This is a genomic window from Marinobacter sp. X15-166B (genome assembly GCF_001752365.1).
Lineage (GTDB): Bacteria > Pseudomonadota > Gammaproteobacteria > Pseudomonadales > Oleiphilaceae > Marinobacter.
Genome location: NZ_MEIY01000001.1, coordinates 3,406,589 through 3,464,113, shown reverse-complemented (window position 1 = coordinate 3,464,113; position 57,525 = coordinate 3,406,589). Strand labels below are relative to the sequence as shown.

Genomic DNA, 57,525 nt, shown 5'->3' with positions numbered 1-57,525 from the left:
CGACCTGCTGTTCGAACGCTTTCTTAACCCGGAACGGGTGTCCATGCCCGACTTTGACGTCGACTTCTGCATGGAAGGCCGCGACCGAGTGATCGCGTATGTAGCGGACAAATACGGCCGTGAAGCGGTATCCCAGATCATCACCTTCGGTACCATGGCGGCCAAGGCGGTGGTGCGGGATGTGGCCCGGGTGCAGGGTAAGTCCTACGGACTGGCCGATAAGCTGTCGAAAATGATCCCCTTCGAAGTGGGCATGACGCTGGAAAAAGCCCTTGCGCAGGAAGAACCCCTGCGGGAGTTTCTGGATCAGGACGAAGAAGCCCAGGAAATCTGGGAAATGGCGCTGAAGCTGGAAGGGGTTTGCCGGAACGCCGGCCGGCACGCCGGGGGCGTGGTGATTGCGCCCACCAAGATTACCGACTTTTCGCCGTTGTATTGTGACGATGACGGCAGCAGTCTGGTCACCCAGTTTGACAAGGACGATGTGGAAGACGCCGGACTGGTCAAGTTTGACTTTCTGGGTCTGCGCACCCTGACCATCATCGACTGGGCGTTGAAAATGATCAATCCGCGCCGGGAACAGCGCGGCGAGCCGCCACTGGACATCAGCGAGATTCCGCTGGCGGACAAGAAATCCTTCGAGATGCTGAAAAGAGCCGACACCACCGCGGTGTTCCAGCTCGAATCCCGCGGCATGAAGGACCTGATCCGGCGCCTGCAACCGGACTGTCTGGAAGACATGATCGCCCTGGTGGCGCTGTTCCGTCCGGGGCCGTTGCAATCCGGGATGGTGGATGACTTTATCGACCGGAAACACGGCAAGCAGCCGGTCTCCTATCCGCACATTGATTATCAGTACGAAGGCCTGAAGCCGGTGCTTGAGCCCACTTACGGCATCATCCTGTATCAGGAGCAGGTGATGCAGATTGCCCAGGTGATGGCCGGCTACACCCTCGGTGGTGCGGACATGTTGCGGCGTGCCATGGGTAAGAAAAAGCCCGAAGAAATGGCCAAGCAGAAACTGAGCTTCATGGAAGGCTGCAAGAACAACGGCATCAGTGAAGAGCTGGCCGCGAACATATTCGATCTAGTGGAAAAGTTCGCCGGCTACGGATTCAACAAATCTCACTCCGCCGCCTACGCCCTGGTGTCCTATCAGACCCTGTGGCTCAAGGCCCATTATACCGCTGAATTCATGGCCGCGGTTCTCACGGCGGATATGCAGAACACCGACAAGATTGTCACTCTGGTGGAAGAGTGTCGTCACCTCAAGCTCGAGCTGTTGCCCCCCGACGTGAGCCGGTCGGAATACACCTTTACCGTGGATGACGACGGCAACGTGGTGTATGGCCTTGGGGCGATCAAGGGTCTGGGCGAGGGACCCATTCACAGCATTGTGGAAGCGCGGGCCGAGGGCGGGCCGTTCAAGGATCTGTTTGATTTCTGCCATCGGGTTGATCTCAAGCGCGTGAACAAGCGTGCCCTGGAAGCACTGATCCGCTCCGGGGCCATGGACAATCTTGGCCCGGGTCGCGCCCAGTTGATGGCCAGTATTGAAAAGGCCGTGCAGCAAGCCGGACAGCAGTCGCGCAACGAAAGCGTGGGCATGATGGACATGTTTGGCGATGCGTTGACCGGCGGTGATGGCGAAGACGTCTACGCCGATGTTGCCGGGGTGCGTGAGTGGACGGAAAAGGTGCGCCTCAAGGGGGAGAAAGACACCCTGGGCATTTACCTGACCGGGCATCCCTTTGACGAGTACGAGCGTGAAGTGCGCCGCTTTGTGCGCTCCTCCATACAGGAGTTGAAACCCTCGCGCACCCCCCAGCGGGTGGCCGGACTGGTGGTCGCCCAGCGCTCCATGAAAACCCGCACGGGGAACACCATGAGTTTTATCACCCTGGACGATCGCAGTGCGCGGATTGAAGCGACGCTGTTTTCGGAAGTGTTTTTTGAAAGCCGGGAGCTGCTGCAGTCTGATCAGGTAATTATCGTTGAAGGCCAGGTCAGCCATGACGACTATTCCGGGCAGATGAAGATGCGGGTCAGCTCGGTTATGGATGTGGCCACCGCGCGGCAACGCTTCAGTCGGGGACTCAAGTTGGCGTTAGATGCCGCACAGCTGCAAAATGGGTTGCTTGAGCAACTGGAAACAACGCTGCGCCCGTTTCGATGTGAAGGTAGCCCGGTGTGGATCGACTACCAGAGCCCGGCGGCGCAAACCCGCATTGAGCTGGGGCAGGACTGGCGGGTCAATCTCAATGACGATCTGCTGCTGGAATTGAAATACCTGGTAGGCGACCGCGCGGTGGAACTGGTCTATGATTGACGAATCGACCGATTACCAAAATGTGCAGTTGGATGTAACCACGCTGACTTATACCAATGTCCGCTTTAGCGGAATTGCCAGCCCTGCTATTGTTGGCTGAAATCTTATTTGGTGGGGCAGGGCTCCTCGCTCAGCGACAAATGACGGAAAATCATGAACCCTAATTATTTGGACTTTGAACAGCCGATTGCAGACCTGGAAGCGAAAATTGAAGAGCTTCGCATGGTGGGCAATGATACTGACATCAACATCACCGATGAGATCACGCGCCTTAAGAGCAAGAGCGTCAGTCTCACCGAAAACATCTTTTCAGACCTGAAACCCTGGGATGTTGCCCGGTTGGCGAGGCATCCGCGACGGCCGTACACCCTCGATTACATCAAACTGATGTTCGAGGACTTCGACGAGTTGCACGGCGATCGCCGCTACGCCGACGATCCGGCCATTGTCGGTGGCACCGCCCGGCTCAACGAACAGCCGGTGATGGTGATTGGGCATCAGAAGGGGCGGGAGGTGCGCGAGAAGGTGCTGCGCAACTTCGGCATGCCGCGTCCGGAAGGCTACCGCAAGGCATTGCGGCTGATGGAAATGGCCGAGCGGTTCAAGATGCCGATCCTGACGTTTATCGATACGCCGGGTGCGTATCCGGGTATTGGTGCGGAGGAGCGTGGTCAGAGTGAGGCCATCGCGTTCAACCTGGCGGTGATGTCACGACTGAAAACACCGGTTATTTCCACGGTGATCGGTGAGGGCGGCTCCGGTGGCGCGCTGGCGATTGGCGTGTGCGATCGCCTGTACATGTTGCAATACTCAACCTACTCGGTTATCTCCCCTGAAGGTTGCGCATCCATTTTGTGGAAGAGTTCGGATTATGCGGCCCAGGCTGCCGAAGCTATGGGGGTGACGGCCAGCCGTCTGAAAAGTCTGGGTTTGGCGGACAATGTGATTGATGAGCCCCTGGGCGGCGCACACCGCAATCCGGAAAAAATGGCCGGGGCCTTGAAAGAAGTCCTCGGTGAGGGGTTGGCGGAACTGGGCCGGTTGCCCCTCGATGAGCTGGTTGCCCGTCGTTACGAGCGCCTGACCCGCTATGACACCGGGCGGTAACCACCGCCCGCCCCCTGCTGTTCTGCCCGAACCCCTGACTGCGGCCCTGCGGTCGGTTCGGGCCGATTCTGACCTGGTTGTTGCCCTGAGCGGCGGTCTTGACTCTGTACTGCTGCTGCATGCGGCCGCCGCTATCCACCAGCACTCTGGCCGCAACCTTTCTGCCATTCATATTAATCACCAGCTGCAGTCGAATGCCGCAGAGATGGAACAGTTCTGCCGGGCGTTGTGTGCTGACCTGCAGGTGCCACTGACCGTTGAGCGGGTGGAAGTGCCGCTGTCAGCCAATGAGCTCGCCCGGGCTGGCGGGCTTGAGGAGAATGCTCGCGATGCCCGTTACCGCGCCTTTGATCAGCATCTGAACGATGGCGAGATTCTGCTGCTGGCCCACCATGGCGATGACCAGCTCGAAACCGTGCTGTTCCGCTTGCTGAGGGGCACCGGCGTGGCGGGGCTGGGTGGCATGCCCCGGGAGCGCGCGCTGGGGCGGGGACGCCTGTATCGTCCCTTGCTGGCATTCAGTCGCCATCAGCTCGAGCAGTGGGCCTGTGACCTGCAGATAAATTGGGTGGATGATCCCAGCAATGTCGATCACATCTACGACCGCAATTTTCTGCGTGGGGTGGTTATCCCCCCGCTGAAAGCCCGATGGCCCAACCTGCTCAGGCGGGTGCAAGGCACCAGCGATGCGTGTCGGGAAAGTGAGGAGCTGGCCGCGTCGTTGGCGCGCATTCATTACCAAAAAAGCGGCGGGTGCGGGGGGCAGGTTGCGTGTGGACGCCCTCCTCAGCTTGACCGTGGCGGAGCAGAAAAATCTGCTACGCTGGTGGGTAGAGCAGTGCGGCGGTTACCCCGCCCCCACACCGACAAACTGGCCCGCGATGCTGCGGGATTTGTTGTTGGCGGGCCCTGACCGGGCGCCGGTGTTCAGCGCCGAAGGGTTTGACATCCGCCGCTACCGGGGCGAGTTGTATCTGGTCCCGCACGCTGAAAGGTTGCCCGGGGGCCCCTTATGGTTGGAGCCTGGCAAGCCAGTGGACTGGCTGGGGCAGCGGGTGCAACTCGAACCGGCAGCAACGGCGCATACGCACATGCCGAAGATCCGGGTGGTGGCCCGGCAGGGAGGCGAGCGTATCAGGGAGTGGCCGCAAGGCCACTCCCGGCCCCTGAAAAAGTGGCTGCAGGACAAGGCCGTTCCCCCTTGGGAGCGGGCGCGGATACCGCTTTTGTACGAAGCTGACGAGTTGGTGGGGGTCGGCCAGTTTTGGCTGTCTCCCAAGTACAGCGGTCCGGCCCCGGAGAGCGGCTGGCGAATTATTTGGGGTGGGATTTAGATTGAGATGGTGGGGCCCTTCTGGTAATCTGGCGTCCCATCTTGAGATGATAATCTCCCTCCTTCACCGAACCAGATAAATCACACGGAATCTGCATGACGCGTTATATTTTCGTCACCGGCGGAGTAGTGTCTTCCTTGGGGAAAGGCATCGCTTCAGCCTCTTTGGCTGCAATCCTCGAAGCACGGGGCCTGAAGGTCACGATCCTCAAGCTGGACCCTTACATCAACGTGGACCCAGGCACCATGAGTCCGTTTCAGCACGGTGAGGTCTTCGTCACTGAAGACGGCGCGGAAACCGATCTGGACCTGGGCCATTACGAGCGATTCATCCGCAGCCGGATGACCCGCCGCAACAACTTCACCAGTGGCCGGGTGTACGAAGAGGTGATCCGCAAAGAGCGTCGGGGCGACTATCTGGGGGGCACCGTCCAGGTGATTCCCCATATTACCGATGAAATCAAGCGCCGCGTCGTGGAGGGAGCCGCCGGTGCCGATGTGGCCCTGGTGGAGATCGGTGGCACCGTGGGTGACATCGAGTCCCTCCCTTTTCTGGAAGCCATTCGACAGTTGAAGGTGGAAGTGGGCGCGCAACGGGCACTGTTCATGCACCTGACGCTGGTGCCCTTTATTGCCACCGCCGGTGAGGTGAAAACCAAACCGACGCAGCACTCCGTGAAAGAAATGCGTTCCATCGGCCTGCAGCCTGATATTCTGTTGTGCCGTTCCGAGCACGAGGTGGACGTCAGTTCCCGCCGCAAGATTGCCCTGTTTACCAACGTGGAAGAGCGGGCGGTAATCCCCCTGCGAGACGCCAAGACCATTTACGCCATTCCCCGCATGTTGCATGAATTCGGTCTGGATCAGCTGGTGATTGAGCGTTTCAATCTGGACGTGGGCGCGGCGGATCTCAGCGAGTGGGATGCGGTGGTCGAGTCCCAGCTGAACCCCGAGCATGAAATCACCATCGCCATGGTGGGCAAGTACATGGAGTTGCTGGACGCCTACAAATCACTGATTGAGTCCTTGCTGCACGCGGGCATCAAGACCCGTACCAAGGTCAAGATCAACTACATCGACTCGGAAGACATCGAGCGTGAGGGCACCGGTGTTCTGGACAGCGCAGACGCCATTCTGGTACCCGGCGGGTTTGGTGAGCGGGGAGTCGAAGGCAAGATCCGCACCGTCCAGTACGCCCGGGAAAATAAAGTACCCTATCTGGGCATATGTCTGGGCATGCAGGTGGCGGTGATTGAATACGCCCGCAATGTGGCCGGGCTCACCGCAGCCCACAGCACCGAGTTCCGGGAGCATACCCCGGAGCCGGTCATCGGCCTGATCACCGAATGGCTGGATGCCAGTGGAGAACGGGAAGCCCGCAGCAGTGACTCCGATCTGGGCGGAACCATGCGCCTGGGCGCCCAGGACTGCGTGCTGACCAGTGATTCCACCATTGCCCGCTGCTACGGCCGGAAAACCATCCGTGAGCGTCACCGTCACCGCTATGAAGTGAACAACCATTTCTTGCCGCAACTGGAAGCCGCCGGGCTGAAGATTGCCGGCCGTTCGACCGATCAGGCGCTGGTTGAAGTGGTTGAAGTCGAGGACCATCCCTGGTTCGTCGCTTGCCAGTTTCACCCTGAATTTACCTCCACCCCCCGTGACGGCCACCCGTTGTTCAAAGGGTTTGTGGAGGCCGCTTTGGCGACCAACGCCGGCCGGAAAACCGATTAGGTCAGTAGCAATGACGCCGGTGAAGTGCTTGCTTTACCGGCGTTTTGGTTAGACGACAGGACGTCCGTATCACACAGGAACCTTTAGGCATGGCACAGAAACAAGTCACCGTTGCCGATATCCGGATCGCAAACGACCAGCCATTTGTACTGTTTGGCGGCATGAACGTGCTGGAATCCCGGGAGCTTGCCTTTGAAGTGGCAGAAGCTTACCAGCAGGTGACCCAAAAACTGGGTATCCCCTACGTATTCAAGGCGTCTTTTGACAAGGCCAACCGTTCGTCGGTGAGTTCATTCCGCGGCCCCGGTCTGGAAAAAGGCCTGCAACTGCTGGCCGATATCAAGAGCAAGTTCGGCGTGCCGATCATTTCGGATGTGCACGAACCCGAGCAAGCCCAACCCGCCGCCGAAGTCTGCGACATCATCCAACTACCGGCATTTCTCAGCCGGCAGACCGACCTGGTGGTGGCCATGGCCAAAACCGGCGCGGCCATCAATATCAAAAAAGCCCAGTTCCTGGCGCCCCAGGAAATGTCCCATATCATCCGCAAGTGCGAAGAGGCCGGCAATGACCGGGTCATTCTGTGCGAGCGGGGTACCAGTTTTGGCTATAACAATCTGGTGGTCGACATGCTGGGCTTCGGCATCATGAAAGCCATGAATGTGCCAGTGTTTTTTGACGTCACCCACTCATTGCAAATGCCGGGTGGACGTGCCTCATCGGCGGGCGGTCGCCGGGCGCAGGTCACCGAATTGGCACTGGCCGGTATGTCGCAGGGTCTGGCGGGCCTGTTCCTGGAGGCCCATCCGGACCCCGATCAGGCGCTGTGTGACGGCCCCTGTGCGTTGCGACTCAGCCAGTTGGAGCCATTCCTGACTCAGGTCAAGGCGCTGGATACGCTGGTAAAAAGCTTTCCGGCTCTGGATACCGCGTAACACCGCACCGGCCGCAGAGTTGCTGACAAGTCTTTTAAACCAAACACTTGATTAAAATTGAACGCGTTGGAGTGTATGTAGCATGACAAAAATTGCCGACATCAAGGCCCGTGAAGTAATGGATTCCCGTGGAAACCCTACGGTTGAGGCCGATGTGATTCTGGAAGACGGTACCCTGGGGCGGGCCTGCGCCCCATCCGGTGCCTCCACCGGCTCCCGCGAAGCACTGGAACTGCGTGATCAGGATGCCGGCCGTTATCTGGGCAAAGGCGTGCTCAAGGCGGTAGCGGCGGTTAACGGGGATATTCGCACCGCTTTGCTGGGCAAGGACGCCGCCGATCAGCGTGACCTTGACCGCATCATGCTCGAACTGGACGGCACCGAGAACAAGGCCAATCTGGGCGCCAACGCCATCCTGGCGGTGTCACTGGCCGCAGCGAAAGCGGCGGCCGCTTCGTTGGGCAAGCCCCTGTACGCGCACATCGCGGACCTTAACGCTACTGCGGCCCAGTACAGCATGCCGGTGCCGATGATGAACATCATCAACGGCGGCGAACACGCGGATAACAACGTCGATATTCAGGAGTTCATGATTCAGCCGGTGGCGGCAGGCTCGTTTGCAGAAGCGCTGCGCATTGGTGCCGAGGTTTTTCACAGTCTGCGTAAAGTGTTACAGGCCCAGGGTTTGAATACCGCCGTGGGCGATGAAGGCGGTTTTGCGCCGAATTTACCCTCCAACGAAGCGGCACTGGCGGTTATTCAGCAGGCGGTCGAGCAGGCCGGTTACGAGCTGGGTAAAGATATCACCCTGGCGCTGGACTGCGCCGCTACAGAATTCTACAAAGACGGCAAGTACGTGTTGGCGGGTGAGAGCAAATCGTTCGACTCGGAAGGATTTGCGGATTACCTGGCCGGTCTGTGCGAGCGGTATCCGATCGTGTCCATTGAAGACGGCATGGACGAAAGTGACTGGACCGGTTGGAAAATCCTCACGGACAAACTGGGCAGCAAGGTTCAGCTGGTGGGCGATGATCTGTTTGTCACCAACACCAAAATTCTCAAGGAAGGCATCGCGAAAGGGGTGGGCAACTCAATTCTGATCAAGTTCAACCAGATCGGCAGTCTGAGTGAAACCCTGGATGCCATCAAAATGGCGCAGGATGCGGGCTTTACCGCGGTGATTTCTCACCGTTCCGGAGAAACCGAAGACACCACCATCGCCGACCTGGCAGTCGCTACCCGCGCCGGCCAGATCAAAACCGGATCCCTGTGTCGTTCCGACCGGGTGGCCAAGTACAACCAGCTGCTGCGCATCGAAGGGGAGCTGGGTGTCGAAGCAGCCCCTTACCGGGGTCTGAAAGAGATCAAGGGCCAGGGCTGATCGCCAATTTCCGAGGCATGGGCTACACTCCAGAAGCCGTTGTCCGCAACGGTTTCTGGGGAAGCGGATGAAGAAGGCGAGCGGAACGGGTCCGGTCATGAAAATACTCTGGGCAATCATGGTGGTGCTCATACTCCTCTTGCAGGTGCGCCTGTGGGTGGGGGAGGGCAGTTTTGCGCAAGTCTGGAGTCTGCAGGAAGCGATTGACGAACAACGGGCGGAGAATCAGAAGCTCGCGCTCCGCAATGAGCGTCTGTATGCCGAAGTGCGCAACCTGCGCAGTGAACAGGGTGCGGTCGAAGAACGTGCCCGCATGAATCTTGGCCTGATTCGTCAGGACGAAACCTTCTTTCTGGTCGTAGACCCATAACGCCCGGCCGGTGGGTTTTTCAGAAACCGTCCAGGCGTCCATTGAATTGCTGTTGAGCTCAACCCATGAGTGATCCCCGCATCTGGCTGGTCGTTCCTGCGGCTGGCGTCGGTCAGCGTATGCAGGCCGACTGTCCCAAACAGTACCTTTCCCTGCACGGTCGTTTTGTTCTCGATATTACCCTTGCGCGCATGCTGAGCGCGCTGGAATTCGCCGGTTGCATGGTGGCGCTGAATGCCAATGACCCATGGTGGCCCGCCTCCGAGGCCAGCAAAAGCCCGGAAATCCGGCATTGCGTAGGCGGCGCAGAGCGCGTCGATTCCGTACTCGCAGCCTTGCGTGCTTTGTCAGGCACTGCGCAACCGGACGACTGGGTGCTGGTGCACGACGTCGCCCGGCCCTGTGTGGCGCCGGAGGATGTCCAGCGGCTGGTGAGGACTCTGTGGGAGCATCCGACCGGCGGCTTGTTGGCCGCACCGGTGAGCGATACCCTGAAGCGGGTGGCCGGCAACAGGGTGGTCGACACTGTGGACCGGCAACAACTCTGGCGGGCCCTAACCCCGCAAATGTTCCGGTTTGGTGCGCTGCAACGGGCGCTTGAACAGGCGCTGACGGAGGCGGTTGCGGTGACCGACGAAGCCTCGGCGATGGAACACCTTGGCCGGCAACCGGTGGTGATTGCAGGGCGGCCGGACAACATCAAAATTACCCTCCCGGAAGACCTGCTGCTGGCGGAGTTCATTCTCGGCCAGCTGGAGCGGGGCGTGGACCGGGGGCAGACAGGAAAATAGTAGATGAGAATTGGTCAGGGTTTTGATGTGCACGCCTTCGGAGAGGGCGATCAGGTTATCCTCGGTGGCGTAGCCATCCCCCATTCACGCGGATTAAAAGCGCATTCCGATGGCGACGTGTTACTGCACGCGCTGGCGGACGCGCTACTGGGCGCGGTGGCGCTGGGTGATATCGGCCATTTGTTTCCCGATACCAGTGACGAATGGGCCGGCGCGGACAGTCGTGTGCTGTTGCGGGAAGTGGTCGCGCGGGTCAACGGCGCAGGCTATGACGTGGTGAATGTGGATGCCGTGATCATGGCGCAATCACCCAAGATGGCCCCCCACGTCGCGGCGATGCGGACCAACATTGCCGCCGATCTGGCGATTCCGGTCACCAGTGTCAGCGTGAAGGCCACGACCACCGAAAAGCTCGGGTTTACCGGCCGGAACGAAGGCATTGCCTGTCAGGCCGTCTGTCTGCTGAAACCGGTGGGCGTGTGACCGGGACTACGGCGGCCGGGCAGCCCCGGGAATGGTGCCTGAACTGGCCCTCTTCGCAGGGCAGCCGTCTAGGCCGTGCTTTGCTCAAAGCCACGCCGGATACCTTTTTCGTCGATGAGGATTTGGGCTTACCAGGGTTTCCCGCCCTGGGGAGCGCATCGGCTGGCGGAGTGACCGGGCAGGGAGAGCATCTTTGTCTGCGCCTGCAAAAACAAGGCGACAATACCGATTATGTGGCCCGTGAGCTTGCCGGCCTCGCCGGCTGCCAACACCAGGACGTTGGTTACTGCGGTATGAAAGACCGTCATGCGGTTACCCGGCAATGGTTCAGCCTTTATCTGCCCGGCAACGAAGCAAATGATGCCCGGCTGCTGGCAAGCATTGCCAACAACTGGCCGGTGCTGGCGGCGCACCGGCACCCCAGGAAACTGCGGCGTGGCGATCACCGCGGCAACTTTTTCAGAATCGCCCTGCAACAGGTCAGCGGCGATGTCGAGGCCATTGATGCAGCGTTGCGGCGTATCGCCATCACCGGATGCCCCAATTATTACGGCCATCAGCGATTCGGGCGGGCGGGGTATAATCTTGATCGGGCGATCCACATGAACCCGAACCGCGGCAAGGGCCGCAACCGCCGGCAGTCCGGGCGCAATCAACAGGGCTTGTATTTTTCGGCGGCGCGTTCGTGGCTGTTCAATCAGGTGCTGGCGGCGCGGGTCGCGGCAGGCACCTGGCAGCAACCGCTGCCGGGCGAGGGCGAGGCGGGGTATCCCACCGGGCCGCTCTGGGGTGACGGGGGCACCCTCGCCACCGGTACCGCAGAACAGTTTGAGCGTGACGTTGCCGGCGCATGGCCGGAGGTTTTGAGGGTGTTTTCGGCCACCCGGATGAAGCCCGAGAGGCGCGCTCTGGTGTTGCACCCGGTGGATCTGAGCTGGCGCTGGGAGGGTGACGACCTGCTGGAGCTGCAGTTTGGATTGGCGCCCGGCCAATATGCGACTGCTCTGATTGAAGATGTCTTTGAGTTGATATAACGCCTATTATATAACTGAAACTGATCGACAAACCCGCTACTGCAATGCCGGCGGATCAGGCAAACGGAGAAGCACGTGCGTATTCTGTTATCTAATGATGATGGTGTTCACTCACCGGGGCTCATGGCCCTGTACCAGGGCCTCGAAGGAATGGGTGACATGGAAGTGGTCGCCCCGGACCGGGATCACAGCGGCGCGAGTAACGCCTTGACGTTAAGTCGGCCGTTGCTTGTCGAACAGCACCCCAACGGTTTTCATTCCGTTGATGGCACCCCTACCGATTGCGTTCATCTGGCGGTCAGTGGGCTGTTCGACAAACCGTTCGACCGGGTGATTTCCGGCATCAATACCCACGCCAACCTGGGCGATGACGTCATCTATTCCGGGACCGTTGCGGCGGCGACCGAAGGCCGTCACCTGGGGCTACCGGCGATTGCGGTATCCTTGGTGAACAACGGTCACTACCATTACGAGACGGCCGCCCGCGTGGTAAGAATGCTGCTGGAAAAAAAGGAGCCTCTGGCGATGGGGCCCCGGTGCATTCTGAACGTCAATGTGCCTGACCTTCCCTGGGATCAGCTGGCCGGCTTTCGCGTGACCCGGCTTGGCTACCGGGAGCGCGCCCAGGGGGCCGTGCCGGTGGTGTGTCCGCGGGGCAAATCGCGGTTCTGGATCGGTGCTGCCGGGTCCGGGCAACACTCCGGGCTGGGCACGGACTTTGAAGCGATCAGTCAGAATTATGTGTCAATCACGCCGGTGCAGACCGACATGACCCGTCACGAAGCACTGAACTCCCTGCACCACTGGCTGGGGGAACTGGCCTGATGCTTATGGAGCCAGAAGGTATCGGCATGACATCACGACGCACGCGCATGCGCTTGATTCAGCGCTTGCGCGATGAAGGAATCACCAGCGAGGCCGTACTCGAGACCCTGCTGAGTAGCCCGCGGCATATCTTTCTGGATGAAGCCCTGGCCCATCGTGCCTATGAAGATACCGCCTTGCCGATCGGCCACGGGCAAACCCTGTCCCAGCCCTACATAGTCGCGAGAATGACCGAAGCGCTGCTCGATCACCAGCCCCGGCGTGTTCTGGAGGTGGGCACCGGATCCGGTTACCAGACCGCGATTCTGGCCCGCTTGGTGGATGAGGTCTACAGCGTAGAGCGCATCAAACCATTGCAGGATCGCGCCCGTGAGCGGCTGCGCAGACTGGACCTGCGCAACGTTATGCTGCGGCATGCGGACGGTGGCATTGGCTGGCCGGAAAAAGGACCCTTTGACGGCATCATGCTGACCGCCGCCCCGAAAGAAATTGCCCCGGAATTGCTGGCTCAGTTGGAGGACGGTGGGGTGTTGATCGGCCCGGTCGGCGAGGAGCGCCAGATGCTGGTTGAAATCGTTCGTCAGGGCGACTCCTTTGTAAGCCGCGATCTCGAGCCGGTGCGGTTTGTGCCCCTGCTGGGCGGGGTGGTGCGGTGAACAAGCCGGTGGAGAACGACCGTAATCAGAGTGCAGCGGGGGTGTTCCTGCGCGGGCTGGCGATGGGTGCCGCCGACATAGTTCCCGGCGTTTCCGGGGGGACGATTGCCTTTATAACCGGTATTTATTTCCGCCTGCTGGCCGCCATTAATGCGGTGCCAGCGGCGGTGGCTGCCCACCTTGTACGGGGGCAGCTGCGTCGGTTTTGGGATCGCTGCGATGGCGGATTTCTGCTCTGCCTGTTAGCAGGGGTGGTCACCAGTATTGTTACCCTGGCCTCGGCCATCAGTTTTGCTCTGACCAGCTGGCCAATATACATATGGAGTTTCTTTTTTGGCCTGATTCTGGCGTCCGTCTGGCATCTGGCCCGGCAGTTGCCGGCACTCAGCTGGGCCTTGCTGGCCCCTTTGGTCTGCGGCACACTGTTTTCCTGGTGGGTCTCCACCCTGCCGGTGGGCGCCGCAAACCCCACCGATTGGGTGTTTTTCGGCGCGGGGGCGCTCGCCATTTGCGCAATGATTTTGCCGGGCATTTCCGGCAGCTTTATTTTGCTGACCCTGGGGATGTATGCGCCGGTGCTGGCTGCGGTGAAAGAACTGCAGTTGGGCTCGCTGGCCTTGTTTGTTGCCGGCTGCGTCACCGGACTGCTGTCCTTTGCCAAACTGCTGACCTGGGCGATCCAGCGACATCACGATGCAATTCTGGCATTGTTAACGGGGTTCATGATCGGAGCGCTGAACAAGGTCTGGCCCTGGAAACAGGTGTTGAGCTGGCGGACGAACAGTTCCGGTGCCCAGGTGCCCCTGCAGGAAGTCAGCATTACCCCGATGCACTACGCCGAGCTGACCGGGTTGTCCTCGCACTGGCTGCTTGCGCTCTTGTTTGTGATGAGTGGCTTTTTGGTGGTGCTGTTGGTCGAATGGCTGGGCAAAGGTCAGGTCGCCACAGCGGATCCGCACAATGTGTAAGGGCGCTGGCAGTGTTACTTTCCACTTGCAAAATGTTTCTGAATGTAACGTTTGTTGTGGGGTATTCTACTGATCCGGTTACAAATAACACCATACATGATCGGATTTGTGATGCGCCTTGAACGCAGGACGGGTTTTTTCCATTACCTGAACACCCCCTTGTCTGCGCCCGGGAAAAGGGGGAGACCGGTCCGTTTCAGAGTAGGTGATATGCGCCGGTTGCCTTGGTTGATTGTACTGGCCGCAATGCTGTCTGGTTGTAATACACCATCGATCTACCGGGACGATGCCTACAATCCGCCGGTGTATTGGGGGCGGCATGTGGTCCAGTCCGGTGACACCTTGTACAGCATAGCCTGGCGTTACGGCCGGGATTATCGCGAACTGGGCAGTGCCAATGGTCTGTCCCCTCCCTACCACATCAAGGCCGGCACCGTCCTGCGTCTGGATTTGCGGGGCAGTGCACCCACCCGAGCGCAAACCGCCCCCCGAACGACGCCGGTGCGACAAACCACTGCCGCCCGCCCGGTTTCAGCACCGGCCCAATCTGCCCCGGCGAGCCGCCCCGCGGCATCGCGCAGGCCCGCGAAGGCGGTGCCGTCCACCCCCCGTCCACAAGTCGTGTCCCGTATTGAATGGCAGTGGCCCCATGTTGGCACCGTACTTGCTGGGTTTTCTACAGCCGGGAAAGTCAACAAAGGCATTGATATTGCAGGCAAACCAGGGGATGCGATAAAGGCTGCAGCGTCCGGTAACGTGGTGTATGCCGGCAACGGCTTGCTCGGTTACGGAAACCTTGTCATTGTTAACCATAACGAGCATTATTTAAGCGCGTATGCACACAATCGTAAAATTCTGGTACAAGAAGGAGACAACGTTAAAGCCGGACAGGTGATTGCCGAGTTGGGAAGCAGCGGTGCCGACAAACCAAAACTGCATTTTGAGATCCGTAAAAATGGCAACCCGGTGAACCCCGCGCATTATTTGCCCGCAAGGTAAAAGGCAGCAACTGTCCGCAACACATCGCAAGACAAGAATAACAAGCGCCTGGTTGCCACAGGCACCGGACGCCGTATCAGCAGGCACTCACAACAACAAATAACGAGTGAGTGGCAAATGCAGATAATCGATAGGCGGGGCAAGAACTATGTCAGCAGAACATGAAGAACTCATTGTTGATCGTGTTTCCGAAGAAGTGGAAACAGAACAGGAATTGGAGTTTGAGAGTGTTGAAAAGGTTGGGAAGACCACGCTGCGCCCGGATGGCCGCATAGATGAAGACAGCCTTCCAGCCAGAAGTCGTTTCCATGCCAGTTCCAAGCAATTGGATGCCACCCAGATCTACCTCAACGAAATTGGTATTTCTCCTCTCCTGACAGCGGAGGAGGAAGTGTATTTCTCGCGCTTGGCCCTCAAGGGCGACGAGGCCGGCCGCAAGCGAATGATTGAAAGCAATCTGCGGCTGGTGGTAAAAATTGCACGGCGTTACGTCAATCGTGGTCTGACCCTGCTTGACCTCATAGAAGAGGGCAATCTGGGGTTGATCCGAGCCGTCGAAAAATTTGACCCGGAGCGAGGTTTCCGGTTTTCCACGTACGCCACCTGGTGGATTCGCCAAACCATAGAGCGGGCAATCATGAACCAGACCCGCACCATCCGCTTGCCCATCCATGTGGTCAAAGAGCTGAACCTGTATCTGCGCGCTGCGCGGCGGCTGAGCCAGGAGCTGGATCATGAACCCACCGCGGAAGACATTGCCCGAGAGGTCGACAAGCCGGTCGCGGACGTCGAGCGCATGCTCGGCCTGAACGAGCGGATCGCCTCCGTTGATACCCCCATTGGCCACAACGGGGAAAAATCCCTGCTCGATACAGTCGCGGATGAGGGCGCGAGCGATCCGGCGGACCTGCTTCAGGACACCGATATGCGCGCGTGCATCGGCAAGTGGATCGATCAACTCAGTGACAAACAGCAGGAAGTCCTGTCCCGTCGATTTGGCCTGCGTGGCTACCCCACCAGTACGCTGGAAGAAGTCGGCCAGGAGATCGGTCTGACCCGTGAGCGGGTGCGTCAGATTCAGGTTGAGGCGCTACGCCGGTTGCGGGAGATTCTGGAGAAGGAAGGCCTATCCAGCGCGTTGCTGTTTAAGTAACGCCCCCTGACTCACACCAGCGGCCTCCTTCGGGAGGCCGTTTTTTCAGGTGGCCCGAGGCTTAGTCCAGGTACTCGGTTTTCTGTTTGAATTCGCACAGATCTTCGATGATGCAGGCACCGCAGCGGGGTTTGCGCGCGGTGCAGGTGTAACGCCCGTGCAGTATCAGCCAGTGATGGGCGTCCATCAGGAACTCTTTGGGCACCAGGCGCATCAACCGTTTCTCCACTTCCAGGACGGTCTTTCCCGGGGCAATGCCGGTACGATTCGATACCCGGAAAATATGGGTGTCGACCGCCATGGCGGGTTGTCCGAACGCGGTGTTCAGCACCACGTTGGCGGTTTTCCGGCCGACGCCGGGCAAGGCCTCCAGTGCTTCGCGGGTGTCTGGCACCTCGCTGTTGTGGCGCTCAACAAGCAGCCGACAGGTTTTGATGACATTTTCGGCCTTACTGTTGAACAAACCGATGGTTTTGATGTACTCCTTGAGGCCGTCTACCCCCAGCGCCAGAATGGCCTCCGGCGTGTTGGCCACCGGGAATAGCCGGGCGGTGGCCTTGTTGACACCCACATCAGTGGCCTGCGCCGACAGAATCACCGCGATGAGCAGTTCAAAGGTTGAGCTGTATTCGAGTTCGGTGGTGGGGTTCGGGTTGTCGTTGCGAAAGCGCGTAAATATTTGCGTGCGCTTGTCTTTATTCACGTTTGTATACCTGCCTTATCATGAGACTTGTCCGGTGACCCGTACGCGTTTGCTGCCGGCGGATGCCGATTGGGGAGCCTGACTGCGCCGCCGGGATTGCATGCGGTTGTCAATGCCATTTTTCAGGGCAATCAGCAGCCCCAGGCCCACAAAGGCGCCGGGGGGTAATACCATAAAAAGAACGCCGGGGTAGTTGGCCAGGGGTTCCAGCGTCCAGTCGGCGGCGCGCGGGCCCAGCAACAGGTGCATGTCGGCAAACAGCGTGCCCTGGCCGGTCAGTTCCCGGAGAGCGCCGAGCAGGATGAGCACCACAAAAAAGCCCAGCCCCATCATCAGCCCGTCCAGCAGGGCGGGCAGGGGCGGGTTTTTGCTGGCGAAAGCATCGGCCCGACCGAGGATGGCGCAGTTGGTCACAATCAGCGGAATAAAAATACCGAGAATCTGATACAGCTCGTAGGTGAAAGCCTGCATCAGCAGTTCGGCGCAGGTGACGAATGAGGCAATGATCATCACGAACGCGGGTAGTCGGACGGAGTCGCTGACAAAATTGCGTATCAGGGACACGGCAAGGTTGGAGCCCATCAGCACCAGCAGGGTGGCCAGTCCCAGACCCAGTGCGTTGACCACGGTGCTGGTAACGGCCAGCAGCGGGCACAGCCCCAGCACCTGCACAAGCGCCGGGTTATTGGTCCACAACCCGTCGCGAATGATGTCGGTATTGCTTTTGGTTGCCATGGTCATACCTGTTCCCCGGCGGGTGTTTGCTGCCAAGTGCGTTGAATCAGACCCTGATTGCGTCGGGTGTACTCCAGGGCGCGTTTGACGGTATGGGTGACGGCCCGTGGGGTGATGGTGGCGCCGGTAAACTGATCAAATTCTCCGCCATCTTTGGTCACCGTCCACTGTTCTGCCGGCAGACTTCTGAGCGAGTGGCCGTTAAAATCCAGCACCCAGTCGGACTTCTTCAGTTCCACTTTGTCGCCCAGCCCGGGGGTTTCTTTATGGGTCGTGATGCGTACGCCCAGAATGTCGCCGTTCGGAGCAATGCCCACCAGCAAATGGATGTCACCGGAATACCCGTCCGGGGCCACCATGGGGACAATCAGACCGGCCGGGGCGCCATTCTGACGGGCGACCCACACGGTAGTCGGGTTCTGTACGCCCAGCGCTGGCTCGGCCGGGAGGGTCAGGGTATCGGCCAAAAGGTCGTTGCTGTGGGCTGACTGTGGAATTATTTCAAACAGGGCGCGCGCCTCCGCCAGCTCAACCTGTTGCTGAATGCGGTGGGCGGTCAACGCCTGGGTGACGGCAATGGTGCCGCCGGTAATCATGGCGAACAAACCCAGACCGATGGCGCTGTTGCGGATGGAATGACCTAAGGCTGCCATAGTTATCCCGTTGTTTTGCCCGGTAAGCCGCGCCTGGCTTTGTGGTGGCCGTAGGTTCGCGGCGGGGTGTAATGATCGATAAATGGCACGGCAAAGTTCATCAGGAGTACCCCGAACGCAACCGCGTCGGGGTAGTTGCCCCAGGTGCGGATGATATAAACCAATATACCCACCCCCGCGCCGTAGATAAGCTTGCCCTGATGGCTGGTGGCGGCGGTGACCGGGTCGGTGGCGATGAAAAACGCCCCCAGCATGGTACCACCGGCCAGCAGATGCAGGGTCAGCGGGGTATACAGATCGGAGTCGGCGCCAAATGCCAGGCTCATAACGATGAGTCCGGCCAGCAGGCTGACCGGTATGTGCCAGGTAATAATCCGCAGACCCAGCAACAGCGCACCGCCGGCCAGGAAACCGGCGTTCACCCATTCCCAGCCTTTGGCAAACCCGCTGCCAAAAGTGGGGTGCGCCAGAACCTCGGCGGCAGTCAACCGGCTGATCTGGTGTTTGTATTCGTCCAGCGGGGTGGCCATGGTAAAACCGTCGACCGCGGTCTGTCGACCGGAGAAAATGCTGTGCAGGGTGTCGCCCAGCCCGGGTGCCGAGTCCCACAAGAGTCCCGGCTGGGCCCAGTTGGTGGTCATGGCAACCGGAAACGACACCAGCACCAGGGCATACCCGACCATGGCCGGGTTAAACGGGTTGGCTCCAAGCCCGCCGTACAATTGTTTGGCGATAACAATGGCGGCGATGACGGCGGTCGCCGATACCCACCAGGGCGTCAGTTGCGGCAGGGACAAACCCAGCAGCAGGCCAGTCACCGCTGCGGTGTTGTCTTTCAGGAAAAACCCCAGCGGCTTTCTGCGCAGACCCAAAATGGCGGCCTCGGCGGCGACGGCAATGGCCATGCACCAGAGCACATTCACCAGGTTGCCCCACCCAAAGAACAGGGTCTGCGCCACCAGCCCCGGCAGGGTGGCCAGCATCACCCACAGCATAACGCGGGAGGTGGACCTGGCCCCACGGGTATGGGGGGAAGAGTGTTGTCGTAACGTCATTGCGTGAAAACCTGATAATGGGAGCCGCTACTGCAGCGATTCCGGTCCCGGGAGCGGGGTTTGTCGGGCTTGTGTCAACGCCGCTTGCGCACGGGCGACCCGGTCTGAATTTTTGGCTACCGCCCGTTCCAGTTTGGCGACGTTGTCGGCCCCCGCGGCTTGCGCTTCGGCCAGTAGGCCCTGCATGGTAAGCAGTTTGTGTTCCGCCTGCGCCAGTTGTTTCTCCAGCGTGGCGATATTCTCTGTCGCCTCGCTGCCCGCCGGTTCGGCGGCTGCGGTTGGCGCCGGGGCAGGCGCTGCGGGTGCAGGGGCAGCAGCCTGCGCGGATTTTTTCCGCGCCAGCGCCGCTTTAACCAGTGCTGCTTTGGCCGCGCGATCGTCGCTGGCCGGTGCATCGCCGCTGGTGTCGGCGGTAGCCCGTTTTTTTAGTCTGGGCCTCCGCGGCCGCGCGGGCTCGTTGCCGGCGTCTTTCTTCCCGCTCTGCCTGTTCCCGCTCGAGGCGTGCCTGACGTGCCTCGAAGCGCGCCCGGGCCTGGTCGGATTTGCTTTGCTCGGCCTGCTGGGTACGAATCTCCCCCTTGGCAAACCGGTAGTATTGCACCAGCGGTATGGAACTGGGACACACGTAGGCGCAGGCGCCGCACTCGATGCAGTCGAACAGATTCTGATGTTCCGCTTTCTCAAATTCGGCCGCTTTGGCGTACCAGAACAGTTGCTGGGGCAGCAACTTTACCGGGCACACTTCAGCGCAATGACCGCAGCGGATACAGGGTTGCTCGGGCGCAGGGTCGGGCAGCTCTGCGGCGGTCGCGGCGATAATGCAGTTGGTGGTCTTAATGACCGGCGCGGCCGGCTGGTTGAGGGTGTAACCCATCATGGGTCCACCCAGTACCAGCCGGTTGAGACGGTCCGGGGCCAGCTGTGCCCGGGACAGCAGATGCTCAATCGGTGTGCCCAGCAGCACCTCGAAGTTGCCCGCTGCCTTGACTGCGTCACCGGTCACTGTGGTGATGCGGGAAATAAAGGGCTCGCCCTGGAGCACGGCCCGGGATACGGCGTACGCAGTGCCGACATTCTGGCACATGACCCCGATGTCGGCGGGGATCCCGCCGTGGGGCACTTCCATACCGGTCACTATCTGGATCAATTGTTTCTCACCACCCGAGGGGTACTTGGTGGGAATCACCAGAGTTTCGGTCTGGGTACCTGCGGTGGCGGCCCGGATGGCCTGAATCGCCTCCGGTTTATTATCTTCGATGGCGATGACGCATCGTTCCGGTCGCAGGATCCAGGCCATGATCTGCAAGCCGCTGATGATCTGCCCGGCTCGCTCCCGCATGAGCATGTCGTCGGCAGTAATGTAGGGCTCACACTCGGCGCCGTTGAGGATCAGGGTGTCTACCTTGCGTTCGCGGAGCGGGTGCAGCTTGACGTGGGTGGGAAACCCGGCCCCGCCCATGCCGGCAATGCCCGCGTGGCGGATGAGTTCGAGCAGCTGGCCCCGATCCAGACTCTTGTAGTCGGCGGTCGGAGTGCGTTCCCCCCAGGTATCCAGACCATCGGGCCGCAAGGTGATGCACCAGTCAGTCATGCCGGAAGGATGGGGGACCGGCTGCAGGGAAATGGCCTCTACGGTGCCCGATGTCGGGGCGTGCACCGGCACGGCCAGGTGATCGGCCGCCTCGGCCAGGCAGCTGCCTTTGAGCACCCGGTCACCCACTGCCACCAGGGCTTTCGCGGGCTGCCCGATATGCTGATGCAACGGCAGCGTCAGCGTATCGGGGATGCCGCCGTCCTGAATGGCCCGGGCGGTGGACTGGTGTTTGTTTTCGGGGGGGTGTATGCCCCCCCGGAAAATTCCACAGAGTTGTCATGAGTGGGCGGCTTCCTGGCGGTCGGTGACGATGATGTGGCTGCCGGGTGCGCTCCAGGTCCAGGCGCGAATGTCCGGTTCAAGGGGGATCATGTCAATGCAGTCAACGGGACAGGGGTCCACACATAAGTCACAACCGGTGCACTCGCTTTCAATCACCGTATGCATGTGCTTGGCGGCACCGAGAATGGCGTCTACCGGACAGGCCTGAATGCATTTGGTGCAGCCGATGCATTCGTCTTCGCGGATCACCGCCACACGCTTGGCCTGTTCGACCCCGTGTTCGGCATCCAGAGGTTCCGGTTCCACATCGAGCAGGTCGGCCAGCGCGTTGATGGTGGGCTCGCCCCCCGGTGGGCACTTGTTGATGGCGCCTCCTTCGGCAATATACTCCGCGTAGGGGCGACAGCCCGGAAACCCGCATTGGCCACACTGGGTCTGCGGTAGCAGGGAATCGATGGTGTCTACAAGCGGGTTGCCTTCCACCCGGAAGCGGACCGCTGCAAAACCGAGAATTGCGCCGAACACCAGCGCAAGCCCCAGCAGCACGGTGATTGCAATGAGAATGCTGGTCCACATAAGCACAACTGCTCCGTTACACGCTGACCAGGCCGGTAAAGCCGAGGAACGCCAGGGCCATCAGGCCCGCGGTGATCATGCCGATGGAGGCACCCCGGAAGGCCGGCGGTACGTCCGCCACCGCGATGCGCTCACGCATGGCCGCAAACAGGATCAATGCCAGGGAAAACCCGAGCGCGGCCCCCACCCCGTAGAGCACCGATTGCACAAAGTTGTTGTGCTTGTTCAGGTTGAGCAGGGCAACCCCCAGCACGGCGCAATTGGTGGTGATCAGGGGCAAAAAGATCCCCAGCACACGGTACAGCAGCGGGCTGGTCTTGCGCACCACCATCTCGGTAAACTGCACCACCACCGCGATTACCAGGATAAAGGTGATGGTCTTCAGAAACGCCAGCCCCAAGGGTTCCAGCAGATAAGTGTAGGCCAGATAGCTGCAGACCGAAGCCAGGGTCAGCACAAAGGTGGTCGCCAGTGACATGCCCATGGCGGTTTCCAGCTTCCCGGAAACACCCATAAAAGGGCACAGTCCGAGAAACTGGACCAGCACGAAGTTGTTCACCAGTATGGTGCTGACCAGAATCAGCAAATACTCAGTCATTCACCGGTGCTCCAGCGGACATTACATGATCCGCATGCCGGGAGTTGCGCCCGCGTCCGGCGACAGCAGGAATATGTCCTTGTCGCCGGGGCCCGCGGCCAGCACCATGCCTTCCGACACCCCGAATTTCATCTTGCGCGGCTTCAGGTTCGCCACCATCACGGTCAGACGCCCCTGCAGATCTTCCGGAGCGTAGGCGGACTTGATGCCGGCGAACACATTGCGTTCACCGTGACCGATGTCCAGAGTCAGACGCAGCAGCTTGTCGGCACCTTCCACGTGTTCGGCGTTGATGATCTTGGCGACCCGCAGGTCCACCCGGGCAAAGGCGTCAAACTCGATTTCTGCCGCCACCGGCTCGAGATTGGTCTGTGCCTCGGAGGTTTGGGCGGCTGCGGCGGACTGGTCTTCCCGGGACGCGTCGAGCATTTTGTCGATGCTGGCCATGTCCACCCGGCTCATCAGCGGCTTGAACTTGTTGATGGCGTGGTTTTCCAGCCGCTGGCTGCGGCTGTTCCAGTCAAATTCGGCATTGAGAAACTCCGCCGCCCGTGCCGCAGTATTGGGCAGGACCGGCGCCAGATAGGTCATCAACAGGTGGAACATGTTGAGGGCATTGGTGCAAATAGCCTGTAATTGGGCCTCTTGTCCGTCCTGTTTGGCAACCACCCAGGGCTGCTGATCATTGACGTACTGGTTGGCTATGTCGGCCAGCTCCATGATGCGGCGCATGGCCCGTCCGAATTCGCGGTTTTCGTAATAGCTGGCGATGTCCTCACCCGCCGCAATGAAGGTGCTCAGCTTGTCGGTTTCGGTAATGGTACCCAGCTGGCCATCAAAACGTTTGGTGATAAAACCCGCACTGCGGCTGGCAATGTTGACCACCTTGCCGACCAGATCCGAGTTGACCCGCGACGCAAAGTCCTCGAGGTTCAGGTCCATGTCGTCGACGCCGCTGGTCAGCTTGGCGGCGAAGTAATAGCGCAGGTACTCCGGATTGAGGTGCTCCAGATAGGTGCGGGCCATGATAAAGGTGCCCCGGGATTTGGACATCTTCTTGCCATTGACGGTCACAAAACCGTGGGCCCAGACCGCACTGGGCGTACGGTATCCGGCGCTGTGCAACATGGCGGGCCAGAACAGGGCATGGAAATTGATGATGTCCTTGCCAATGAAATGGTACACCTCGGCCTCGGAATCGGGCTTCCAGTAATGGTCGAAATCAATGCCTGCGCGCTCGCACAGGTGTTTGAAACTGGCAAGGTAGCCGATGGGCGCGTCCAGCCAGACATAAAAATACTTGCCGGGTGCGTCCGGGATTTCAAAACCGAAATAGGGCGCGTCGCGAGTGATGTCCCATTCTTGCAGGCCGTCGTCCAGCCACTCCGCCAGTTTGTTGGCCACCTGGGGCTGCAAGGTGCCGCTGCGGGTCCAGGTTTGCAAAAACTCGGTGAACTCGGGGAGCCGGAAGAAGTAGTGTTCGGATTCTTTGGCGACCGGGGTGGCACCGGACACCGCTGAGCGCGGATTGAGCAGCTCGGCGGGGGTGTAGGTGGCGCCACAGGCTTCACAGTTATCACCGTACTGGTCATCGGTTTTGCAGTTGGGGCAGGTGCCCTTGATGAACCGGTCGGCCAGGAACATGTTTTTTTCCGGGTCGTACGCCTGGGTAATCTGGCGGGTCGCAATATGGCCGTTTTTTTGCAGCTGACGGTAGATATACTCGGAGAATTGTTTGTTTTCTTCCGAGTGGGTTGAATAATAATTGTCGAACGCAATGTGGAAGTCGGCAAAATCCGCCTGATGTTCCTTGTTGATGCGCTCAATCAGTGCTTCCGGCGTGATGCCTTCCTGCTCGGCCCGGAGCATAATGGCGGTGCCGTGGGCGTCGTCTGCACAAACGTAGTAGCAGTTATGGCCGCGCATTTTCTGATAGCGCACCCAGATGTCCGTCTGAATGTATTCCAGCAGATGCCCCAGGTGAATTGGGCCATTGGCATAGGGCAGGGCGCTGGTAACCAGAATGTCGCGCTGTTTCTGTGTACTCGTTTGCGTCATGTTAAGTGTCCGAACCTTGAGCTTGGATGGTTGTGGTCAGAAGCGGGCACAGATGATACCTTCCATGCGTTAATTTTTCATCTGGAAGGCCTGATTTTATTACCCACGGCCGTTAACGCCGACACCGGAGACTGAAATGACCCAGATATCGCAACACGCGCTGGAAGCGGCGGTTCGAGAGTATAAAGACCCGTATCTCGGGCAGGATCTGTTCGAGCTCGGCTTCGTCAAGTCATTGGGCGCGGATGAAGCAGGGCAGGTTACCCTGAGTGTAGAACTGGCGTACGCCGGTGCCGGTATTGCCGGTGCCATCCGGCAGCTGACCAGCACTGCGCTGGAAGCCGTGGCCGGCGTAACGGGGGTGACGGTCCACGTGAGCCAGAACATACGCGCCCATAAAGCCCAGAAAGATCTGCAGTCGATCGCCGGTGTCAAGAATATCATCGCCGTGGCGTCCGGCAAAGGCGGCGTTGGTAAATCCACCACTGCGGTGAATCTGGCACTGGCGCTTCGCGAAGAAGGTGCGCGGGTCGGTGTGCTCGACGCCGATATTTATGGCCCGAGTGTAGGTATGATGCTGGGTATCGCCGAGGGCACCAAGCCGGCAACCAAAGACGACAAGTTTTTTATCCCGGTGGACGCGCGCGGTGTGCAGGCCATGTCGATGGCGTTTCTGGTGACCGATAAAACGCCGATGGTGTGGCGGGGGCCTATGGTCAGCGGCGCGGTGCAGCAGCTGCTGACACAGACTCTGTGGAATGAGCTGGACTACCTGATCGTGGATATGCCGCCGGGGACCGGCGACATCCAGCTGACTCTGGCGCAGCGGGTACCGGTAACCGGGGCGGTGATTGTGACCACCCCCCAGGACATTGCCCTGCTGGATTGCAAAAAAGGCATCGAAATGTTCCGCAAGGTCGACATACCGGTGCTGGGGGTGGTCGAAAACATGAGTGTGCATATTTGCAGCCATTGCGGCCATGAAGAGGCCCTGTTCGGCCACGGCGGCGGCGAGCAGGTGGTGGCGGACTACGACACTGTTTTGCTGGGGCAGCTGCCGCTGCACATCACCATTCGCGAGCAGATGGATCAGGGCAATCCTGCCGTTGCCGTTGAGCCCGACTCGGAAGTGTCCCGCCGCTACCGGGATATCGCCCGCAAAATGACGGCGCTGCTATCGAACCGGGCGCGTAACCTGAGCTCCCCCATTCCGAGCATCTCCATCAGCGACGACTAGCCGTTGGTCGGGCTTCCCCCGGTTGGACAGGAGGAAGTCCGACCGGCTGCAAGCAGCTTGCTTTGGCGTTGGAGCGTGAGGACAGGTAAACTAGCACGCCCCGGAATTACGAACCTTCAGTATTCACCATGAGATTGTACCGATGAGCATAAAACCCGATAAGTGGATTCGCCGTATGGCCGAGCAGCACCGCATGATAGAGCCCTACGAGCCCGGGCAGGTGCGCGAATCTGCAAAAGGCCGCGTGATATCATACGGAACATCCAGTTACGGCTACGATGTGCGCTGCAGCAACGAATTCAAGATCTTCACCAATGTGCACTCCGCCACGGTCGATCCCAAGAATTTTGATGAAAGCAGCCTGGTGGATGTCAACAGTGACGTCTGTATCATTCCCCCCAACTCGTTTGCGCTGGCACGCACCGTGGAATATTTCCGCATCCCCCGTAACGTGCTGACCATCTGTCTGGGCAAGTCCACCTACGCCCGGTGCGGCATCATCGTCAACGTCACCCCGCTGGAGCCGGAGTGGGAAGGGCATGTAACCCTGGAGTTCTCCAACACCACCAACCTGCCGGCAAAAATATACGCCAATGAGGGCGTCGCACAGATGTTGTTCTTCGAATCCGATGAAGCGTGCGAAGTAAGTTACAAAGACCGCGGTGGCAAGTATCTGGGCCAGACCGGCGTCACCTTGCCCAAAGCATGATGACAGCATCCCGGGTGATTATCAGGGCAGGAGAATCCCGTGAACGCTAATCAGTTTCTCAAAGCGGTCGAGCAGCTTCAGGGCTGGCGCGAGTATGTGTTTTTGCTCGCCCTTGCCGAACGCGGGTTTCCGAACTATGCCCTGTTTGCCACGGCCATGGGGCTGAAAACCGGCGCCAAGATGCGGCGTTTGCTGGACGCGGCCTGGGAGCTGGTCCAGCACGAAACCCCCGAGGCGCAGGCGCCACAGCTGCTGGCCCGCCTGGAAGGCATGGCGCCGGATGTGGATGCCTACGAAGCCTACGGGGTCTACCCGGCCTTTGCCTTCTGCCAGCTGTTCGAGCAGGCGCTGCTGAACCGGGTGAACCCGGTCAAGCACCGGGCAACGGACGCGTCCCAGCTGGCCAGAGAAACGGTGATGGGGTTTGTGGAGTTTTCCGAAGGCGAAGGGCTGGGCGAGAGCGAGTTTGTGCGTCTGCTGGATCAACACCCCCTCATGAAAGATGAAAAGGTTTTTCAGCGCGAACTGGTGCTGGCACTGAAACGCCAGCGCACCCCCCTGGAAGTGTTTGTCACCGAGGTGCGCGAAGGCGCGGCCAACAAGGGGGTCAGCAATCTGGGTATTTCGCTGCAGGAGTGAGGCCCGGCGCGTACCGGCCAACTGATATTCAGGTCTTACATACTCAATTTTTCGGTAGGAAACGATGAAGCTGTCTGCATTTGGTAACAAACTCACGTCGGGAGCGGGCATTACGTCGCTGATGGAAGATCTCGGCAATGCGCTGGCCTCCGGTGACGAGATGATCATGATGGGCGGGGGCAATCCCGGACACATCCCTGAAGTGCAGGACAGAATCACCGAAATCCTGGAAGGCATCAGTCGGGATCCGGCAGCGATCCGCCGTCTGGTAGGGATCTACGATCCTCCCCAAGGCGAAAAGCAGTTCATAGCGGCCCTGGCGGACCTGCTGAACCGGGAGTATGGCTGGGGGCTGAAACCGGAGAACATTGCGCTGACCAATGGCAGTCAGGCTGCGTTTTTCATGTTGTTCAACATGTTCGGCGGTGACTACGGCGACGGCATCCACAAGCATATACTGCTGCCGTTGGCGCCTGAGTATATTGGTTACGCCGATGCCGGGATCGCTCCGGAGTTGTTCAAGGCGGTGCGCCCGGAGATCACCTTCACCGATGCCCACGAATTCAAATACCGGGTCGATTTTGATGCGGTTGAAGTGACTGCGGAAACCGGGGCCATATGCGTTTCCCGGCCCACCAACCCCACCGGTAACGTGATTACTGATGACGAACTCGCCCAGCTGGAAGAGATGGCGCGGGCGTACGATGTCCCTCTGATTGTCGACGGGGCTTACGGGACACCCTTTCCGAGCCTGTTGTTTACCGACGCAGAACCCCACTGGAACGAGCAGATCATTTTGTGTCTGAGTCTGTCCAAACTGGGTCTGCCAGCGGTCAGGACCGGTATTGTGATTGCCGCGGAGCCAGTCATTGCGGCCTTGTCCGGGGTCAATGCCATCATGAATCTGGCCACCGGTAGTTTCGGAGCCATGCTGGCGGAACCTCTGGTGCGCAGTGGCGAGATTCTGTCCATCAGCCGCGAAATTGTGTGTCCGTTTTACCAGCGAAAAATGCAGCGCGCGGTGGCCGCTTTTACCGAGGCGATGGGTGACGGGTGTCGCTGGTACATTCACAAGCCCGAGGGTGCCATGTTCCTGTGGCTGTGGTTTCCGGATCTGCCGATCTCCAGTTTTGAGCTGTATCAGCGGCTCAAGGCGAGGGGCGTGCTGGTGGTGTCCGGACACTACTTCTTCCCCGGCCTGCCCGACGACGACTGGCGCCACCGTCACGAATGCCTGCGTGTCACTTACTCCCAGGACGACGCTCAGGTGGCCAAAGGGTTGGCGATTATTGCCGAGGAAGTCAAGGCGGTGTGGGCCGCAGCCGCCGCTACCGGTTGATATCGGCGGTGTCGATATGAATGGCGTAGCGGGTGCCGTCCGGCTCCTGCTGATTCAGACGCACGAGCAAGTAGTTTAAATCCGGCGCGAACCACATCAGGGTCTCGCGCTTACTGCCTTCCCCGCGTACTTTCTCAACTTTGATGGTATGCAAGTCCCCCAAACTGGTACTGATGGTTTCTTCCCCGAGCACCATAAACCGGTCAGTATCGTAGCCTTTGTGGTTTGCCACCTTGTAACTGACATCGGTTTTACCGGCGCGGATATCCTGACTCATCTGCACCTGGTAGCCCAATGGGTCAAGCAGGCCGGATTCCAGTGGCAGGGAGACCTTCCGACCTTTGATGCTGCCGGTGGCCTGATGGTTGCGCCAGTCAAAATCCAGCGCGTTTTGGCGGTTGCGGATCAGCATGCCCGACAGTTTGTAACGGTAGCGGAGAGGAATCACCTGATTGTCCCGCCAGTTGAACAGCAGAGATTCGTTCAGGTCGGCAATAAACGAGTTGACCTTGAACTGGTATTGCCAGACGCCGTTTTCCTGAGGGGACAGGCGTATGGTCGCGCTGCCGTCGAGGGAGACGCCCTTGTCGATGGTGGCGCGATAGGTGGCGGAAAATGGCTCGAGCGGCAATTCTTCAGCCGGCGGAGCGGCCGTCTCGGGAACTGCAGCCGCGTGCGCGCCGCTGCAGGCCGCTGCGAGCAACAGCATTAATAGGAGACGGAATACCCGGTACACAGCCATGACACACGCTCTCGATCCGATTCGAAAAGATACAGTGAGCGCCAGTTTAGCCTGCGGGTGGCGGAGTATACAGCGCGGAGGATGACAAAACCGTCAGGTCGTCCGTAAATCCTTAGTCGCCGGACCGGCCGGATTGCGGCCGGTCCGGAACTTCAGTCGCCAGCGCTCAGGCGCATTGGGTCAGCGAGAGGCACGCCGTCGAAGCTGACGGTGTCGCCCACCATTTTCAGGCGTCCTTCGCAAAACCAGCGCAAGACGATGGGGTAGAGCAAGTGCTCTTTTTGCTGCACCTTGTCGGCAAGGCTGTCGGCGGTGTCGTCAGCGGTGACCGCCACTTCAGCCTGGGCGACCACCGGACCGCCGTCCAGATCTTCGGTTACAAAGTGAATGGACACCCCGTGCAGGCGGTCACCCGCTTCAAGCACCCGTTGGTGGGTGTTGAGGCCGGTGTATTTGGGCAGCAGAGAGGGGTGAACATTGAGGGTGATGCCGTGAAAGGCACGGACAAATGCGGGGGTCAGGATGCGCATGAAACCCGCCAGCACCAGTGCGTCAGGGCTGTAGCGCTCGATGTGGGCTTTCAGTACCGTGTCGAAGGCGTCGCGGGAGTCGTGGGCCTGGTGATCCACCGTGAAGGTCTCGATGCCCGCCTGGCGCGCGCGCTCCAGCGCAAACGCGTCGGGCCGGTTGGAGCCAACGGCCACGATCTTGCCCGGAAAGGCCGGGTCCCGGGCAGCGTCGATGAGGGCCTGTAAGTTGGTACCGGCGCCGGACACCAGAACGACGATTCTTGGCTCGGTCATGTCAGGTGCAATCATACGGACAGGAACCCGGGGGAGTAGCGCACACAGGGTTTACCGGTTTTGCCCGCTGGCCGCTCGATTACACCGATTTGCCAGGCGTTCTCGCCCATAGAGGCAAGTATGTCGAGTGCAAGTTCCCGTTGCGCCTCCGCGACGCACACCACCATGCCCACACCGCAGTTGAAGGTCCGGTACATTTCGTCATCGGCAACGCCGCCGTTGTCCTGCAGCCACTGAAACACCGGTGGCAGCGACCAGCTGTCGGTGTCAATGACCGCACAACTGCCTTCCGGCAAAACCCGCGGGATGTTCTCGGGCAGCCCGCCGCCGGTGATGTGGGACATGGCCCGCACGTCCACCTGGCGGATAAGATTCAGCAGGTTTTTGACGTAGATGCGGGTGGGTTCCATCAGCGCGTTGCCGAGGGTGTCGTCTCCGATTGGCTGGTCCAGATCGGCGTTGCTGACCTCTATTATCTTGCGCACCAGCGAGTAACCGTTTGAGTGCGGGCCGGAGGATCCCAGTGCGATCAGCACATCGCCGTCCTGTACACCCATGCCGTCGATGATCTCGCTGCGTTCGGCCACGCCAACGCAAAAACCGGCGAGATCGTAGTCGTCGCCTTCATACATACCGGGCATTTCGGCGGTTTCACCGCCCACCAGGGCGCAGCCCGCCAGCTCGCAGCCGGTGCCGATGCCGGCGACCACGTCCGCCGCTACATCGACATTGAGTTTACCGGTGGCGTAATAGTCAAGGAAAAACAGGGGCTCCGCGCCACCCACCACCAGGTCATTGACGCACATGGCTACCAGGTCGATACCGATGGTGTCGTGCCTGTTGAGTTGCATGGCGAGGCGCAATTTGGTGCCCACGCCATCGGTACCGGATACCAGCACCGGCTCGCGGTAGCCGGACGGAATGGCGACGGTTGCACCGAATCCACCGAGGCCACCAAGCACTTCCGGACGTTTGGTGCGGGCCGCTGTTGCCTTGATGCGGTCGACGAGTTCGTTACCGGCGTCAATATCCACGCCGGCATCGCGGTAAGTAAGAGAGGGCTTTTGTTCGCTCATGATTCAGGGTAACCGTTTTGGCCAATGAGAGGGAGGGCGGGATTTTAGCAGGTGCGAGAGAGGGCTCCAAATGCAATTGGCCGGATCGCTACTCAGTAATACGGCCTTGGTGTATCCTATGCGGCATTCACGCGAATTGCAGGGTGCTTCATGCCACAATCCAATTGCTCGATTAATCCAGCCATTCCAATGACTAAGCCGTTTTCGCGGGCGATGCTGTTGCGCTTACTCTGGTTGATTATACCCCTGCTGGGGGTTTCACTGCCGGTGGCGGCGGTGATCGTGGATGGTCTTTACACGGTCGAGGTGCCGGTGAGCGGCTCCCAACCGGATCAGTTACAGGCCGGTTACGCGGAAGGTTTGAGTCAGGTGTTTCTGCGAGTGTCGGGAAGCAGTGAGGTGCTGCGGCAAGCCGAGGTCCGGGCCTTGCTGCAAGAAGCGGATACGCTGCTGCAGGCCTATCAGTTCCTGCGGGCTGACGATGGCGAGGGCGACCGGTTACGGATGACCTTTGGGGCCGTGGGCGTCAATCGGGCGCTGGCCTCTGTGGGGGCTCCGGTGTGGGGCGCCAATAGACCACTGACCCTGGCTTGGGTGGCCGTGCAGGATAATCGGGGCCGGCAGTTGCTTGTCAACCCGAAGGGCGGCGCTGCAGCCGCCGGGGACGCGTGGCAGCAAGCCTTTACCAACGCGGCTGCCCGCCGCGGATTACCGATCCTCCTGCCACCGGCCCGACTGGCGGACGACCGCCAGCTGTTGTCGGAAGTGTGGGGTCAGTTCATGGGCAGTATCCGGGACGCGTCCGCCGAGTGGGGGCATGATTTACTGGCCACGGTGCGCATCAATCGGGACGGCAGCGGATGGCGGGCCTCCTGGCTGGTGGAGGGACGTGGCGTGGCAGAGGTGGAAAGTTCGGTGCGGGGCGCAAATCCCGGAGAAGTCGCCAACCGTGTGGTGGATGTCTGGGCGGATATGCTGGGGGCAAAATATGCGGTCGCCGCCGGTGATGTCAGTGATTCAGCGCAGGTCGATCTGGTGATTGAGGGGGTGCGGAATCAGGCTGACTACGCCGAACTGCACGCCTCGCTGGGTAACATGACCCCGGTGGTGCGGGCCGGCGCGGTGAAGGTGAATCCCGACCGGGCGATCGTCCGGGTCGATTTTACCGGTGAGTTGAGTCAGCTGAAGGAATACATCGCGTTGGATCAGCGATTTGTGCCAATGCCGGCACCCCGGGTGATGATGAGCCAACCGCAACCCTCCACGGTCGCCGGGCCGGCCGGGGGTGAGAGTGTGACGGAGATAACCGGCGCGGAAAACACGGGGGTGCAGAATGCCGGGCAGGCAGCCGTCGAAGACCCAGCGGCCACGGCAGAATTCAGTTACCCGGCCCCCGCTCCGGACAGTGAGAACGGTTCATTTGAATCCCTGTATCCGGATATGTACTACCGCTGGCAGGCTGGCACCATCCTGCAACAGGGTGCTGGGGAGTAATCCGGTTGAAACAGCAAGCCCGGTGGTATCAATACAGGCACGCACCCCTGATGGGCCGGGGCACGGAGGCCGAGCGACGTTGAGCGGACCACAACTGACTCTGGGCGTAAAACTCCGGGATGATGCCCGATTCGACAATTTCCACGGAGATCGCAATGCGGCGGCGGCACAGAAACTCGCCCGGCTCTGCGGCGAAGGCGCCCAGGCTCCCGTAGTGATATTGTGTGGCGATACCGACACGGGCAAGAGCCATTTGCTGCAGGCCGCCTGTCACCAGCTGGACCGGCAGGGGGGCAGTGCGGTGTGTGTCAGTCTGGAAGAGCTCATGCCCCTGGGCCCGGACGCGTTGACGGGACTTGAGCAGCATGCCCTGGTGGGGCTGGATGATCTGGATTTGATCGCCGGCAACACCGAGTGGGAAGAAGCGGTTTTTCACCTGTATAACCGTCTGACGGATTGCGGCCACCGTCTGTTTATCAGTATGTTGGATACGCCGGGGGCGTTGCCATTCGGGTTGCAGGACCTGGTGTCCCGTTTGCAGCATGGGCTGGTGATACAGCTTGGCATCTACCGAGATGCGGATCGCCTGACCATCCTGCGGGCCCGGGCCGAAAAACGCGGGCTGGTGATGGTGGATGAGGTAGCGGCCTACATCTTGCGGCGGGCGCCACGAAAACTCGCGGACTTGCTGGCGATTCTTGACCGGCTCGATGAAAACTCGCTGCGGGCGCAGCGCAAACTAACCATACCCTTCGTCAAGTCCGTGATGGGCTGGTAACACCGGGAGACGGGATGAACAGAGCGCAAGTAAACCAGGTTGCCGACAGTCTGTTGGCCATTGAGATGGAACTGCGCCGTCTGGGGATGTGGTCGGCAGAGGCTCCGGCGCCGGAGGCGCTTCAAAGCGCACAACCCTTTGCGATAGATACGCTGACCTTTGTTGAATGGTTGCAGTTTGTATTCTTGGAGCGCATGAAGGAGTTATTGGAAGAGGATCTGCCGTTCCCGCAGGTTTCGGGGATTGCGCCCATGGCCGAAGAGTATTTTCGCGGCCGGGAGCAGCTGGGCCGGACGCTGGTGCGGGAGCTTAAAATTATGGACGAACTGCTATCCACCGCGTCCTGATAACCCAGGTTTACTTCCCTCAGAGCGCGTCGGAGTGTTCCGCTACCAGCGGGTAACCTTCGGCGAGACGATCAAACAAATCCGCGAGCTGGGTGCTGGCAATGGCGGGGCTGAACCGATGGCCTTGCAGCAGGTGGCAGCCCGCCGCCCGCATGAACTCCTCTTGCGCTGCAGTTTCAATACCGGTGGCTGAAACCGTCAACGCCAGCTGCTGCGCGAGATTGATCAGCGTATGCACCATGGTGGCAGCACTCTCATCAACGGCAGCGAGTTGCAGTAACTTCTGGTCAATTTTGACCTGGTCGAAGGGCAGCTCCCGCAAATGCCACAGAGACACCAGACCACTGCCAAATTTGTCCAGCACCAGTTTGACCCCCAGTGCCTTGAGCTCCGCCAGCGTGTTCTTCGCCTCCGCCCCCGGCGCCCCGAGAGTTCCCTCATCAATTTCAATCAGCAGCAGCGCAGGATCCAGCCGTGTTTCTTTCAGGGCGCGCTTAAGTTGCCCAACCAGTTTGGGGTTGTAGTACTGGCGGGAGGATAAGTTAATGCGCACGCTGATGCTGTGGCCGCTCATGGCCTGCATGGCGCGGGCCTGCAGGCAGGCGTTGAAGCAGACCCACTCGGCGAGCGCCTGCAGTTGACCGGTATGCTCGGCCACATCCAGAAAGTCCGCGGGCGTCAACACGCCATTTTGCGGGTGATGCCAGCGTAACAGCGCTTCCATATCCCTGACGCTGCCGGTTGCGGCGGACACCAGTGGCTGGTAATACAGATCCAGTTGACCCAGGGCAATGCCTTCGCGCAATTCCCGTTCAAGGGTGGTCTGGCGCTGCATTTCGCTGTTCATGTCCTCACTGAAGAACTGCAAAGTGTTGCGGCCCGAACTTTTGGCGCGGTACATGGCCATATCGGCATTTTTAAGCAATTGCTCATAGGTGCGCCCATCTTCCGGCGCCAGGGTAATGCCGATGCTGGAGGTGACCACCAGATCGCCCCCAACAAGCTCCAGCGGTTGGCCCAGTGCATGCAGAATGCTGCGGGCCACTTTTTCCGCGCCTTCGGCCCCGCTCACCTGGGTCAGCAATACCGCAAATTCGTCGCCTCCCAGGCGCGCTACGGTATCCTCCTCGCGCACGCAGTCCTGCAAGCGGGAGGCAATGGTTTGCAACAACTGGTCGCCGGCGTCATGGCCCAGGGTGTCGTTGATGCGCTTGAAATGGTCCACGTCGAGGCAGATCAGTGCGCAATAATAGCCGTGGCGCAACGCACTGGTGATTGCCTGTTTACAGCGGTCTTCGAACAGGCGCCGGTTGGCGGTATTGGTGAGCACATCGAAGTGCGCCAGGTAGTGCAACTGGCTCTGGTTGCGACGGATTTCGCTGATGTCCTGACCCACCATGATGAGGCGTGCCTGCTCCGGGTCGTCGCTGCTCATGCGGGTCAAATTCCACAGAATGTGGTGACAGCTGTGGTCGGACCCCCGCACCTCGGTTTCGATGCTGTCCTGTTGCAGCCCGCTGTTGAGCAGTTTGACGACTTTCCAGCTCAGTTCATCCCGCTGCTCGGCGGGCAGGAAGGCTTCGACGAAGTTGAGGCCAATGGCCTCATCACGGCTGTGGCCGAACAGGGCTTCTGCGGCACCGTTCCATTGGTGGATGTAAAAATTGGGGTCGATGACCACAAAGGGGCTGCTGGCCGCTTCAAACAGCTCCTGGTAACGGCGCGAGGACAGGCTCAGGGATTTTTCCGTTTTCAGTCGGACCAGCACCTCGTCCCGGAGTTCGTCGTTGGCATGCTGCAGGTCGCGGGTGCGCAAAGCGACAAGCTCTTCAAGCTGGTTCTCGATGTCCTCCCGATCCCGGAGGAGGACTCTCACGTAGTAAGCCGAGATGAGCATCACCGCAATCAGGGCTTGAATGAGCAGGTGATCGGTTGCATTCGTCCCGGCGGGCAGCCCCTGCAGCGCCGTCGCCAGTCCTGTCAGCCCCGCGGCCCCGATGGCCCCCAGGGCGGTGGCAAACCCGAAGCGGGTGGCGGCCCAGATCATCAGGGGAAGAAGCAGGAAGATGGTTTGCAGCGGGTCGTGCCAGAGCAGCACGGCCATGAAAAGCAGACAGGCGGACCAGATCGTAAGTTCGCCGCCACGCTGCCGGCAATCCTGCAGGAAGACGCGCTTGCGCAGGGTCATCAGCGCCGGCAGCAGGGTGATGGAACCCAGAAAGCCAATGCTCCAGTTTTGCAGCAATAACGCACTGTTGAGCCCGCTGGTATCGACGGACAGGCCCAGGGCGGCGACAAAGCATGCCATGGTGAGGGTGCCGACCAGCCAGAGGTAGGCGGTGTATCTGTCAAACGGTGACTGTCCCGGGTAGACCCGGGTAAACCCCCACCAGGTCAGCAGTGCGGCGGACACGGTCGCAGCCACATGAAAGGCAAGGGTAATCGAACTGGCTTCGGCTGCGGATCGCGTGCTGAGTGCCAGGGCGGCCAGTACGGAGCCGGCGATGACACTCGGAATTGCCCGCGGGCCGCGCTTGAACAGCAGGTGTATGGCGTAACCCAATGGCAGCCAGGCGGCAGGATGGGGGTCGGCTTGGGCAGGAAAAAACGCACTGATGAAGCCAAGAGCGGCAAATATCAGTGCGTCGGAACAATGATCCCGCCAACGAGCAGTGTGGGTGACCAACGTGCGTGGCTTCATGCGTATCCTTGCTACATTCATGCGTCAGGCGAACTGTCCATCATTCGCCTGCTGTCGTTGTTTGTCCGGCTAACCTCCAAACGGGGCCAGTCGCATTGATAAATCCACGGCCTTGAGGTCCTTGGTCAGCGCACCGATGGAAATATAGTCGACACCCGTTTCCGCGACCTGCACAAGCGTGGTTTCATTGATGCCGCCGGAAGCTTCCAGTTTAGAGGTTCCTTTTGCCAAGGCAACGGCGTGCCGCATATCCGGCAACGAAAATTCATCCAGCATGATGATATCAGCACCGGAAGCGAGGGCCTGCTCGAGCTCTTCCATGTTTTCGGTTTCAACTTCCACCGGGCGACCGGGGAAGAGTTCCCGTGCGGAGCTGATGGCCTGGGCAATCGAGCCGCAGGTGGCAATGTGGTTCTCTTTGATGAGGAAAGCGTCCCACAACCCAATGCGGTGGTTGTCACAACCTCCGCAGGTAACCGCGTATTTCTGCGCGAGGCGCAGGCCGGGCAGGGTTTTGCGGGTATCCAGCAAACGGACCGGGGTATGCGCGACCAGCGCAGCGTAATGGTGGCAGGTGGTGGCCACACCGGACAGGGTTTGCAGCCAGTTCAAGGCGGCCCGCTCTCCCGTGAGCAGGCTGCGCGCGTTGCCATGGCAACTGAACAATGTCTGGCCCGGTTCCACCCGGTCGCCATCCTGCACATGCCACTCCAGGGTGACCGCCGGATCCAGCTGTCTGAATACTTCGTTAACCCATTCCTGACCGGCGATTACGGCGGCATCGCGGGTGATCACCTGGCCGGAGGTGGTGTGGTGGGGCGGAATGAGAGTGGCGGTGATGTCACCGCTGCCTACGTCCTCTCTGAGGCTGTGGGCCACGGTTTCGATCCGGGTTTGCCGAAGGAGTTCAAGAGATACCATGAAATAGAGTGTCCATCATCAGGGAGAGTCAAGGGGCATTCTATCGTCTGCAGGGGGCGAGGCCAAACGGATTGCGACCGGTGCGCGGGGGGAGTGTCGAAACTCGGCCAGATTTTGTTGCGGTTTGCGACGGATTTACCGGTCTGGTTTGCGGTCGGTCAGTGATGCTCCGCAAAGATACACAAAAGGTGACAAAGTCTGACACAAGGTGACAGGACTGCGCATGCCCAAGGGGGTACACTGTTAATTATTGTTAAATAGAGGTTTTTCATGGCGCAAGATAACAAGGTGGTCAACTTTACCGGTAAGAACACGGTCGATCGCTTTTCGCTGCCCGTCGCGTTGGTGCGTTTGCGGGACGCGTCCGGGCAGGCTTTACGTGACGTGTTGGCGGAGTTTTTTGATCGGGCTGACGACAGCCTGTTCAGTATGGCGGACAAGGCCGCGACCAACAGCGATCAGATTGCCTATTTTGACGCCATGCGAGAGTTACGTCTGCGTCGCAAGAACATGACGGTTGCCATCCTGCAGCGGGTCAGCCGTGCCTTTAATGAGCTGGGCAGCTTCGACCCGATACCCGGGGCGTCGGGGCTGGATTCGTTCAGCCAGGAGTCGTTGACCCTGATGGCGCATTCCGAGCTCGAGCAAAAAGTGGCAATCGACAGCCTGATCAACAAGCTGCGCGCCCATTACGCCGAGACCATCCATCTGCTGGAAGTACGGGTGTCCCACTTGGTGCCCGGGTGTGAGCTGCATCCCCGCCAGATGCCGCTGAGCCCGGAAGTCATTTGTTCCGCGCTGGCAGAATCCTGTGTGGATCTGGATGTCGACATCCGCGCCAAACTGATCGTCCTCAAACTGTTCGATAAGCTGTTGATCAGCAATTTGCAGGCGTTCTATGTCAACGCCAACCGGTTGCTGGTTGACGAGGGCGTTCTGCCTGACATGTCCCGGCCACCGCTGCCCGAAAACGACAGCCGCAACCCCCAGGCGCGACAGTTCGGGCCTGCGGTGCTGGCAAACGCAACCGCAGCACCGGGTGGCGACCGCATCGCGGATGATCCGGCGGGGGTTTCTTTTTCGGAACTGTCGGCGTTGTTGCACGAAGAGGGTGCCCCTGCTGCAGTGCCCGCGGGTCAGGGTGCAGTGGCGCAGCTGGACACCGCCTCGCTGCTCAGTCAGCTGGGGCGGATTCAAAACGACATCCTGGCGATGAGCAAAACCCCGGTCAGCGGCCCGCCTGCGGTGGTGCCGCTGAACGAGCAGTTACGGCCGTTGCTGGAAGCGCAGGGCGAGCAGCGTTACAGCTTCCAGCAGGTCGATCGTGATGTGATCAACCTGGTGTCGATGTTGTTTGACTTCATCCTCGAAGATGAACAGTTGTCGCCCTTGATGAAAGCCGCCATCAGCCGTCTGCAGGTGCCGATGCTGAGGGTGGCCTTGACCGACCAAAGCTTTTTCAACCGTGGCGGCCATCCGGCCCGCAAACTGCTTAACGATCTGGCAATGGCGGGTATTGGCTGGAGCGAAAAAGGCGCCAGTCAGCGTGACCCGCTGAAGGTCAAGATTGAGAGTGTCATTGAGCGATTGCTCGAAGATTACACCGACGACCCGGCGCTGTTCAGCGATGTGCTGGACGAGTTCAGCCACTTTATGGATCTGGATCGCCGCCGGCGCCAGTTGGTGGAGCAGCGTTTGCGGGATGCTGAAGAAGGGCGTGCGCTCCAGGAGCAGGCCCGGGCAGCGGTAGACCGGTTGCTCGCCGAAATCATCGACCAGCGCAGGATTCCGGATGCTGTCAGTAACTTGCTGGATGAGCCTTGGCGCAAGTACTTGCAGTGGGTGGTCCTGCGGAAGGGGCAGGGCAGCGATCTGTGGAAACAGGCCACCGAACTGACCCGGCGTCTGGTGTGGACGGTGGATCCGCAGCCCGTTGACAAACAGACCCGCAGCCGTTTGTTGCAGATGATCCCGGCGGTGGTGGATGAGCTTCGGGACGCCCTGAGCAGCATCTCCTGGGATCCGTTTGCGATCGACAAGAGCATCCGGGATCTGGAACTGGCGCACGTCGACGTGTTTCAGTTGCTGGCCGGCCAGGTTGCGCCGCCAAAGCCGGTCGAGGCCCCTGAACCGCCCGCGGAAGAGCGCCCTGACACCGCTCCGGTTATGACCGTGGTACCCACCGAGGCCCCGCCGGCGACGCCGGCAACCGCCGCTTCGCAACCGCCGCTGGCGGAAGAGTGGTTGCGCAAGGCGGACGCATTGCCGGTTGGTTCATGGGTCGAGATGATGGTGGGGGAAACCCGCATCCGCTGTAAGCTGGTGGCCTTCATCAAGGCAACCGGCAAGTACATCTTCGTGAACCGGAACGGCGCCAAGGTGGCCGAGTATCACCGTGACTCCCTCGCACAAGCCCTTGCCATGAATGAAGTCAGCGTCCTTGACGATGGTCTGATTTTTGATCGGGCGCTGGAGTCGATCATCGATAACCTGCGCAGCAGCCGGGGGGATTAACACAGCACTGGTGGCTGGTCGCAGCGTCGCACCGCGCTGGCGCCGCCTGGGGGATTGTGGTTCAATCGGCTGATTTTAAGCTTTCGGAACTTATTTTGACGCCTGAATTTGCCAACACCGCCACCGCCGTAAGCACCCTGCGTGAAACCGGCCGTATCCCTGGCGCCCGCTGGAGCCCGTCCCCCAACTACGGTGAGAGACCGGCGGGAGCCGACATCTCTTTGTTGGTGGTGCACAACATCAGCTTGCCGCCGGGGCAGTTTGGTGGTGATTATATCGAACACTTTTTCCACAACCGGCTCGATCCCGGGGGCCACCCCTACTTTGCCTCCATCGCGGAGCTGTGCGTGTCTGCCCACGCGCTGATACGCCGTGACGGCACGGTGGTCCAGTTTGTCAGCCTTCTGGATCGTGCCTGGCATGCCGGGCGCTCGCAGTTCCGCGGGCGGGACGAGTGCAACGACTTCTCCATAGGCGTCGAGCTTGAGGGCACCGATGAGCTGCCTTATGAAACCGCTCAATACGCGACCCTGGCGGATCTGGCCGCATTGATCATGGCCGCCTGGCCGGAGGTTACGGCGGAACGGATAGCCGGTCATTGCGACATAGCGCCGGGCCGGAAAACCGACCCGGGTGCCGCGTTCGACTGGCGGTATTTCCACCATCAGCTCAATCACAGGATAAAAGGACAGCACGGATGAACTTACTGATCTTCCTGCTCGCCTATATGGTGCGCCGTAAACTGGATCGTCGTGACCGTTTGAATGCCGATCGCTTCTGGCGTTGGCTCTTCCACCGGTTCCGGCGCACACCCGCCGGTGACAGTCAGCGGGTCTGGCCGGGATTGATGCTGATTGCCGTTGCGCCCGCGTTGCTCTTGCTGATGGAAGCGGGGTTAGCCGCAGCCGGCTGGCGGGCTGCGGCTTATCCGGTAGAGTTCGCGGTGTTGGTGCTGGCCCTGGGGGCACCCGGCTGGCAACAGGTGTTTGCCGCCTACACCCGGGCCTGGCGAAGAGGGGACATGCAGGGGGCCTGGTACAGTGCCAAGGCTTCTCTGTCCCCCGAGGCCCGCGGTGCTGCGGCCACCCCCGAGTCGGTGCATGTAAAGTTTGCGGGCCGGTTTATGGTGAACGTGTTCGAGCGGTATTTCCTGATTGTGTTCTGGTACGCCATCGGTGGCATCGCCGCAGCGTTGCTGGCCCGCAGCGTGATTGCGTTGCGCGATCACTGGCCGCGCAAGGCGGCGCGCACCCGATATGCCCGCATGGCCGCCCTGGTCTCCTGGCTGCCGGCACGCCTGCTTGTCCTCACGTTCGGCCTGGCCGGCGACCTGGCAGGCTGGTCGAAACAGGGGCGCCGACACCTGTTGTCAGCGGCGGTGAATGTCGAGACAGTGCTGGTCCACAGTGCTGACAGCGCGTTGACCGGATACGCCCTGTCCCCCGGCAAATTTGCCAGCTTGCATCCGGATGAATGGCTGGATTTCGGCCGCCGCAGCCTGCAGGCCGTGCGCGATTTGTTGAACCGCAGTATGCTGGTGTGGGTGTGTGGTTTTGCGCTGCTGGTGATCGCGGGTATTCTGTGAGCGCCGTTCTGGCCTGCCCGGATTCAGTCCGGCAGTCGGGATTCGCTCTGCTCCCAGAGAATCTCTTGGGCGCCTTCCCGGCGTGCCAGCACCCGCGCAAACACGAACAGCACATCCGATAACCGGTTCAGGTACTGGCGGGCTCCCGGGTTGATGGTTTCTTCGCTGGCCAGGGCGACCACGACCCGCTCCGCCCGGCGACAAACGGCGCGCGCCAGGTGGCACTGGGCTGCGGGCTGGGAGCCCCCGGGGAGAATGAAGTTTTTCAGCGGTGGCAGGGTGTCGTTGTGGGTGTCCAGACACAGCTCCAGCCAATCGATGTGTGCGGCAGTGATCATCTGACTGCCGGGAATGGCGAATTCGCCTCCCAAATCAAACAGGTGGTGTTGTATTCGTTTAAGCACGGGCGCCAGTTGGTCGTTGGCCGGCAGCAATGCAAGCAACATTCCCAGGTGGCTGTTTACCTCATCGACGGTGCCCAGCGCTTCAATGCGCAAAGTGCTTTTGGCCAGCCGGCTGCCGTCGGCCAGTCCGGTCGAGCCGTCATCACCGGTGCGGGTATAAATCTTGGATAAGCGGTTGCCCATAACCAGGTTCTCTGATGGTGGTGGATTAACAGGTTGCCGACAGGGCGGTGACTTGTTCGGTCAACATGCGGTTGACCGGCAGGGACAGCCCCAGCTCCTCGCCACGACGCCAGACATAGCCGTTGATATAGTCAATTTCGGTGGGACGCTTGCGGGCGACGTCGCTGCGCATGGAGGAGGAATTGTTGGCGGTAGCCCGGGCGATGGTTTCAATCTGTGCGCGCATCTGCTGCGGGCCGGGTGAGGCCAGCCCCTCCGCTTCCATCAGCCAATGCAGCTCCAGACACAAGGGGTCAATATGGCGGCGGTAATAGTCCTGCTCGGGCAGGGCGCCATTGGGGCAGTCGAGTAGCGCGGTGAACGGATTGATGCCGGCGTTAATGATCAGTTTGTTCCATAAACGCTGCAGGATTTGGGGCTCGCAGTCCACCGGGCGGGTGGACGCCGCCAGTACCCGGATCACCCGCGACAGTTGCTGATGGGCCGTTGGCGTCATGGCACCCACCCAGGTGTGCCCCGCGCCGGCATGCACCGTCAGCTGGTCGTCCGGTCGATGAGCCCCTTCGGTGGTGGACGCGGCGCACACCGGGCGCTCGGGCCAGCGCCTGGCAATGGCCTGCTGGCACCCCATGCCGTTCTGAAACAGCACCACGGGCACCTCGGGCGGCAGGTCGGGCAGGTGCGCGGCGACGGCGGCCTGCGTGTCCTGGGCCTTGGTCATCACCAGCAATACTTCCGGTGTCCCGGTAACATCGCGGGCGTCGGCCACGGTTACCCTGCGGTGGTGACCGTTAAGGTCGCAGAACTGATAATCGATCGGGTGTGGGACCGTGTGGGGCCGTTGCACAAAAGCCGCGGCGCCGGCGGGCAGATAACCCGCCCACAGGCGCCCCATGGCACCGGCTCCCAGTATGCGCACAGCCCCGGGCACGCTCACATCGCCTCGATCGCGGCGCGCTGCTCCCGCAGACGCTCCCGGTTGCCGAGCACATCGCGCAGTTTGTCCTGCTCTTTGGCTACCACCGCCGCCGGCGCCTTGGCAGTGAATTTTTCATTGCCCAGTTTGCCTTCCAAGCGGACAATTTCTTTCTGCAGACGCTCCAGTTCTTTGTCCAGGCGGCCCAGTTCTGCCGTCTTGTCGATCAGCCCGGCCATGGGGACCAGCACTTCCATGTCGCCGACAATCTGGGCGGCCGACATGGGCGCTTCCTCGTCACCCAGCCAGTCCAGACTCTCCAGTTTGGCCAGAGAGCTGAGGAACTGCCGGTTTTCCGACATCCGGCGCTGGTGCTCGGCGTTTTGGCTGCGCAACAACACCGGGATTTTCTTGGCGGGGGAAATGTTCATTTCACCGCGCACGTTGCGTACTGCGACGATGACGCCTTTCAACCAGTCGATATCGGCATTGAGAGCGGTGTCCTGGCCCCCTTGCTCGGGCTGCGGGTAGGGCTGCAGCATGATGCTGTCCCCTTCCTTGCCGGCCAGTGGCGCGATGCGCTGCCAGATTTCCTCGGTAATGAACGGCATGATCGGATGCGCCAGCCGCAGTACCGCCTCGAGCACCTGTACCAGGGTGCGCCGGGTGCCGCGTTTGGCTTCGGCACTGGCAGCCGCGTCATTCAGGGCCGGTTTGGACAGCTCCAGATACCAGTCGCAGTATTCGTTCCAGATGAAGTCATACAGGTCGTGAGCGGCCAGATCAAAGCGGTAGCTGTCCAGGTGCTGGATCACGTCCTGTTCGCAGGTCTGCAGGGCGTCTATGATCCAGCGATCCGCCAGTGACAGGGTGACCGGTTCACCGTGCGCACCACAGTCTTGCCCTTCGGTGTTCATCAGCACGTAGCGGGCGGCGTTCCACAGCTTGTTACAGAAATTGCGGTAACCTTCGAGGCGGCGCATGTCCCAGCTGATGTCGCGGCCGGTGGACGCCAGCGCGGCAAGGGTAAAGCGCAGCGCATCGGTACCGTGCGCGGCAATGCCTTCGGGAAATTCTTTCCGGGTGCGCTTGCCGATCTTGTCGGCCAATTGTGGCTGCATCATGTTGCCGGTGCGCTTTTCCATCAGCTCGTCCAGGCCGATGCCGTCGATCATGTCCAGCGGGTCCAGCACGTTGCCCTTGGATTTGGACATTTTTTGGCCGTTTTCGTCGCGAATCAGACCGGTCACGTAGACCGTCTTGAACGGAATCTGCGGCGTACCGTCTTCGTTCTTGAGCAGGTGCATGCTCATCATGATCATCCGCGCGACCCAGAAGAAGATGATATCGAAGCCGGTCACCAGTACGTCCGTCGGGTGAAACGCCTGCAACCGGTCGGTGTTGTCGGGCCAGCCCAGAGTCGCGAATGTCCACAACGCGGAACTGAACCAGGTGTCGAGCACGTCTTCGTCCTGGGTCAGCACCAGATCTGCGGCCAGCTGGTACTTGTCACGCACTGCGGCTTCGTCCCGTCCTACGTAGATGTTGCCCTCGGCGTCGTACCACGCCGGAATCTGATGCCCCCACCACAGCTGGCGGGAGATACACCAGTCCTGAATGTCCCGCATCCAGGAGAAGTACATGTTTTCGTACTGTTTGGGAACGAACTGGATGCGGCCGTCTTCCACCGCCTCAATGGCGGGCTTGGCCAGAGTTTTGGCGTCGGCAAACCATTGATCGGTGAGCATGGGCTCAATGATGAGGCCGGAGCGGTCACCGCGAGGCACGCTGAGTACGTGGTCTTCAACCTGATCGACCAGCGCCAGGGCCTCCAGGTCTGCGACTATCTGGGTGCGGGCCGCCTCCCGGCTCAGGCCGGCGTAGGCCGCCGGAATGCTGCCGTCAAGCTGGGTGTTTTCTGTGCCGTCCGCATTGAACACTTCCGCCACCGCACGAATGTCGGCATCCATGGTCAGCACGTTGATCATGGGCAACTGGTTGCGCTTGCCCACGGCGTAGTCGTTGAAATCGTGCGCGGGGGTGATCTTGACGCAACCACTGCCTTTTTCGGGGTCGGCGTGGTGATCGGCAATGATGGGGATTTCCCGGTTAACCAGTGGCAGCACCACGGTCTTGCCAATCAGGTGCTGATAGCGTTCATCGTCCGGATGCACGGCCACGGCGGTATCGCCCAACATGGTTTCCGGGCGGGTGGTGGCCACCACCAGATAGTTTTTGCCGTCCAGAGTTTCCGCACCTTGGGCAAGCGGGTAGCGCAGGTGCCAGAAATGCCCCTTTTCTTCCTTGTTTTCCACTTCCAGGTCGGAAATGGCGGTGTGCAGTTTGGGGTCCCAGTTCACCAGTCGTTTGCCGCGGTACACCAGGCCTTCATCGTACAGACGGATAAACACTTCCTGAACGGCCTTGTAAAAGCCGTCGTCCATGGTGAAGCGCTCGTGATCCCAGTCTACGGAGTTGCCAAGACGGCGCATCTGTTCGGTGATGGTGCCGCCAGAGTGCTCTTTCCAGTCCCAGATGCGTTTGATGAACTCGTCCCGTCCCAGATCGTGACGGGTTTGGTCTTCTTCCACCTGCAGCTTGCGTTCGACCACCATCTGGGTCGCAATTCCCGCGTGATCCGTGCCCACCTGCCAGAGAGTGTTGTGTCCCTGCATGCGCTTGTAGCGGGTGAGGGTATCCATAATAGTGTGCTGAAATGCATGCCCCATGTGCAGGCTGCCAGTGACATTCGGCGGCGGGATCACCAGGCTGTATGAATCTCCCTCACCGGACGGGCGAAAGTAACCTTTGCTTTCCCAGGTTTCATAACACTGGCGTTCGATGTTCTCTGGCTGGTAGGTTTTTTCCATGGGTATTTACGGATCACCGGTTGAATAATGGGTTGGAACGTACGAAGGCGGTAATTATACATGCTCAGTGCAGATGCGGCGAACCCTCAGCCGCCAGCTGCCAGGGGGCCTTACCGGGCCTTCCTGTAATCGTGCACGCGGGGCTCAATGCCCAATGCGCGGAGCTCTCTGAAGTGACCTCTGGCCTGGTGCAAGACCGCGGCGTCATTGTGTGCTATCAACGCCAGACGGGCGAATTGGTCGGCATTGGCGGGCAAGGTGGCCGAGAGGATAATGGCCGTATCCCAGTCGGCCGCATTCGGTTGGCAGAGCAGAATACCCACCGGGTCCGTGCAGGCAACGCTGCAGTCGGAGACAATGCTGTGGGGGATAAACGCAGCCGGACTGAACTGCCACAGCAGTTCGTCCAGCTCGGCGGCCACCGCCGCATCATCACAGACAATGCAGGTGCGGTGGTTCTGTTGCCAGGCTTTTTCCACCAGCCGCGCCGCATGCAGGTTGCGGGCGGCCGGGGAGTGTTGGGCCAGGATATGAAACCAGTAGGCCTGACTACTGGGCATGGGACATCAGGTAGTCGACCAGCAGGGGAACCGGCCGGCCGGACGCGCCCTTGTTCTTGCCGGTGTGCCAGGCCGTACCGGCAATATCCAGATGGGCCCAGCGGTACTCTTTGGTGAAGCGTGACAGGAAGCAGGCTGCGGTAATGGTGCCGGCGTCACGGCCACCGATATTCTGGATGTCGGCAAAATTGCTGTCGAGTGACGACTGGTACTCATCCCACAACGGCAGGCGCCAGGCCCGGTCGCCGGTGCGTTCGCCCGCCGCCAGCAATTCGTTGGCCAGGGCGTCGTCGTTGCCCAGCAGGCCGGTAGCATGGTGCCCCAGGGCGACAATGACGGCACCGGTGAGGGTGGCCAGATCGATCACGGTTTCCGGGTCGAAGCGTTTGACGTAGGTGAGCGCGTCACAGAGTACCAGGCGGCCTTCAGCGTCGGTGTTGAGGATCTCTACGGTATGCCCCGCCATGGACGTAACAATGTCGCCCGGGCGGGTGGCGCTGCCATCCGGCATGTTTTCGGCCGCGGCGATGACGGTTACCACGTTCAACTTGGGTTTGGTCTCGGCCAGCACTTTCATGGTGCCAAACACCGCCGCAGCGCCGCCCATGTCGTATTTCATCTCGTCCATGCCCTGGCCCGGCTTCAGGCTGATGCCGCCGGTGTCAAAGGTGATGCCTTTGCCGACCAGCACGTGCGGCTTGTCATTCGCGTCACCACCCCGGTACTCCATGACAATCAGGCGGGCGGGCTGGGTGCTGCCGGCCGCCACCGACAGTAAGGTGTTCATGCCCAGCTCTTTCATCTGGTCTTCATCGAGGATGTCGACCTTGATCTCATCAAATTCGCTGGCCAGTTTTTGCGCCTGTTCCGCAAGCCACACCGGGTTGCAGATATTGGGCGGCATGTTGGCCAGATCGCGGGTGAAGTTCATTCCCCGGCCGGTGGCCAGACCCAGCTTGAAAGCGGCTTTCGCCGGGGCGTCGCTGGCGGAGGCGACCACCGTTACTTTGTTCAGCTTGCGCGCCGGGGGCTGTTCACTTTTGAAATCGGTGAATGTGTACAGCTGTTCTTCGAGGATGCGTGCGGTCACGTTGAGCAGGGCGTTCTCTGCCGTAATCGCGTCGTCGCCGGTCACCGGGGTGTCGGTCAACGCGAAGACAACGTGGGCGGCCGCGCTGTCTTTCAGTTGGGCCGCAGCGGCGGCCACCGCCTTGCGGTAGACGGCCGGAGTGCGCTCGGCATCCTTGCCGGTGCCCACGGCAATCACCCGGGGCCAGTTGGCACCGTTCGCCTGCACGGGCACCAGGGCGGTGCTGCCGGCTTTGGTGGCCAGGTCGCCGCTTTCTTTGAGCTGGGACAGCAGGCCACCAATGGCTTCATCTACCTGGCGGGATGACGCCGGCCATTGGTCGCCGTCCGGAATGGCGACCACAACGCAATCGGCCTTGAGGCCACTGAGAGGCTTACTGCTCAACGTGAAATTCATGAAAACTCCCGAGAGATCGAAATTTGGGTGGTTAAAAAAACCGGGTTGAAACCGTGTTGCTAGTTACCATTGGGGCTGGCCGGCAGTTTATCAAGCGGTGTGGCGCGGCGGACACCAACGGCACGCAGACCGATGAAGCTTTCGGCCTGTCAATCAGCACACAGGTTACATAGAATAGCCATCGAGTACATGGTTGCATTGAACCACCCCGTTTTCCAGCCAGAAAGAGACCGTTCTTGCGTATTGTTTTCCGATATCTGACCCGACAAGTGATGATCAGCATGCTGGCGGTGTCCGGCATTTTGTTGCTGGTGTTTATGAGCGGCCGTTTTATCAAGTATCTGGCGGACGCGGCCGCGGGCAAGTTGGCGGGCGATGTGCTGTTCCAGATCATGGCCTACCGGTTTCCCGGGTTTCTCGAATTGATCCTGCCGTTGGGTTTGTTTATCGGCATACTGCTGGCCTATGGCCGGATGTACCTGGACAGCGAAATGACGGTGTTGTTTTCCTGCGGCGTCAGCGACCGCCAGATCCTGTTGCAAACTCTGGGGGCGAGTCTGGTAGTGACGCTGGTGGTGGCTGCCATGAGTCTCTACGTGTCGCCCTGGGGCATGAAAAAAGTCGAGGAGATTTTCAACGAACAGCGTAAAGCCACGGAGTTTGAAATGCTCGCTCCCGGGCGTTTTCAGACCCTCGCGTCCGGCGGCCGGGTCACCTATACCGAGGCGCTGAGCGACGACAAGCGGGAATTGCAGGGGGTGTTCATTGCTGAGCTCAACCCCGGGCGGCAGCAGCTGACCCTGATATCCGCTGATACCGGCTCCCAGCTGATTGATGACGAAAGCGGCAGCCGTTTCCTGATTCTGGAGGGCGGTACCCGGTTCGAAGGTGCACCGGGCAGCCTGGATTACCGGGTGACCGAATTCGATGCCTATGGCCTGAAAATTCAGGCGGGCAGCGGAGGCGACAAGTTGCTGGATGAGGCTGTCAGCACCCGGCAACTGATGGCCTCCACGGACCCGGCAGATCGCGCCATACTGCATTGGCGCTTCACCTTGCCATTGATCGTACCCATCGTCACCCTGCTGGCGGTGCGTTTGAGTCGGGTGAACCCCCGGCAAGGCCGGTTTTTTCATCTGCTGCCGGCCATGCTGGTGTATGTACTGTATCTGGGGCTGTTGATTGTCGCCCGGGATGCGCTGGCCAGTGGCAAGGTGCCGGAGTGGATCGGGTTGCTGTGGGTGCACGCGCTGTTTCTGACGCTGGGGTTGTGGCTCCAGTTCGGCGGCGCGTGGCGACAACGCCGGCGCCTGATGCGCAGCGGTCCGCCCGCCGGGGAGGGTGCCGGTGCGTAAAATTGATAATTACGTCATGCAGACGGTCGGCGGTGCCATCCTGCTGGTGATGGTGGTGGTGCTGTCGCTGGATCTGATTTTCGGCTTCATTGCCGAGCTTGATGACACCCAGGCCGACTACCAGACCTGGCAGGCGCTGCTGTATGTGCTGATGACTCTGCCTCGCCGGATATACGATTACCTGCCACTCGGCGCCTTTATGGGCTGTCTGATCGGACTGGGTTCCATGGCCAGTTCATCCGAACTGACGGTCGTCCGCGCCGCCGGTGTGTCCCTGCGCCGGGTGGTCTGGTCCGCGATGAAGCCTGCCCTGATTGTGGTGGTTGTCGGGTTGTTGATCGGTGAGTACCTGGCGCCTCCGTTTGAACGTTCGGCCCAGAGCCACAAGGCCATTGCCCAGGGGGCCGGGCAAAATATTGCGTCGGCTCGGGGTGTCTGGCACCGGGAGGGGGACACCTTTATACACCTCAATGCGGTCGGTACTGACGGGGTGCTGTTCGGCGTTTCCCTGTTCCGCTTTGAGGAGGCACGCTGGATGGCGTCAGCGACCTTTGCCGAGCGGGCGATCTATCATGGCGATCATTGGGAGCTGGAAAATGCGGTAACCACCCTGGTGTCGCGGGAGCAAACCCGCCGTGAGACGCAGGCCAGTCAGCGCTGGGACACAGGGCTGTCGCCGGATGTCTTGAGTGTGTTGATTGTGAAGCCGGAAAATCTGGCGATCAGCGGGTTGTATACCTACGCGTCGTATCTGGATGCCCAGGGCCTGAACGCGGCCAGTTACTGGCTGGCGTTCTGGAAGAAAGTACTGATGCCTCTCGGCACCGCGGTCATGGTGCTGGTGGCCATCTCGTTCATCTTCGGGCCGTTGCGGTCCGTAACCATGGGTTTCCGGGTGTTCACCGGCCTGATTGTGGGGTTGCTGTTCAAGTACATGCAGGATCTGCTGGGGCCAATGAGTCTGGTGTTCGGCTTTAACCCGGCGCTTGCCATTCTGGTGCCCATTGCGGTGAATGCACTCATCGGGGGGGTGCTCATGAGGCGCGCTGGTTAGGCACCCGCGCTACGTAGGTGCCAGAGAACTGGTCTATCAGCGATAATCCGTTGCGCGGCCAGAAGCAGGCGATCAATAATGGCAGGGTCAGCAGCAGACTGAGGGCGCCAAAGTAAAACGCGCAGATCAGCACGGCAAAAAAGGTCAAAGCGGCCAGCATGTAACGTTTCAGTGCCTGCACCCAACTGATGGACAGGCCGTTCATGGTTTGCACCCGGATCCGCCAGACCTGCATGCCCAGGGTCTGTCCGGAGCGCACCCAGAAGTAGCCAAAGAACAGAAACAGGGTGACGAACAAAAACGATGACAGCAGCGGATCGGATTCCAGCGTTCCCGCTTCGGCCATCGCTTCGTAGTGGTCGAACCCGACCAGAGAAGCCGCCGCCAGGGTGTACAGCCAGGCCGTCACCATCAGCACGGCCAGGGCAATCAGACTGTCGTACAGGATGGCTGCGAGTCGCCGGGTCAGGCTCGCGGGTGGCAGCAGCTCATCGTCATTGTGAAAGCGGCGCGGCATGTAGTGCTCCTCTGGAACTTTGGGGCCTGTTGAGTCGTGTCTAGCGGCGCAGGAGTATAGCGCGAAAGCGGCCGAGAAGCAGTCGTCATCGTTTCTCGTTTTGCCTGTTGCCAGCGTGTGTTAGAGTAGCCGCTTTGCAGCGGCCCGTGCGATCAGATCAGTCACAAGCCTCATGGGTCTTTCCACCGGATAATTGTAATGTGCATCAAGGTAGGGTTATGAAAACCGCAGAGTTGCGTCAGGCGTTTCTTGAGTACTTTAAGCAGCAGGGCCACACCATTGTTGCCAGTAGTTCGCTGGTACCTGCAGATGATCCGACTCTGCTGTTTACCAACGCCGGGATGAATCAGTTCAAGGATCTGTTTCTGGGGCGGGAGCAGCGGGATTACGTGCGCGCCACCAGCTCCCAGAAGTGCGTGCGGGCCGGGGGCAAGCACAACGACCTCGAGAACGTCGGTTACACCGCGCGCCACCACACGTTTTTCGAGATGCTGGGCAATTTCAGTTTCGGCGATTATTTCAAGCGTGACGCCATTCACTTTGCGTGGACGTTTCTGACCGGCGACGAACATTTGCAGCTGGCCAAAGACAAGCTATGGGTCACCGTGTACGAAACCGATGACGAAGCTTTTGATATCTGGAACAAGGAAATCGGGGTTCCGGCAGAGCGCATCGTGCGCATCGGCGACAACGGCGGCGCACCCTATGCGTCCGACAACTTCTGGCAAATGGGGGATACCGGTCCCTGCGGTCCCTGTACGGAAATTTTTTACGATCATGGCGAAGGGGTCGCGGGTGGTCCGCCGGGCAGCCCGGACGAAGACGGTGATCGTTACATCGAAATCTGGAACGTGGTCTTCATGCAGTACAATCGTACGGCGGACGGCGAAATGCTGCCATTGCCCAAGCCTTCGGTGGACACCGGCATGGGGCTGGAACGTATTGCCGCGGTATTGCAGGGCGTACACAGTAATTACGAAATCGACCTGTTCCAGGACCTGCTGGCCGCGGCGTCGAAGTTGCTGGGCAATGCTCCTACCACCGAGTCGTCCCTGCGGGTGGTGGCGGACCATATCCGCTCCTGCGCGTTTCTGATTGCCGACGGGGTGATGCCCTCCAATGAGGGGCGCGGGTTTGTGCTTCGCCGGATCATCCGCCGTGCTGCCCGGCACGGTAACAAGCTTGGCGCCGAAGGCCCCTTTTTCTATAAACTGGCGGCGGCCGTGGTTGAGTTGATGGGGGACGCCTTTCCGCAACTGAAGAGCAGTCAGCCGCAAATCGAAAAAGTGCTGCTGCAAGAGGAAGAGCAGTTCGCCAAGACCCTGGATAAGGGGTTGCGGCTGCTGGAACAGGATATTGCCGCCCTCGCGGGCACGGAAATACCCGGCGAGACCATCTTCACCCTGTACGACACCTACGGCTTTCCCGTTGATCTGACCAACGATATTGCCCGTGAACGGGGGCTGACGCTGGATTACGACGGTTACGAGCAGGCCATGAACCGGCAGCGTGAAATGGCGCGGGCCGCCAGCAAGTTCGGGGTGGATTACAACGCCGGCCTGAATCTGGACGGGCGTACCGAGTTTACCGGTTATGAGCAGATTGATGGCCACGAAACCGTGCGCACCGTTCTGGTCGATGGCAAAGCAGCCACGGCCCGGGCCGGAGAGGACGCGGTGGTGGTGTTGGAGCGCACACCTTTTTATGCGGAAGCCGGTGGGCAGGTGGGTGATACCGGCCTGCTGACCTGGAGCGGTGGTCGTTTTCAGGTCAACGATACCCGTAAAGACGGCAATAACCATCTGCATATCGGAACGGTGATCGAAGGCGAGCTGTTTGCCGGTCTGGAAGTCGATGCCCGCATTGACCATAACAAGCGTCAGGCCACCGCCCTGAACCACTCGGCCACCCATCTGTTGCACGCCGCGCTGCGCAAGGTGCTGGGTGAGCATGTTATCCAGAAAGGCTCGCTGGTCGATCCGGACAAGTTGCGGTTTGATTTTTCCCATTTTGAGGCCCTGACCGCCACCGAGCTCAAAGAGGTTGAGCGCCAGGTGAACGAACAGATCCTGGCCAACACGCCGGTGGAAACCGAAGTCACCGACATGGAGCAGGCTCTGGCGAAGGGCGCCATGGCGCTGTTCGGGGAAAAATACGACGATTCGGTGCGGGTTTTGAGTATGGGAACCGGCGGCTATTCGGTAGAATTGTGCGGTGGCACACACGTTGCCCGTACCGGCGATATCGGCATGTTGCGCATTACCTCGGAAAGCGGCATCTCGTCGGGTGTGCGCCGGATCGAGGCGGTAACCGGTATGAATGCCCTGGCGTGGGTCGATGAGTCGGAACGTGCCCTGCGCGAAGCGGCTCGGCTGCTCAAAGGCAGCCGGGAAACGCTGGTTGATAAACTTCAGGCCACACTGGAGCGTAGTCGCCAGCTGGAGAAAGAAGTGGCCCAGTTGAAAGCACGTCTGGCCAGTTCGGCGGGAACCGATCTGGCGGGTTCTGCGGTGGAGGTTGACGGCCTGAAGGTGGTGGCGGCGGAAGTGCCGGGCGCTGACCGTAAGGCGCTGATGGACACCACCGATCAGTTGAAGAACAAGCTGGGGGAAGGGGTGGTAGTACTTGCCAGTGTCGCCGACGACAAGGTGATTCTGGTGGCCGGTGTCACCAAGGCATCGACCGGTCGCGTCAAGGCGGGTGATCTGATGAAACATCTGTGCTCCCTGGTTGACGGCAAGGGCGGCGGCCGCCCGGACATGGCCCAGGGCGGCGGCAACGCCCCCGCCAAACTGGCCGAAGCTCTGGCGGGTGTGCCTGAGTGGCTTGCGAAGAACATCGGCTAAAAGGCTGATTTATATAAAATTGACGGCAGATGACGGCCGTTGTGGATTCCCCGGAGTATTGGAAAGAACATGGCTTTGTATGTTCAGAAATATGGCGGTACCTCTGTTGGTACCCCAGAGCGGATAGAGGCGGTTGCCGAAAAGGTGTGCGGTTTCCGAAAAGCGGGTCACGATGTAGTGGTCGTGGTTTCTGCGATGAGCGGAGAGACCAACCGGTTGATTGATCTTGCGGGTCACATCGTGGATGAACCGTCGCCCCGGGAGATGGACGTGCTCATTTCCACCGGTGAGCAGGTCACCATTGCGTTGCTTTCCATGGCCTTGCACAAGCGTGGTTGTGAGGCGCGCTCCTACACGGGCGCGCAGGTGAAAATCCTGACCGACAGCACCCACACCAAGGCCCGCATTCGCCAGATTGACGGCGAGCGCATGCGTGCGGATCTGGATGCCGGTCGGGTGGTGGTGGTGGCCGGATTCCAGGGCATGGATGAACACGGCAATATCACCACGCTGGGTCGCGGAGGCTCGGATACCACTGCGGTGGCCCTGGCGGCCGCGTTGAAGGCCGATGAGTGCCAGATTTATACGGACGTCGACGGCGTCTATACGACAGACCCGCGGGTCGTTGACAGTGCCCGCAGGCTGGAGCGGATCACCTTTGAAGAAATGCTTGAAATGGCCAGCCTGGGCTCAAAGATTCTGCAGATTCGGTCGGTAGAGTTTGCAGGTAAGTACCACGTTCCACTAAGGGTGTTGTCCAGTTTCCAGGACGGTGAAGGCACCCTGATTACACTTGAGGATGACAGCGTCATGGAACAACCGGTTGTATCTGGCATAGCATTTAATCGTGATGAAGCAAAGGTGACCATTACCGGTGTGCCCGATACTCCGGGGAGTGCGCTGGGTATTTTAAAACCCATCAGCGACGCCAATATCGATGTCGATATGATTATCCAGAACGTCGGCGCCGACAACCGCACCGATTTCACCTTTACGGTGCCCCGTAATGACTTCAAACGGGCGATCGACATTCTGGAGCGGACCTCCTCCCAGCTGGGCGCCCGCGAGGTCAGTGGGGACACCGGAATTGCCAAGGTCAGCATTGTTGGCGTGGGCATGCGTTCGCACACCGGTGTAGCGACCACCATGTTTGAAGCGCTGGCGGGTGAGGGCATCAATATCCAGATGATCGCCACGTCCGAAATCAAGGTGTCGGTGGTGATCGATGAGAAGTATCTTGAGCTGGCGGTGCGCGCATTGCACAGTGCGTTTGAACTGCACCAGCCTGAGAGAGATGGCGGCGACAAGTAATCCGGGTTGTCGCGGCTTCGTACATTAAAAGAGGGCGCATTCGGTCCGCAGTGGCGGTATGATCACTTTGTAGGTGTATCTGCGGCTGTTCACTCGGCTGTGCGCCCGCGATAAAGCCGTATAAACATAAATTTTGCCGAAATCAGTAAGTCGGAACAGGACGCTCAGCTAAGGAGCAGTTGTATGTTGATTTTAACTCGCCGCGTAGGCGAAACCCTGATGATTGGTGACGAGGTGACGGTCACTGTTTTGGGGGTCAAGGGGAACCAGGTGCGTATTGGGGTGGATGCACCGAAGGATGTTGCCGTTCACCGCGAAGAAATTTACCAGCGTATTCAGAGTGAAAAGGGTGACAGTGACGAGCCGGAACCCGGTAACAGCTGAGAATTCAAAAAAACCGCCAGGGTAGTTCCTGGCGGTTTTTTTCGTTATTTTATGAAAAAAGGCGAGAAAAAAACCTTGTCAAGTCTATGAAAACAGAAATGTTGTGGTAGTATACGCTCCGTTCTCAAGGAGAGGTGGGTGAGTGGCTTAAACCAGTTCCCTGCTAAGGAACCGTACGTTAATTCGTACCGAGGGTTCGAATCCCTCCCTCTCCGCCATTTTATCGCCGGCTCTGGCAGGTGCGATAAATAATGAAGAGAACAGCAGTGCAATATGTTATGGTTTTCTGCGACGCGGCTGTAGCTCAGCTGGATAGAGTACTCGGCTACGAACCGAGCGGTCGGAGGTTCGAATCCTCCCAGCCGCGCCAATTTAAACCAGACCATCCCTTGCCTGATTTTATAAGCGGCTGTAGCTCAGCTGGATAGAGTACTCGGCTACGAACCGAGCGGTCGGAGGTTCGAATCCTCCCAGCCGCGCCATATTCCACAAAAAACCCCGCCTCGGCGGGGTTTTTTGTTTGTGTGCTCCTGCAAACCCGATCTCACCACATCAGGTCATCGGGTATCTCATACCCGGCGTACGGATCATCGGTGGTGTCGTCATCCTGGTGACGTTCGTGAAGCACGATTACCGCGTGTTCATCCCGCTCCATAATCTTGCGCGCAACACCCTCCGGTACCACATCGTATTGCTCATTGTTGAAAACAATGGCCAGGCGACCACGGGAGAGCTGGTCAATCATGGTCTCATCCACGAGCAGTTTTTTAATTTTCTTGCCGTGCACGAACTGGTAGGACTCTTCGCAACGGGACCGGTTGAGACGGTTGGTTTCCACCAGTTGCCGGATTTGCGCGGCGATGGCCTTTTTTTCAGCTTCCTGTTGGCGCTGCCGGTTCAGTTCGCGGTCCCGTTCTGCTTTTTCCGCCCGGGCCTGCTCAACCCTTAGCTGGGCCTCGCTGGTTTGCACCGTGCCCTTGGGTTGTTGCTTGCGTTGTTTACGCTTTTCCTGGCGCACGGCTCTGATTTTCTTTTCGTCTGCTAACCCTGCTTTCAGCAGCTGCTCCTGAAGTGAGGCCATCTAAAACTCCGTTACTGATTGGATGAATCCGTGGATTCTGACTCTGGGTCGGTATTCCGGTAGTATACGCTGTCTCCAATCCTCCCCGGAACCAATCGACTCAATCTTCAGGTTTTCGCTATGTCTTCTTTCGACTCCCTCGGGCTTTCTAACGCCATGCTGGCCAACCTTGCCCGCCTCGGCTATCAGCAACCGACCGCGGTTCAATCCCAGGCGTTGCCCCCGGCGCTGGCAGGGCGTGACGTGATTGCGCTGGCCAAAACCGGCAGCGGGAAAACCGCGGCGTTCGGCATCGGGTTGATCGAAAAACTGCGCCCACGGCTGTTTGCGGTGCAGGGGATGGTGTTGTGTCCCACCCGTGAACTGGCGGATCAGGTGGCCAAGTCCCTGCGGGAATTGGCCCGCGCCAAGGGCAACCTGAAGGTGCTCACCCTGTGCGGGGGGGGTGGCTCTGGGACCACAGATCGGCTCGCTGAGTCACGGGGCCCACGTGGTGGTCGGTACGCCGGGCCGGATTCAGGACCATTTGCAAAAGGGCACGTTGGTGCTCGACCGCCTGCAGACACTGGTCCTGGACGAGGCCGACCGGATGCTGGACATGGGGTTCAGGGACGTCATTGAAGACATACTGGCGGCAACACCGGCCCGCCGCCAGACGCTGTTGTTCTCCGCGACCTGGCCAAAAGACATTCGGGCGTTGAGTGAAAGCTTCCAGCAGAATCCGGTGGATATCCGCGTACGAAACGACGAGCCTGAGCCGGATATTGCGGAAATGTTTTATGAGGTGGAAGCGGGACAGCAAGTGGATGCTCTGGCCGCTGTTTTGTCGGCCTACCAGCCCGAGTCGTGCATCGCATTTTGCACCACCAAGCAGCAGTGCGATGACATTGCCCGGGCGCTGTCCGTCAGGGGGTTCAGTGCCATGGCGCTACACGGTGATCTGGAGCAAAAGGAGCGGGACGCGGTGCTGGTGCAGTTTGCCAATCAGAGCGTCAGCGTTTTGGTGGCCACCGATGTCGCCGCCCGCGGCCTGGATATCAAGGCACTGCCGCTGGTGGTGAATGTGGAGCCGGCCCGGGATACCGAAAACCACACCCACCGCATTGGCCGGACCGGGCGCGCAGGGGAATCCGGTCACGCGGTCACCTTCTGCACGGCTTCACAGATCCACCGGGTCACCCGCATTGAAGAGCGTCGCAAGCAGGATCTGCACTGGGGCAATACGGCGGAACTGCTGGGTACCGGGGATCAGCCACAAAAACCGGCGATGCGGACCTTGTGCATCGCCGGGGGGCGGAAAGAGAAGGTGCGGCCGGGGGAT

The 57,525-nt window shown here is 60.0% G+C and carries 52 protein-coding genes, 3 tRNA genes and 1 pseudogene (1 of these 56 running past the window's edge); 35 read left to right on the top strand and 21 right to left on the bottom strand.

The genetic code is table 11. The features are described from left to right. The 16 genes from dnaE to rpoS all read left to right on the top strand — a co-directional run. Positions 1-2,329, top strand: the 3' portion of a protein-coding gene (gene dnaE / locus BG841_RS16240; protein ID WP_070058594.1) for a DNA polymerase III subunit alpha. 1,154 nt of this gene lie to the left of the window's left edge; 2,329 of the gene's 3,483 nt are visible here — the last part of the coding sequence; its start codon lies off the left edge, out of view; its stop codon occupies positions 2,327-2,329. A 153-nt stretch (positions 2,330-2,482) separates the two neighbouring features. Continuing rightward, complete coding sequence (gene accA, locus BG841_RS16235; protein WP_070058593.1) at positions 2,483-3,436, top strand: acetyl-CoA carboxylase carboxyl transferase subunit alpha; 954 nt, start codon at positions 2,483-2,485, stop codon at positions 3,434-3,436. Beyond that, positions 3,420-4,349, top strand: a complete 930-nt coding sequence (tilS, locus tag BG841_RS16230) for a tRNA lysidine(34) synthetase TilS (protein WP_228141690.1) — start codon at positions 3,420-3,422, stop codon at positions 4,347-4,349. The genes accA and tilS (BG841_RS16230) overlap by 17 nt, the downstream gene beginning before the upstream one ends. Continuing rightward, the gene (gene tilS, locus BG841_RS17500) at positions 4,234-4,770 is read left to right on the top strand and encodes a tRNA lysidine(34) synthetase TilS (protein WP_228141689.1); all 537 of its coding nucleotides are present in this window, start codon (positions 4,234-4,236) and stop codon (positions 4,768-4,770) included. The genes tilS (BG841_RS16230) and tilS (BG841_RS17500) overlap by 116 nt, the downstream gene beginning before the upstream one ends. Before the next feature lie 95 nt (positions 4,771-4,865). Continuing rightward, positions 4,866-6,503 (top strand): CTP synthase, encoded by a 1,638-nt coding sequence (locus BG841_RS16225; protein WP_070058592.1) that lies wholly within the window; start codon positions 4,866-4,868, stop codon positions 6,501-6,503. A gap of 89 nt (positions 6,504-6,592) precedes the next feature. Continuing rightward, positions 6,593-7,438, top strand: a complete 846-nt coding sequence (gene kdsA, locus BG841_RS16220; RefSeq protein WP_070058591.1) for a 3-deoxy-8-phosphooctulonate synthase — start codon at positions 6,593-6,595, stop codon at positions 7,436-7,438. An 82-nt stretch (positions 7,439-7,520) separates the two neighbouring features. Continuing rightward, entirely contained in the window at positions 7,521-8,819 is a 1,299-nt protein-coding gene (eno, locus tag BG841_RS16215; RefSeq protein ID WP_070058590.1) for a phosphopyruvate hydratase, read from the top strand. A 97-nt stretch (positions 8,820-8,916) separates the two neighbouring features. Then, on the top strand, positions 8,917-9,189 hold the full coding sequence (locus tag BG841_RS16210; RefSeq protein WP_083260299.1) for a septum formation initiator family protein: 273 nt from the start codon (positions 8,917-8,919) through the stop codon (positions 9,187-9,189). 65 nt (positions 9,190-9,254) lie between these two features. Further along, the gene (ispD, locus tag BG841_RS16205; protein WP_070058588.1) at positions 9,255-9,980 is read left to right on the top strand and encodes a 2-C-methyl-D-erythritol 4-phosphate cytidylyltransferase; all 726 of its coding nucleotides are present in this window, start codon (positions 9,255-9,257) and stop codon (positions 9,978-9,980) included. 3 nt (positions 9,981-9,983) lie between these two features. Continuing rightward, positions 9,984-10,463, top strand: a complete 480-nt coding sequence (ispF, locus tag BG841_RS16200) for a 2-C-methyl-D-erythritol 2,4-cyclodiphosphate synthase (RefSeq protein WP_070058587.1) — start codon at positions 9,984-9,986, stop codon at positions 10,461-10,463. Further along, positions 10,460-11,497, top strand: a complete 1,038-nt coding sequence (truD, locus tag BG841_RS16195; RefSeq protein ID WP_070058586.1) for a tRNA pseudouridine(13) synthase TruD — start codon at positions 10,460-10,462, stop codon at positions 11,495-11,497. The genes ispF and truD overlap by 4 nt, the downstream gene beginning before the upstream one ends. 75 nt (positions 11,498-11,572) lie before the next feature. After that, complete coding sequence (gene surE, locus BG841_RS16190) at positions 11,573-12,322, top strand: 5'/3'-nucleotidase SurE (RefSeq protein ID WP_070058585.1); 750 nt, start codon at positions 11,573-11,575, stop codon at positions 12,320-12,322. Further along, positions 12,322-12,978, top strand: a complete 657-nt coding sequence (locus BG841_RS16185) for a protein-L-isoaspartate(D-aspartate) O-methyltransferase (RefSeq protein WP_070058584.1) — start codon at positions 12,322-12,324, stop codon at positions 12,976-12,978. The genes surE and BG841_RS16185 overlap by 1 nt, the downstream gene beginning before the upstream one ends. Before the next feature lie 62 nt (positions 12,979-13,040). Then, positions 13,041-13,946 carry a DUF368 domain-containing protein gene (locus tag BG841_RS16180; RefSeq protein WP_083260343.1) on the top strand — a complete coding sequence of 302 codons (906 nt, stop codon included), beginning with the start codon at positions 13,041-13,043 and terminating at the stop codon, positions 13,944-13,946. 210 nt (positions 13,947-14,156) lie between these two features. Continuing rightward, positions 14,157-14,945, top strand: a complete 789-nt coding sequence (locus BG841_RS16175) for a peptidoglycan DD-metalloendopeptidase family protein (protein ID WP_070058582.1) — start codon at positions 14,157-14,159, stop codon at positions 14,943-14,945. A 148-nt stretch (positions 14,946-15,093) separates the two neighbouring features. Next, on the top strand, positions 15,094-16,098 hold the full coding sequence (gene rpoS / locus BG841_RS16170) for an RNA polymerase sigma factor RpoS (RefSeq protein ID WP_070058581.1): 1,005 nt from the start codon (positions 15,094-15,096) through the stop codon (positions 16,096-16,098). A gap of 61 nt (positions 16,099-16,159) precedes the next feature. Here rpoS and nth read toward each other — a convergent pair whose 3' ends face one another. The 9 genes from nth to metG all read right to left on the bottom strand — a co-directional run bounded on the left by nth (position 16,160) and on the right by metG (position 24,352). Next, positions 16,160-16,801 (bottom strand): endonuclease III, encoded by a 642-nt coding sequence (nth, locus tag BG841_RS16165; RefSeq protein ID WP_070058580.1) that lies wholly within the window; start codon positions 16,799-16,801, stop codon positions 16,160-16,162. An 18-nt stretch (positions 16,802-16,819) separates the two neighbouring features. Next, a complete protein-coding gene (locus BG841_RS16160; RefSeq protein WP_070058889.1) occupies positions 16,820-17,536 on the bottom strand; it encodes an electron transport complex subunit E in 717 nt (238 codons plus the stop codon). A 2-nt stretch (positions 17,537-17,538) separates the two neighbouring features. Then, the gene (gene rsxG, locus BG841_RS16155; RefSeq protein WP_070058579.1) at positions 17,539-18,189 is read right to left on the bottom strand and encodes an electron transport complex subunit RsxG; all 651 of its coding nucleotides are present in this window, start codon (positions 18,187-18,189) and stop codon (positions 17,539-17,541) included. 2 nt (positions 18,190-18,191) lie between these two features. Continuing rightward, positions 18,192-19,244, bottom strand: coding sequence for an electron transport complex subunit RsxD (rsxD, locus tag BG841_RS16150; RefSeq protein WP_070058578.1), 1,053 nt, complete (start codon positions 19,242-19,244; stop codon positions 18,192-18,194). Between the two features lie 27 nt (positions 19,245-19,271). After that, entirely contained in the window at positions 19,272-19,430 is a 159-nt protein-coding gene (locus BG841_RS17660) for a hypothetical protein (protein WP_322853381.1), read from the bottom strand. Between the two features lie 163 nt (positions 19,431-19,593). Then, positions 19,594-21,045, bottom strand: coding sequence for an electron transport complex subunit RsxC (gene rsxC, locus BG841_RS16145; RefSeq protein ID WP_322853388.1), 1,452 nt, complete (start codon positions 21,043-21,045; stop codon positions 19,594-19,596). A gap of 69 nt (positions 21,046-21,114) precedes the next feature. Then, on the bottom strand, positions 21,115-21,696 hold the full coding sequence (gene rsxB, locus BG841_RS16140; RefSeq protein ID WP_070058577.1) for an electron transport complex subunit RsxB: 582 nt from the start codon (positions 21,694-21,696) through the stop codon (positions 21,115-21,117). Positions 21,697-21,712: 16 nt separating this feature from the next. Beyond that, positions 21,713-22,294 carry an electron transport complex subunit RsxA gene (gene rsxA / locus BG841_RS16135; RefSeq protein WP_070058576.1) on the bottom strand — a complete coding sequence of 194 codons (582 nt, stop codon included), beginning with the start codon at positions 22,292-22,294 and terminating at the stop codon, positions 21,713-21,715. Between the two features lie 21 nt (positions 22,295-22,315). Continuing rightward, a complete protein-coding gene (metG, locus tag BG841_RS16130) occupies positions 22,316-24,352 on the bottom strand; it encodes a methionine--tRNA ligase (RefSeq protein WP_070058575.1) in 2,037 nt (678 codons plus the stop codon). A gap of 136 nt (positions 24,353-24,488) precedes the next feature. On the opposite strand from metG, the gene apbC reads away from it, so the two are divergent. The 4 genes from apbC (at position 24,489) to BG841_RS16110 (ending at position 28,276) form a co-directional block, all read left to right on the top strand. Beyond that, entirely contained in the window at positions 24,489-25,589 is a 1,101-nt protein-coding gene (gene apbC / locus BG841_RS16125; RefSeq protein WP_070058574.1) for an iron-sulfur cluster carrier protein ApbC, read from the top strand. Between the two features lie 142 nt (positions 25,590-25,731). Next, the gene (dcd, locus tag BG841_RS16120) at positions 25,732-26,298 is read left to right on the top strand and encodes a dCTP deaminase (RefSeq protein WP_070058573.1); all 567 of its coding nucleotides are present in this window, start codon (positions 25,732-25,734) and stop codon (positions 26,296-26,298) included. A gap of 39 nt (positions 26,299-26,337) precedes the next feature. Then, positions 26,338-26,937 carry a YjaG family protein gene (locus tag BG841_RS16115; RefSeq protein ID WP_070058572.1) on the top strand — a complete coding sequence of 200 codons (600 nt, stop codon included), beginning with the start codon at positions 26,338-26,340 and terminating at the stop codon, positions 26,935-26,937. A gap of 64 nt (positions 26,938-27,001) precedes the next feature. Then, positions 27,002-28,276, top strand: a complete 1,275-nt coding sequence (locus BG841_RS16110; RefSeq protein WP_070058571.1) for a valine--pyruvate transaminase — start codon at positions 27,002-27,004, stop codon at positions 28,274-28,276. Here the strand turns inward: BG841_RS16110 and BG841_RS16105 are convergent. From BG841_RS16105 to purM, 3 genes are all read right to left on the bottom strand, one after another. Then, entirely contained in the window at positions 28,266-29,018 is a 753-nt protein-coding gene (locus BG841_RS16105) for a DUF3108 domain-containing protein (protein ID WP_070058570.1), read from the bottom strand. The genes BG841_RS16110 and BG841_RS16105 overlap by 11 nt on opposite strands. A 152-nt stretch (positions 29,019-29,170) precedes the next feature. Then, entirely contained in the window at positions 29,171-29,836 is a 666-nt protein-coding gene (purN, locus tag BG841_RS16100; protein ID WP_070058569.1) for a phosphoribosylglycinamide formyltransferase, read from the bottom strand. After that, complete coding sequence (gene purM, locus BG841_RS16095) at positions 29,833-30,897, bottom strand: phosphoribosylformylglycinamidine cyclo-ligase (RefSeq protein WP_070058568.1); 1,065 nt, start codon at positions 30,895-30,897, stop codon at positions 29,833-29,835. The genes purN and purM overlap by 4 nt, the downstream gene beginning before the upstream one ends. A 189-nt stretch (positions 30,898-31,086) precedes the next feature. Between purM and BG841_RS16090 the strand changes: the two genes are divergently transcribed. The 3 genes from BG841_RS16090 (at position 31,087) to BG841_RS16080 (ending at position 33,516) form a co-directional block, all read left to right on the top strand. Beyond that, positions 31,087-32,391 (top strand): DUF2066 domain-containing protein, encoded by a 1,305-nt coding sequence (locus tag BG841_RS16090; protein WP_070058567.1) that lies wholly within the window; start codon positions 31,087-31,089, stop codon positions 32,389-32,391. Between the two features lie 79 nt (positions 32,392-32,470). Next, positions 32,471-33,169, top strand: a complete 699-nt coding sequence (hda, locus tag BG841_RS16085) for a DnaA regulatory inactivator Hda (protein ID WP_070058566.1) — start codon at positions 32,471-32,473, stop codon at positions 33,167-33,169. Positions 33,170-33,183: 14 nt separating this feature from the next. Further along, positions 33,184-33,516, top strand: coding sequence for a YqcC family protein (locus BG841_RS16080; RefSeq protein WP_070058565.1), 333 nt, complete (start codon positions 33,184-33,186; stop codon positions 33,514-33,516). A 19-nt stretch (positions 33,517-33,535) separates the two neighbouring features. Here BG841_RS16080 and BG841_RS16075 read toward each other — a convergent pair whose 3' ends face one another. Together BG841_RS16075 and nadC are read right to left on the bottom strand one after the other, a co-directional pair. Continuing rightward, positions 33,536-36,217 (bottom strand): EAL domain-containing protein, encoded by a 2,682-nt coding sequence (locus BG841_RS16075; RefSeq protein ID WP_070058564.1) that lies wholly within the window; start codon positions 36,215-36,217, stop codon positions 33,536-33,538. A gap of 69 nt (positions 36,218-36,286) precedes the next feature. After that, positions 36,287-37,138: a carboxylating nicotinate-nucleotide diphosphorylase gene (nadC, locus tag BG841_RS16070; RefSeq protein WP_070058563.1), complete on the bottom strand. Its 852-nt coding sequence runs from the start codon at positions 37,136-37,138 to the stop codon at positions 36,287-36,289. Positions 37,139-37,408: 270 nt separating this feature from the next. On the opposite strand from nadC, the gene BG841_RS16065 reads away from it, so the two are divergent. The 3 genes from BG841_RS16065 to BG841_RS16055 all read left to right on the top strand — a co-directional run bounded on the left by BG841_RS16065 (position 37,409) and on the right by BG841_RS16055 (position 41,237). Next, positions 37,409-39,652: a DUF1631 domain-containing protein gene (locus BG841_RS16065; RefSeq protein ID WP_070058562.1), complete on the top strand. Its 2,244-nt coding sequence runs from the start codon at positions 37,409-37,411 to the stop codon at positions 39,650-39,652. Between the two features lie 95 nt (positions 39,653-39,747). Then, positions 39,748-40,353, top strand: a complete 606-nt coding sequence (gene ampD, locus BG841_RS16060) for a 1,6-anhydro-N-acetylmuramyl-L-alanine amidase AmpD (RefSeq protein ID WP_416202621.1) — start codon at positions 39,748-39,750, stop codon at positions 40,351-40,353. Continuing rightward, positions 40,350-41,237 (top strand): histidine kinase, encoded by an 888-nt coding sequence (locus BG841_RS16055; protein ID WP_070058561.1) that lies wholly within the window; start codon positions 40,350-40,352, stop codon positions 41,235-41,237. Before ampD ends, BG841_RS16055 begins: the two co-directional genes overlap by 4 nt. A gap of 23 nt (positions 41,238-41,260) precedes the next feature. Here BG841_RS16055 and BG841_RS16050 read toward each other — a convergent pair whose 3' ends face one another. The 5 genes from BG841_RS16050 to BG841_RS16030 all read right to left on the bottom strand — a co-directional run bounded on the left by BG841_RS16050 (position 41,261) and on the right by BG841_RS16030 (position 47,656). Next, complete coding sequence (locus tag BG841_RS16050; protein ID WP_070058560.1) at positions 41,261-41,824, bottom strand: cob(I)yrinic acid a,c-diamide adenosyltransferase; 564 nt, start codon at positions 41,822-41,824, stop codon at positions 41,261-41,263. Positions 41,825-41,849: 25 nt separating this feature from the next. After that, positions 41,850-42,755, bottom strand: coding sequence for a ketopantoate reductase family protein (locus BG841_RS16045; RefSeq protein WP_228141688.1), 906 nt, complete (start codon positions 42,753-42,755; stop codon positions 41,850-41,852). 2 nt (positions 42,756-42,757) lie between these two features. Continuing rightward, a complete protein-coding gene (locus BG841_RS16040; protein ID WP_070058559.1) occupies positions 42,758-45,610 on the bottom strand; it encodes a valine--tRNA ligase in 2,853 nt (950 codons plus the stop codon). Between the two features lie 110 nt (positions 45,611-45,720). After that, the gene (locus tag BG841_RS16035) at positions 45,721-46,170 is read right to left on the bottom strand and encodes a DNA polymerase III subunit chi (protein ID WP_070058558.1); all 450 of its coding nucleotides are present in this window, start codon (positions 46,168-46,170) and stop codon (positions 45,721-45,723) included. Beyond that, on the bottom strand, positions 46,160-47,656 hold the full coding sequence (locus BG841_RS16030) for a leucyl aminopeptidase (RefSeq protein ID WP_070058557.1): 1,497 nt from the start codon (positions 47,654-47,656) through the stop codon (positions 46,160-46,162). The genes BG841_RS16035 and BG841_RS16030 overlap by 11 nt, the downstream gene beginning before the upstream one ends. A gap of 236 nt (positions 47,657-47,892) precedes the next feature. Here BG841_RS16030 and lptF point away from each other — a divergent pair, with 236 nt between their 5' ends. Both lptF and lptG read left to right on the top strand, forming a co-directional pair. Beyond that, a complete protein-coding gene (gene lptF, locus BG841_RS16025; RefSeq protein WP_070058556.1) occupies positions 47,893-49,011 on the top strand; it encodes an LPS export ABC transporter permease LptF in 1,119 nt (372 codons plus the stop codon). Continuing rightward, positions 49,004-50,065, top strand: coding sequence for an LPS export ABC transporter permease LptG (gene lptG, locus BG841_RS16020; protein ID WP_070058886.1), 1,062 nt, complete (start codon positions 49,004-49,006; stop codon positions 50,063-50,065). Before lptF ends, lptG begins: the two co-directional genes overlap by 8 nt. Here the strand turns inward: lptG and BG841_RS16015 are convergent. After that, positions 50,046-50,582, bottom strand: a complete 537-nt coding sequence (locus BG841_RS16015) for an RDD family protein (protein ID WP_070058555.1) — start codon at positions 50,580-50,582, stop codon at positions 50,046-50,048. The two genes, lptG and BG841_RS16015, sit on opposite strands and share 20 nt — an antisense overlap. A gap of 218 nt (positions 50,583-50,800) precedes the next feature. Between BG841_RS16015 and alaS the strand changes: the two genes are divergently transcribed. The 6 genes from alaS (at position 50,801) to BG841_RS15985 (ending at position 55,605) form a co-directional block, all read left to right on the top strand. Continuing rightward, positions 50,801-53,428 carry an alanine--tRNA ligase gene (gene alaS / locus BG841_RS16010; protein WP_070058554.1) on the top strand — a complete coding sequence of 876 codons (2,628 nt, stop codon included), beginning with the start codon at positions 50,801-50,803 and terminating at the stop codon, positions 53,426-53,428. A 69-nt stretch (positions 53,429-53,497) separates the two neighbouring features. After that, entirely contained in the window at positions 53,498-54,739 is a 1,242-nt protein-coding gene (locus tag BG841_RS16005) for an aspartate kinase (RefSeq protein WP_070058553.1), read from the top strand. A gap of 183 nt (positions 54,740-54,922) precedes the next feature. After that, complete coding sequence (gene csrA, locus BG841_RS16000) at positions 54,923-55,123, top strand: carbon storage regulator CsrA (protein ID WP_070058552.1); 201 nt, start codon at positions 54,923-54,925, stop codon at positions 55,121-55,123. A 128-nt stretch (positions 55,124-55,251) separates the two neighbouring features. Then, positions 55,252-55,341 (top strand) — tRNA-Ser (locus tag BG841_RS15995). A gap of 75 nt (positions 55,342-55,416) precedes the next feature. Beyond that, positions 55,417-55,493: transfer RNA gene (locus BG841_RS15990), tRNA-Arg, on the top strand. Between the two features lie 35 nt (positions 55,494-55,528). Beyond that, positions 55,529-55,605, top strand: a tRNA-Arg gene (locus BG841_RS15985). 62 nt (positions 55,606-55,667) lie between these two features. Here BG841_RS15985 and BG841_RS15980 read toward each other — a convergent pair. After that, positions 55,668-56,204, bottom strand: a complete 537-nt coding sequence (locus BG841_RS15980) for a DUF2058 domain-containing protein (protein ID WP_070058551.1) — start codon at positions 56,202-56,204, stop codon at positions 55,668-55,670. Between the two features lie 120 nt (positions 56,205-56,324). Between BG841_RS15980 and dbpA the strand changes: the two are divergent. Beyond that, positions 56,325-57,525, top strand: a pseudogene (gene dbpA, locus BG841_RS15975) (ATP-dependent RNA helicase DbpA); the annotation flags it as partial.

What these genes read in the sequence shown, in the direction of transcription:
- alaS (WP_070058554.1), top strand. Translation starts at nt 50,801, where the DNA reads ATGAAAACCGCAGAGTTGCGTCAGGCGTTTCTTGAGTACTTTAAGCAG.
- BG841_RS15980 (WP_070058551.1), bottom strand. Translation starts at nt 56,204, where the DNA reads ATGGCCTCACTTCAGGAGCAGCTGCTGAAAGCAGGGTTAGCAGACGAA.
- ispD (WP_070058588.1), top strand. Translation starts at nt 9,255, where the DNA reads ATGAGTGATCCCCGCATCTGGCTGGTCGTTCCTGCGGCTGGCGTCGGT.
- BG841_RS16030 (WP_070058557.1), bottom strand. Translation starts at nt 47,656, where the DNA reads ATGAATTTCACGTTGAGCAGTAAGCCTCTCAGTGGCCTCAAGGCCGAT.
- rsxB (WP_070058577.1), bottom strand. Translation starts at nt 21,696, where the DNA reads ATGTGGACCAGCATTCTCATTGCAATCACCGTGCTGCTGGGGCTTGCG.
- BG841_RS16105 (WP_070058570.1), bottom strand. Translation starts at nt 29,018, where the DNA reads ATGGCTGTGTACCGGGTATTCCGTCTCCTATTAATGCTGTTGCTCGCA.
- ispF (WP_070058587.1), top strand. Translation starts at nt 9,984, where the DNA reads ATGAGAATTGGTCAGGGTTTTGATGTGCACGCCTTCGGAGAGGGCGAT.
- BG841_RS16110 (WP_070058571.1), top strand. Translation starts at nt 27,002, where the DNA reads ATGAAGCTGTCTGCATTTGGTAACAAACTCACGTCGGGAGCGGGCATT.
- BG841_RS16160 (WP_070058889.1), bottom strand. Translation starts at nt 17,536, where the DNA reads ATGGCAACCAAAAGCAATACCGACATCATTCGCGACGGGTTGTGGACC.
- BG841_RS16075 (WP_070058564.1), bottom strand. Translation starts at nt 36,217, where the DNA reads ATGAAGCCACGCACGTTGGTCACCCACACTGCTCGTTGGCGGGATCAT.
- BG841_RS16080 (WP_070058565.1), top strand. Translation starts at nt 33,184, where the DNA reads ATGAACAGAGCGCAAGTAAACCAGGTTGCCGACAGTCTGTTGGCCATT.
- rpoS (WP_070058581.1), top strand. Translation starts at nt 15,094, where the DNA reads ATGTCAGCAGAACATGAAGAACTCATTGTTGATCGTGTTTCCGAAGAA.
- eno (WP_070058590.1), top strand. Translation starts at nt 7,521, where the DNA reads ATGACAAAAATTGCCGACATCAAGGCCCGTGAAGTAATGGATTCCCGT.
- purN (WP_070058569.1), bottom strand. Translation starts at nt 29,836, where the DNA reads ATGATTGCACCTGACATGACCGAGCCAAGAATCGTCGTTCTGGTGTCC.
- BG841_RS16040 (WP_070058559.1), bottom strand. Translation starts at nt 45,610, where the DNA reads ATGGAAAAAACCTACCAGCCAGAGAACATCGAACGCCAGTGTTATGAA.
- BG841_RS16015 (WP_070058555.1), bottom strand. Translation starts at nt 50,582, where the DNA reads ATGCCGCGCCGCTTTCACAATGACGATGAGCTGCTGCCACCCGCGAGC.
- BG841_RS16090 (WP_070058567.1), top strand. Translation starts at nt 31,087, where the DNA reads ATGACTAAGCCGTTTTCGCGGGCGATGCTGTTGCGCTTACTCTGGTTG.
- BG841_RS16035 (WP_070058558.1), bottom strand. Translation starts at nt 46,170, where the DNA reads ATGCCCAGTAGTCAGGCCTACTGGTTTCATATCCTGGCCCAACACTCC.
- BG841_RS16180 (WP_083260343.1), top strand. Translation starts at nt 13,041, where the DNA reads ATGGGTGCCGCCGACATAGTTCCCGGCGTTTCCGGGGGGACGATTGCC.
- apbC (WP_070058574.1), top strand. Translation starts at nt 24,489, where the DNA reads ATGACCCAGATATCGCAACACGCGCTGGAAGCGGCGGTTCGAGAGTAT.
- BG841_RS16050 (WP_070058560.1), bottom strand. Translation starts at nt 41,824, where the DNA reads ATGGGCAACCGCTTATCCAAGATTTATACCCGCACCGGTGATGACGGC.
- BG841_RS16005 (WP_070058553.1), top strand. Translation starts at nt 53,498, where the DNA reads ATGGCTTTGTATGTTCAGAAATATGGCGGTACCTCTGTTGGTACCCCA.
- rsxA (WP_070058576.1), bottom strand. Translation starts at nt 22,294, where the DNA reads ATGACTGAGTATTTGCTGATTCTGGTCAGCACCATACTGGTGAACAAC.
- BG841_RS17660 (WP_322853381.1), bottom strand. Translation starts at nt 19,430, where the DNA reads ATGCAGGGCCTACTGGCCGAAGCGCAAGCCGCGGGGGCCGACAACGTC.
- nadC (WP_070058563.1), bottom strand. Translation starts at nt 37,138, where the DNA reads ATGGTATCTCTTGAACTCCTTCGGCAAACCCGGATCGAAACCGTGGCC.
- BG841_RS16175 (WP_070058582.1), top strand. Translation starts at nt 14,157, where the DNA reads ATGCGCCGGTTGCCTTGGTTGATTGTACTGGCCGCAATGCTGTCTGGT.
- BG841_RS16055 (WP_070058561.1), top strand. Translation starts at nt 40,350, where the DNA reads ATGAACTTACTGATCTTCCTGCTCGCCTATATGGTGCGCCGTAAACTG.
- metG (WP_070058575.1), bottom strand. Translation starts at nt 24,352, where the DNA reads ATGACGCAAACGAGTACACAGAAACAGCGCGACATTCTGGTTACCAGC.
- purM (WP_070058568.1), bottom strand. Translation starts at nt 30,897, where the DNA reads ATGAGCGAACAAAAGCCCTCTCTTACTTACCGCGATGCCGGCGTGGAT.
- tilS (WP_228141690.1), top strand. Translation starts at nt 3,420, where the DNA reads ATGACACCGGGCGGTAACCACCGCCCGCCCCCTGCTGTTCTGCCCGAA.
- csrA (WP_070058552.1), top strand. Translation starts at nt 54,923, where the DNA reads ATGTTGATTTTAACTCGCCGCGTAGGCGAAACCCTGATGATTGGTGAC.
- BG841_RS16065 (WP_070058562.1), top strand. Translation starts at nt 37,409, where the DNA reads ATGGCGCAAGATAACAAGGTGGTCAACTTTACCGGTAAGAACACGGTC.
- BG841_RS16210 (WP_083260299.1), top strand. Translation starts at nt 8,917, where the DNA reads ATGAAAATACTCTGGGCAATCATGGTGGTGCTCATACTCCTCTTGCAG.
- accA (WP_070058593.1), top strand. Translation starts at nt 2,483, where the DNA reads ATGAACCCTAATTATTTGGACTTTGAACAGCCGATTGCAGACCTGGAA.
- kdsA (WP_070058591.1), top strand. Translation starts at nt 6,593, where the DNA reads ATGGCACAGAAACAAGTCACCGTTGCCGATATCCGGATCGCAAACGAC.
- rsxG (WP_070058579.1), bottom strand. Translation starts at nt 18,189, where the DNA reads ATGGCAGCCTTAGGTCATTCCATCCGCAACAGCGCCATCGGTCTGGGT.
- BG841_RS16225 (WP_070058592.1), top strand. Translation starts at nt 4,866, where the DNA reads ATGACGCGTTATATTTTCGTCACCGGCGGAGTAGTGTCTTCCTTGGGG.
- BG841_RS16185 (WP_070058584.1), top strand. Translation starts at nt 12,322, where the DNA reads ATGCTTATGGAGCCAGAAGGTATCGGCATGACATCACGACGCACGCGC.
- dcd (WP_070058573.1), top strand. Translation starts at nt 25,732, where the DNA reads ATGAGCATAAAACCCGATAAGTGGATTCGCCGTATGGCCGAGCAGCAC.
- rsxD (WP_070058578.1), bottom strand. Translation starts at nt 19,244, where the DNA reads ATGACGTTACGACAACACTCTTCCCCCCATACCCGTGGGGCCAGGTCC.